The organism is Geodermatophilus sp. YIM 151500, from assembly GCF_025716945.1.
In the GTDB taxonomy this organism is placed as follows: domain Bacteria; phylum Actinomycetota; class Actinomycetes; order Mycobacteriales; family Geodermatophilaceae; genus YIM-151500.
The window spans coordinates 191926-249596 of the sequence record NZ_JAOVZT010000001.1; the positions used below are offsets into that span (position 1 = coordinate 191926).

At 75.5% G+C, this 57671-nt stretch carries 56 protein-coding genes (1 of these 56 running past the window's edge); 13 read left to right on the top strand and 43 right to left on the bottom strand.

The genetic code is table 11. From position 1 onward, the window contains the following. Positions 1-76 precede the first annotated feature (76 nt). The 4 genes from fmdA to OF117_RS00890 form a co-directional block, all read right to left on the bottom strand. Positions 77-1330, bottom strand: a complete 1254-nt coding sequence (fmdA, locus tag OF117_RS00875; protein WP_263550895.1) for a formamidase — start codon at positions 1328-1330, stop codon at positions 77-79. Between the two features lie 126 nt (positions 1331-1456). Beyond that, positions 1457-1735 (bottom strand): zinc ribbon domain-containing protein, encoded by a 279-nt coding sequence (locus tag OF117_RS00880; protein WP_263550896.1) that lies wholly within the window; start codon positions 1733-1735, stop codon positions 1457-1459. Between the two features lie 201 nt (positions 1736-1936). Next, positions 1937-3496, bottom strand: coding sequence for a gluconokinase (locus OF117_RS00885; protein WP_263550897.1), 1560 nt, complete (start codon positions 3494-3496; stop codon positions 1937-1939). 73 nt (positions 3497-3569) lie between these two features. Continuing rightward, positions 3570-4916 (bottom strand): MFS transporter, encoded by a 1347-nt coding sequence (locus tag OF117_RS00890; RefSeq protein ID WP_263550898.1) that lies wholly within the window; start codon positions 4914-4916, stop codon positions 3570-3572. A 260-nt stretch (positions 4917-5176) separates the two neighbouring features. Between OF117_RS00890 and OF117_RS00895 the strand changes: the two genes are divergently transcribed. Then, entirely contained in the window at positions 5177-5578 is a 402-nt protein-coding gene (locus OF117_RS00895; protein WP_263550899.1) for a cupin domain-containing protein, read from the top strand. 60 nt (positions 5579-5638) lie between these two features. On the opposite strand, the gene OF117_RS00900 is transcribed toward OF117_RS00895, so the two are convergent. Further along, on the bottom strand, positions 5639-8095 hold the full coding sequence (locus OF117_RS00900) for a phosphoketolase (protein WP_263550900.1): 2457 nt from the start codon (positions 8093-8095) through the stop codon (positions 5639-5641). A 195-nt stretch (positions 8096-8290) separates the two neighbouring features. Between OF117_RS00900 and OF117_RS00905 the strand changes: the two genes are divergently transcribed. From OF117_RS00905 to OF117_RS00920, 4 genes are read left to right on the top strand one after another with little or no spacing between them, the layout of a single operon-like run. Beyond that, complete coding sequence (locus OF117_RS00905; RefSeq protein ID WP_263550901.1) at positions 8291-9580, top strand: hydroxyacid-oxoacid transhydrogenase; 1290 nt, start codon at positions 8291-8293, stop codon at positions 9578-9580. Next, positions 9577-12429, top strand: coding sequence for an FAD-binding and (Fe-S)-binding domain-containing protein (locus tag OF117_RS00910; RefSeq protein ID WP_263550902.1), 2853 nt, complete (start codon positions 9577-9579; stop codon positions 12427-12429). Before OF117_RS00905 ends, OF117_RS00910 begins: the two co-directional genes overlap by 4 nt. Positions 12430-12446: 17 nt before the next feature. Next, the gene (locus tag OF117_RS00915; protein ID WP_263550903.1) at positions 12447-12941 is read left to right on the top strand and encodes a cation:proton antiporter regulatory subunit; all 495 of its coding nucleotides are present in this window, start codon (positions 12447-12449) and stop codon (positions 12939-12941) included. A gap of 13 nt (positions 12942-12954) precedes the next feature. Then, a complete protein-coding gene (locus tag OF117_RS00920; RefSeq protein ID WP_263550904.1) occupies positions 12955-14124 on the top strand; it encodes a cation:proton antiporter in 1170 nt (389 codons plus the stop codon). Here OF117_RS00920 and OF117_RS00925 read toward each other — a convergent pair. The 22 genes from OF117_RS00925 to OF117_RS01025 form a co-directional block, all read right to left on the bottom strand. After that, the gene (locus OF117_RS00925) at positions 14028-14711 is read right to left on the bottom strand and encodes a GNAT family N-acetyltransferase (RefSeq protein ID WP_263550905.1); all 684 of its coding nucleotides are present in this window, start codon (positions 14709-14711) and stop codon (positions 14028-14030) included. The genes OF117_RS00920 and OF117_RS00925 overlap by 97 nt on opposite strands. Positions 14712-14731: 20 nt before the next feature. Beyond that, positions 14732-15493, bottom strand: a complete 762-nt coding sequence (gene fabG / locus OF117_RS00930; protein ID WP_263550906.1) for a 3-oxoacyl-ACP reductase FabG — start codon at positions 15491-15493, stop codon at positions 14732-14734. Between the two features lie 183 nt (positions 15494-15676). Next, a complete protein-coding gene (locus tag OF117_RS00935) occupies positions 15677-16096 on the bottom strand; it encodes a DUF350 domain-containing protein (protein WP_263550907.1) in 420 nt (139 codons plus the stop codon). 99 nt (positions 16097-16195) lie between these two features. After that, positions 16196-16660, bottom strand: coding sequence for a hypothetical protein (locus OF117_RS00940; RefSeq protein WP_263550908.1), 465 nt, complete (start codon positions 16658-16660; stop codon positions 16196-16198). Between the two features lie 28 nt (positions 16661-16688). After that, positions 16689-18179 (bottom strand): AI-2E family transporter, encoded by a 1491-nt coding sequence (locus OF117_RS00945; protein WP_263550909.1) that lies wholly within the window; start codon positions 18177-18179, stop codon positions 16689-16691. A gap of 297 nt (positions 18180-18476) precedes the next feature. Beyond that, entirely contained in the window at positions 18477-19115 is a 639-nt protein-coding gene (locus OF117_RS00950; protein WP_263550910.1) for a hypothetical protein, read from the bottom strand. 180 nt (positions 19116-19295) lie between these two features. Beyond that, positions 19296-20450 carry a hydrogenase expression/formation protein HypE gene (gene hypE, locus OF117_RS00955; RefSeq protein ID WP_263550911.1) on the bottom strand — a complete coding sequence of 385 codons (1155 nt, stop codon included), beginning with the start codon at positions 20448-20450 and terminating at the stop codon, positions 19296-19298. Next, positions 20443-21570: a hydrogenase formation protein HypD gene (hypD, locus tag OF117_RS00960; protein WP_263550912.1), complete on the bottom strand. Its 1128-nt coding sequence runs from the start codon at positions 21568-21570 to the stop codon at positions 20443-20445. The genes hypE and hypD overlap by 8 nt, the downstream gene beginning before the upstream one ends. Further along, positions 21567-21920 carry a HypC/HybG/HupF family hydrogenase formation chaperone gene (locus OF117_RS00965; RefSeq protein ID WP_263550913.1) on the bottom strand — a complete coding sequence of 118 codons (354 nt, stop codon included), beginning with the start codon at positions 21918-21920 and terminating at the stop codon, positions 21567-21569. Before OF117_RS00965 ends, hypD begins: the two co-directional genes overlap by 4 nt. Positions 21921-21925: 5 nt before the next feature. After that, positions 21926-24364, bottom strand: a complete 2439-nt coding sequence (gene hypF, locus OF117_RS00970; protein WP_263550914.1) for a carbamoyltransferase HypF — start codon at positions 24362-24364, stop codon at positions 21926-21928. Then, entirely contained in the window at positions 24361-24465 is a 105-nt protein-coding gene (locus tag OF117_RS22200) for a DUF6893 family small protein (RefSeq protein ID WP_411969395.1), read from the bottom strand. The genes hypF and OF117_RS22200 overlap by 4 nt, the downstream gene beginning before the upstream one ends. Positions 24466-24496: 31 nt before the next feature. Further along, positions 24497-24700 carry a hypothetical protein gene (locus OF117_RS00975; RefSeq protein ID WP_263550915.1) on the bottom strand — a complete coding sequence of 68 codons (204 nt, stop codon included), beginning with the start codon at positions 24698-24700 and terminating at the stop codon, positions 24497-24499. Then, positions 24700-25317, bottom strand: coding sequence for a DUF5947 family protein (locus OF117_RS00980; RefSeq protein WP_263550916.1), 618 nt, complete (start codon positions 25315-25317; stop codon positions 24700-24702). Before OF117_RS00980 ends, OF117_RS00975 begins: the two co-directional genes overlap by 1 nt. After that, the gene (locus tag OF117_RS00985; RefSeq protein WP_263550917.1) at positions 25314-25886 is read right to left on the bottom strand and encodes a hypothetical protein; all 573 of its coding nucleotides are present in this window, start codon (positions 25884-25886) and stop codon (positions 25314-25316) included. The genes OF117_RS00980 and OF117_RS00985 overlap by 4 nt, the downstream gene beginning before the upstream one ends. Next, a complete protein-coding gene (locus OF117_RS00990) occupies positions 25879-27672 on the bottom strand; it encodes a nickel-dependent hydrogenase large subunit (protein ID WP_263550918.1) in 1794 nt (597 codons plus the stop codon). The genes OF117_RS00985 and OF117_RS00990 overlap by 8 nt, the downstream gene beginning before the upstream one ends. Beyond that, positions 27669-28769, bottom strand: a complete 1101-nt coding sequence (locus OF117_RS00995; RefSeq protein ID WP_263550919.1) for a hydrogenase expression protein HypE — start codon at positions 28767-28769, stop codon at positions 27669-27671. The genes OF117_RS00990 and OF117_RS00995 overlap by 4 nt, the downstream gene beginning before the upstream one ends. 183 nt (positions 28770-28952) lie before the next feature. Beyond that, on the bottom strand, positions 28953-29462 hold the full coding sequence (locus OF117_RS01000; protein WP_263550920.1) for a hydrogenase maturation protease: 510 nt from the start codon (positions 29460-29462) through the stop codon (positions 28953-28955). Continuing rightward, a complete protein-coding gene (locus OF117_RS01005) occupies positions 29459-30823 on the bottom strand; it encodes a hypothetical protein (protein WP_263550921.1) in 1365 nt (454 codons plus the stop codon). The genes OF117_RS01000 and OF117_RS01005 overlap by 4 nt, the downstream gene beginning before the upstream one ends. 253 nt (positions 30824-31076) lie before the next feature. Beyond that, positions 31077-31955 (bottom strand): hydrogenase nickel incorporation protein HypB, encoded by an 879-nt coding sequence (hypB, locus tag OF117_RS01010; RefSeq protein ID WP_263550922.1) that lies wholly within the window; start codon positions 31953-31955, stop codon positions 31077-31079. A gap of 3 nt (positions 31956-31958) precedes the next feature. Beyond that, the gene (locus tag OF117_RS01015) at positions 31959-32288 is read right to left on the bottom strand and encodes a hydrogenase maturation nickel metallochaperone HypA (RefSeq protein WP_263550923.1); all 330 of its coding nucleotides are present in this window, start codon (positions 32286-32288) and stop codon (positions 31959-31961) included. Between the two features lie 134 nt (positions 32289-32422). Continuing rightward, positions 32423-33181, bottom strand: coding sequence for a dienelactone hydrolase family protein (locus OF117_RS01020; RefSeq protein WP_263550924.1), 759 nt, complete (start codon positions 33179-33181; stop codon positions 32423-32425). A gap of 31 nt (positions 33182-33212) precedes the next feature. After that, a complete protein-coding gene (locus OF117_RS01025) occupies positions 33213-33755 on the bottom strand; it encodes a hypothetical protein (protein WP_263550925.1) in 543 nt (180 codons plus the stop codon). Between the two features lie 98 nt (positions 33756-33853). Here OF117_RS01025 and OF117_RS01030 point away from each other — a divergent pair, with 98 nt between their 5' ends. Continuing rightward, positions 33854-34198: a hypothetical protein gene (locus OF117_RS01030; RefSeq protein WP_263550926.1), complete on the top strand. Its 345-nt coding sequence runs from the start codon at positions 33854-33856 to the stop codon at positions 34196-34198. Between the two features lie 25 nt (positions 34199-34223). On the opposite strand, the gene OF117_RS01035 is transcribed toward OF117_RS01030, so the two are convergent. The 5 genes from OF117_RS01035 to OF117_RS01055 all read right to left on the bottom strand — a co-directional run bounded on the left by OF117_RS01035 (position 34224) and on the right by OF117_RS01055 (position 39750). Then, a complete protein-coding gene (locus tag OF117_RS01035; RefSeq protein WP_263550927.1) occupies positions 34224-36920 on the bottom strand; it encodes a hypothetical protein in 2697 nt (898 codons plus the stop codon). Positions 36921-36949: 29 nt separating this feature from the next. Then, complete coding sequence (locus OF117_RS01040) at positions 36950-37957, bottom strand: hypothetical protein (RefSeq protein WP_263550928.1); 1008 nt, start codon at positions 37955-37957, stop codon at positions 36950-36952. A 126-nt stretch (positions 37958-38083) separates the two neighbouring features. Then, positions 38084-38620, bottom strand: coding sequence for a hypothetical protein (locus tag OF117_RS01045; protein WP_263550929.1), 537 nt, complete (start codon positions 38618-38620; stop codon positions 38084-38086). A gap of 39 nt (positions 38621-38659) precedes the next feature. Further along, on the bottom strand, positions 38660-39247 hold the full coding sequence (locus tag OF117_RS01050) for a SatD family protein (RefSeq protein ID WP_263550930.1): 588 nt from the start codon (positions 39245-39247) through the stop codon (positions 38660-38662). A gap of 38 nt (positions 39248-39285) precedes the next feature. After that, complete coding sequence (locus tag OF117_RS01055) at positions 39286-39750, bottom strand: PPOX class F420-dependent oxidoreductase (protein WP_263550931.1); 465 nt, start codon at positions 39748-39750, stop codon at positions 39286-39288. Between the two features lie 120 nt (positions 39751-39870). Between OF117_RS01055 and OF117_RS01060 the strand changes: the two genes are divergently transcribed. After that, the gene (locus OF117_RS01060; RefSeq protein WP_263550932.1) at positions 39871-41214 is read left to right on the top strand and encodes an AI-2E family transporter; all 1344 of its coding nucleotides are present in this window, start codon (positions 39871-39873) and stop codon (positions 41212-41214) included. A gap of 102 nt (positions 41215-41316) precedes the next feature. Continuing rightward, entirely contained in the window at positions 41317-42261 is a 945-nt protein-coding gene (locus OF117_RS01065) for a proteasome assembly chaperone family protein (RefSeq protein ID WP_263550933.1), read from the top strand. Between the two features lie 18 nt (positions 42262-42279). Here OF117_RS01065 and OF117_RS01070 read toward each other — a convergent pair whose 3' ends face one another. The 6 genes from OF117_RS01070 to OF117_RS01095 all read right to left on the bottom strand — a co-directional run bounded on the left by OF117_RS01070 (position 42280) and on the right by OF117_RS01095 (position 48398). Then, positions 42280-43587, bottom strand: a complete 1308-nt coding sequence (locus OF117_RS01070; protein WP_263550934.1) for an MFS transporter — start codon at positions 43585-43587, stop codon at positions 42280-42282. A gap of 75 nt (positions 43588-43662) precedes the next feature. After that, positions 43663-44559: a formyltetrahydrofolate deformylase gene (gene purU, locus OF117_RS01075; RefSeq protein ID WP_263550935.1), complete on the bottom strand. Its 897-nt coding sequence runs from the start codon at positions 44557-44559 to the stop codon at positions 43663-43665. A 78-nt stretch (positions 44560-44637) separates the two neighbouring features. Continuing rightward, on the bottom strand, positions 44638-45567 hold the full coding sequence (gene ligD / locus OF117_RS01080) for a non-homologous end-joining DNA ligase (RefSeq protein ID WP_263550936.1): 930 nt from the start codon (positions 45565-45567) through the stop codon (positions 44638-44640). Between the two features lies 1 nt (position 45568). Continuing rightward, positions 45569-46567 carry a non-homologous end-joining DNA ligase gene (gene ligD / locus OF117_RS01085; protein WP_263550937.1) on the bottom strand — a complete coding sequence of 333 codons (999 nt, stop codon included), beginning with the start codon at positions 46565-46567 and terminating at the stop codon, positions 45569-45571. A gap of 1 nt (position 46568) precedes the next feature. Further along, positions 46569-47561 carry a Ku protein gene (locus tag OF117_RS01090; protein ID WP_263550938.1) on the bottom strand — a complete coding sequence of 331 codons (993 nt, stop codon included), beginning with the start codon at positions 47559-47561 and terminating at the stop codon, positions 46569-46571. Positions 47562-47798: 237 nt separating this feature from the next. Continuing rightward, positions 47799-48398 (bottom strand): DUF1360 domain-containing protein, encoded by a 600-nt coding sequence (locus OF117_RS01095; protein ID WP_263550939.1) that lies wholly within the window; start codon positions 48396-48398, stop codon positions 47799-47801. Between the two features lie 177 nt (positions 48399-48575). On the opposite strand from OF117_RS01095, the gene OF117_RS01100 reads away from it, so the two are divergent. Continuing rightward, positions 48576-48992 carry a hypothetical protein gene (locus OF117_RS01100; RefSeq protein ID WP_263550940.1) on the top strand — a complete coding sequence of 139 codons (417 nt, stop codon included), beginning with the start codon at positions 48576-48578 and terminating at the stop codon, positions 48990-48992. A 261-nt stretch (positions 48993-49253) separates the two neighbouring features. Further along, positions 49254-49652, top strand: coding sequence for an STAS domain-containing protein (locus OF117_RS01105; RefSeq protein WP_263550941.1), 399 nt, complete (start codon positions 49254-49256; stop codon positions 49650-49652). Positions 49653-49725: 73 nt separating this feature from the next. On the opposite strand, the gene OF117_RS01110 is transcribed toward OF117_RS01105, so the two are convergent. After that, on the bottom strand, positions 49726-50730 hold the full coding sequence (locus OF117_RS01110; protein WP_263550942.1) for a DNA topoisomerase IB: 1005 nt from the start codon (positions 50728-50730) through the stop codon (positions 49726-49728). Between the two features lie 83 nt (positions 50731-50813). Further along, on the bottom strand, positions 50814-52640 hold the full coding sequence (locus OF117_RS01115; protein ID WP_263550943.1) for a SpoIIE family protein phosphatase: 1827 nt from the start codon (positions 52638-52640) through the stop codon (positions 50814-50816). A 259-nt stretch (positions 52641-52899) separates the two neighbouring features. Between OF117_RS01115 and OF117_RS01120 the strand changes: the two genes are divergently transcribed. Then, positions 52900-53397, top strand: coding sequence for an ATP-binding protein (locus tag OF117_RS01120; RefSeq protein WP_263550944.1), 498 nt, complete (start codon positions 52900-52902; stop codon positions 53395-53397). Further along, positions 53394-54398: an RNA polymerase sigma factor SigF gene (locus OF117_RS01125; RefSeq protein ID WP_263550945.1), complete on the top strand. Its 1005-nt coding sequence runs from the start codon at positions 53394-53396 to the stop codon at positions 54396-54398. Before OF117_RS01120 ends, OF117_RS01125 begins: the two co-directional genes overlap by 4 nt. 92 nt (positions 54399-54490) lie before the next feature. Here the strand turns inward: OF117_RS01125 and OF117_RS01130 are convergent, their stop codons facing one another. Next, positions 54491-55693 carry an SPFH domain-containing protein gene (locus OF117_RS01130; RefSeq protein WP_263550946.1) on the bottom strand — a complete coding sequence of 401 codons (1203 nt, stop codon included), beginning with the start codon at positions 55691-55693 and terminating at the stop codon, positions 54491-54493. 138 nt (positions 55694-55831) lie between these two features. After that, the gene (locus OF117_RS01135; RefSeq protein WP_263550947.1) at positions 55832-56269 is read right to left on the bottom strand and encodes an NfeD family protein; all 438 of its coding nucleotides are present in this window, start codon (positions 56267-56269) and stop codon (positions 55832-55834) included. 97 nt (positions 56270-56366) lie between these two features. On the opposite strand from OF117_RS01135, the gene OF117_RS01140 reads away from it, so the two are divergent. After that, entirely contained in the window at positions 56367-57107 is a 741-nt protein-coding gene (locus tag OF117_RS01140; RefSeq protein WP_263550948.1) for a hypothetical protein, read from the top strand. A 38-nt stretch (positions 57108-57145) separates the two neighbouring features. On the opposite strand, the gene OF117_RS01145 is transcribed toward OF117_RS01140, so the two are convergent. Beyond that, positions 57146-57671, bottom strand: the 3' portion of a protein-coding gene (locus tag OF117_RS01145) for a class I SAM-dependent methyltransferase (protein ID WP_263550949.1). Its footprint extends 362 nt past the window's final position; 526 of the gene's 888 nt are visible here — the last part of the coding sequence; its start codon lies off the right edge, out of view; the stop codon is at positions 57146-57148.

Genomic DNA, 57671 nt, shown 5'->3' on the forward strand with positions numbered 1-57671 from the left:
CCTCGTCCTGACGGCACCGGCCGGGCGCGACGACCCGCTCGGGGATCGGTCGCGCCCGGCCCGCGGGCTCACGACGTCACGAGGTCACAGCGCACTGCCCCCGGTCGGCCTTGACCGGCCCCTGGGCCGACGGCCGCACGTCGAAGTCGAAGATCGCCGTCGGCAGGTACAGCGAGCAGCAGGCGTTCGGGATGTCGACGATGCCGCTGACCCGGCCCTCGATCGGCGCCGACCCGAGCAGCAGGTAGGCCTGCTGCCCCGAGTAGCCGAACTTCTCGAGGTAGCGGACGGCGTTCAGGCACGCCCGCTTGTAGGCCAGGGTGGCGTCCAGGTACTTGTTGGTGTTGTTCTCGTGGTCGACCGAGACCCCGATGAACGTCAGGAACTCCGAGTACCGGGGCTCGACGTTGCCGGGCATGAACACCGGGTTGGTGGTCACGCCGTAGGTCTCCATGCCGCCCTTGATGAGGTCGACGTGGAAGTCGATGAAGCCGCCCATCTCGATGGCACCGCAGAAGGTGATCTCGCCGTCGCCCTGGCTGAAGTGCAGGTCGCCGCCGGAGAGCTTCGCGTCCTTCACGTGCACCGGGTAGAAGACGCGCGAGCCGCGGGAGAAGTTCTTGATGTCGTGGTTGCCGCCGTTCTCGCGCGCCGGGACGGTCCGCGCGCCGTCGCGGGCGATGCCGTCGAGCACGTCGCCGGTCGCCGTGCCGCCGAGGGTCTGGTCCTCGAGCGGCAGCAGGGCCAGCGGGGGCACTCGGTCGGGTTGGGTGTCGTTCAACGCCTTCTCCCGCTCGTTCCAGCGGGCGAGCAGCTCCGCCGACGGTGCGGTGCCGAACAGGCCGGGGTGGGTCAGGCCGGTGTAGCGGACGCCCGGTATGTGCCGGGAGGTGGCCACCTGGCCGTGGAAGTCCCAGATCGCCTTGTAGGCGTCGGGGAAGTAGTCGGTCAGGAAGCCGCCGCCGTTGGCCTTGGCGAAGATGCCCGTGTACCCCCAGCCCTGGCCGGGGGCGTCGCCGTACTCCTGCGGGGGCTGCACCGGGCCGAGGTCGAGGATGTCGACGACCAGCAGGTCGCCGGGCTCGGCGCCCTCGACGCCGATCGGCCCGCTCAGCATGTGGGCGCGGGTCAGGTCGACGTCGCGGACGTCGTTGGCGGAGTCGTTGTTGCCGATCTGCGCGTCGGTCCACTCGCGGCACTCGACGCGGATGTCCTGCCCCGGCCGGACCATGGTCGCGACGGGGACGTCGGGGTGCCACCGGTTGTGCCCGGGTACGGCCTGGTCGCGCATGGACTTGGCCTGGTCGACGGTGAAGACCACGTCTGGCATGTCGCACTCCAATTCGAGCGAACGGTCGTCGTGCACCCCCGTGCAACCCCCGTGACCGCGGCCGCACCCGGATCCGGCGGCCGCCGGACGGCGCCCTCCTCCCCACCGCGCACGGCGGTCGGCTCGTCACGGTCGCGGCAGCGTGCTCCAGCGCGGATCGCGCGGTCGCCGGGACGGCGGTCGCGGCGGCGGACCGGAGGTGACGGCGGGCTCGTCGCGGCTGGTCTCCTCGCGCAGCCGGGCCGCGGCCATCGCCGGCGACGTGCGCGCCAGCAACGGCGGCGTGTACTCGCGCCGGCCGGGTCCGCCGCACGTGGGGCACTCGTCGGTGCCGCCGGCCGTGCCGATCGGCCTGCGGACCTCCCAGGGGCCGCAGGTCGCGCACCGGTACTGGTAGCTCGCCATCCGGTTCCCCTCGACCCGCGTGGCTGAGGGTGGCGAAGCTAGTACGCGACGGGGCGTGCGACAGCGGGTGCGGTCGCCGTCCGCCCACCCCCGTGGCGACCGCCGCGCGTCGCTACGGCGGGGGGATCGCCCGTGACCGTCAGGGGTAGGGCCCCCGCACGAGCGGGACCGGGAGGCCGAGCGCGACCGCGAGACCCGGGATCACGTGAGCCCCTCGGGGACGCGCGCGACCGGGACGGCCGCGTCGAGCGCGGTGAAGACGTCGGCGAGCGCCTGCGTCGACTGCTCGACGAGCGGACGCAGCCGCCGGTACAGGTTGGCGTCGTCGGGGTCGGGCCGGACCGGCTCTGCGATGTCGACCAGCGTCGTGGCGGCGTCCAGGTCGGGCAGCGCCCCGAGGGCGTGCAGGCCGAGCAGGCAGGCGCCCAGGCCGGTGCCCTCGGGTGAATCGGCCAGGCGCACCGGCAGGTCGAGCGCGGAGGCCAGCGTGCGGGTCCACAGCGGGGCCGCGACCGCGCCGCCGGTCGCGCGGACCTCGCGCACCGGCAGGCCGGTGCCGGCGAACGCGTCGCGCACGAGCGCGAGCTGCTGGCAGACCCCCTCGATCGCGGCCCGCACCAGGTGCGGGCGGTGGTGGTAGCGGCGCAGACCGAGGTAGGCGCCGCGCAGCCCGGCACGCCACCACGGCGCCCGCTCGCCCAGCAGGTAGGGCAGGCACAGCAGACCGTCGCTGCCGGCCGGCACGGCCGCGGCCTCCTCCACCAGCCGCGCGTCGAGGGCGTCGGCGTCCTCGCCCTGGGGCCCCTCCGCGTCGAAACCGGCGGCCATCGTGCGGGCCGCCCACCGGACGACCGAGCCGCCGTTGTTGACCGCCCCGCCGACCACCCACGCCTCGTCGGTGAGGGCGTAGCAGAACAGCCGGCGGCCCGGATCGATCATCGGCTCGGGGACGACGACGCGCATCGCGCCGCTGGTGCCGATCGACACCGCCGCCACCTCGCGCCGCACCGCGCCGATGCCGAGGTTGGCCAGCACGCCGTCCGCGGCGCCGATCACCACGGGGAGGTCCGCCGGCAGCCCGACCTGCCCGGCGACCTCCGGGCGAAGCCCCGGCAGCACGGCGGTGGTGGGCAGCACCTCGGCCAGCTGGTCGCGGCGGACGCCGGCGATCGCCAGCGCCTCCTCGTCCCACCGCTGCCCGCGCAGGTCGTACATCCCCGTGGCGGAGGCGCAGGAGCGGTCGACCACGTGCGGGCCGCCGCACAGCGCGGCGGCCACCAGCTCCTTCACGCCACCCCACCGCGGGGTTCCCGACACCCGCGTGGCGTCCTCGTCGGTGGCCGCGGCCAGCTTGGTCAGCGGAGACATGGGGTGCACCGGCGTGCCGGTGCGGTCGTGCAGCGGGCCGGCCCGGCCGTCGGCCACCAGCGCCGCGGCGCGGTCGGCGGCCCGCTGGTCGGCCCAGGTCAGCAGCGGCCCCTGCGGGCTGCCGTCGTCGGCCATCGCCACCAGGCCGTGCATCGCGGCGCTGAGGCACACCGCGACCACCCGGTCCCCGCGCTCGGTGGCCGCCCGGGTGGCGCCGGCCAGCGCCTCGACGGCCGCGGTGCACAGGCGCCCGGCGTCCAGCTCGGCGTGCCCCGGCCGGGGCACCTGCAGGGCGTAGCCGACGCTGACGGAGTCGCGGACCCGGGCGTCGTCCCCGGCGGTGACCGCCTTGGTGGCCGTCGTCCCGGAGTCCAGCCCGACGACCACGTCCACCGCTGCTCCCCGGCTCCGCCCGCTGCTCCCGCGGCGATCATGCGCGCCCGGCGGCGGGCGCGCAGCCCGGGGCTCAGCGGGTCGGCGCGAGCGGGTAGGCCGAGCGGCCGCGCAGGCGGGCGCCGACGGCCAGGTGCAACGGGGCGAGCACCACGCCCTCCCGGGCGAGGCGGGCCCGCACCTGCCGCCGGTGCCGGACGACGCCGACCGCGCCGAGCACCCAGAACAGGTACTGGACGGCGAAGGCGGCCCGGAAAGCGTCCAGCGAGTACGCCGTCGAGGCGCCGGGGGTGAGCAGGTCGAGCACCGCCCCGACGCCGAGGATGGTGAGCAGCGAGGCGAGGAAGCCGCCGACGTTCACCACGCCGGTCGCGCTGCCGATGCGCTCCGCGGGGTTCTCGGTGCGGGCGTAGTCGAAGGCGATCATCGAGCCGGGGCCGTTGGTGGCCAGCACCAGCACCAGCACGACGAGCAGCCACAGCGGCGCCCGGCCGGGCCACAGCAGGACCGTCGTCCAGGCGATCGCGGTTGCGGCGGTGATGGCCAGCACGAGGTTCGAGCGGCGCAGCGGCCACTGGCCGACCAGCCGGCCGAACAGCGGGCCGACGACCATGCCGACGACGACCAGCAGGGTGAGCAGCCCGGCCGCGGTCGCCGGCGCGAGGCCCTGCCCGACGGTCAGGAAGGGGTAGCCCCAGAGCAGCGCGAAGACCGTGCCCGAGAACTGGGTGACCAGGTGGGTGTACAGACCTAGCCGGTTGCCCGGCTCGTGCCAGGTGTCGGCCAGGCCGCGGCGCAGCTGGGCCAGCCCCGCCGCCGGCCCGCGGACCGGACCGGCGGGCGAGTCGCGAAGGGCCACCCCGACCAGCACGGCGACCAGCACGCCGGTCGCCGCGGCACCGGCGAAGGTGACCGGCCAGGACGTGCCGCGCAGCAGCGCCACGAGCGGGTACGCGGCCACGACCTGACCCACCTGGCCGAGGATGCCGGTCAGCTGGGTGACCAGGGGGACGGTGCGGCCGGGGAACCAGAAGGAGATGACCCGCAGCACGCTGATGAAGGTCATGGCGTCGCCGGTGCCCACCAGCACCCGCGCCGCGATGGCGCTGGGCACGTCGGTGGCCAGCCCCAGCAGCAGCTGCCCGGCGGCCATCGTCACGGCGCCGGTGAGCAGCAGCCGGCGGGGGCCGAAGCGGTCGAGCGCGACGCCGACCGGGATCTGCAGCGCCGCGTACACGGCCAGCTGCAGCACGAGGAACAGCGCCACCGCCGAGGCGCCGGTCGAGAAGCGCTCCTGCGCCTGGACGGCGGCCACGCCGAGCGAGGACCGGTGGAAGACGGCGACCGTGTAGGCGGCCAGGGCCACCGCCCAGACGACGAGGACGCGCAGCGGGGCGCGGGCGGGCGTCGTCGCGGTCATCACACCGAGGCTGACACCGGCGTCCCCGGAATGTTTCCCGTTCCGGACGTGAGGTCGCTCACGACCGCCCGTGGGCCGGCCGTGGCGGCGCCCGGAGGTCCTGGGGGCGGGACGACCAATCGGGGCGGGGACTACTCCGCGCTCCGGGCGGGCAGGAGCAGTCGCGTCCGCCGTCCGGCCGCCTCCCCGCGGCCGGCCGGCTGCCGTCCGGCGCGTGCCGGCGGCGTGCACGCCCCAGCGAGACGAGAGGAGCGCCGTCCGTGGCGTCCGTCATCCACTACACCATCGCGACCGAGGCCGAGAAGTCCTCCGACTTCCGCCGCGTCCTCTGGACCGGGAAGAACACCCAGCTGGTGATCATGACCATCCCGCCGGGTGGGGAGATCGGCGAGGAGGTGCACGAGGACATCGACCAGATCCTCACCTTCGTCAGCGGCACCGGCGAGGCGCGGATCTCGGGCTCGACCAAGAAGGTCGCCCAGGGCGACCTGGTCGTCGTCCCGGCGGGGACCAAGCACAACTTCGTCAACACCGGTGAGAACCCGCTCATCCTCTACACCGTCTACGGCCCGCCGGAGCACGCCGACGGCGCGGTGCACCGGACCAAAGAGGAGGCCGACGAGGCGGAGGAGTCCGGAAAGGACGAGCCCCCCACCTCGTGATCCGGAGTGGATCCGTGCGCGTGACTGGACATGCGCGTGACGCGCACGGATCCACTCCGTTCAGGCCTCGGGCTCGTGCAGCGGCTCGTCCCGGCCGACGACCCGCGGTCCGGCCCCGGCGCCCCACTGCCAGTTCCGGACCTCCGGCAGGTCCTCGCCGTGGGTGCGGACGTGCTGGCGGTGTTCGATGATCTTGTTGACCAGCGCCTCGCGCGCGTGCGCCGACACCCGACGCAGCCGCTCCGCGCGGTCGATCGCCGCGATCGCCAGGCTGTAGCGGTCGATCCCGTTCAGCACGCACATGTCGAACGGCGTGGTGGTCGTGCCCTCCTCGACGTAGCCGTGCACGTGGAAGTTCTCGTGGTTGGCGCGCCGGTAGGTCAGCCGGTGGATCAGCCACGGGTAGCCGTGGTAGGCGAAGACCACCGGCCGGTCCGTCGTGAACAGCGCGTCGAACGCCGCGTCGGACAGGCCGTGCGGATGGGCGCGCTCGTCCTGCAGCCGCATCAGGTCGACCACGTTGACCACCCGTAACCGGAGGTCGGGGAACCAGCCGCGCAGGATCTCCACCGCCGCGAGCGTCTCCATCGTCGGGACGTCACCGGCGCAGGCCATGACCACGTCGGGCTCCGCGCCGGCGTCGCTGCTGGCCCACTCCCAGATGCCGATGCCCTTGGTGCAGTGCACGATCGCCGACCGCACGTCCAGGTACTGCAGCTGCGGCTGCTTGCCCGCGACGATCACGTTGACGTACTGCCGGGTGCGCAGGCAGTGGTCGGCGACCGACAGCAGGGTGTTGGCGTCCGGCGGCAGGTAGACCCGGATGACGTCGGCCTTCTTGTTGACCACGTGGTCGATGAAGCCGGGGTCCTGGTGCGAGAAGCCGTTGTGGTCCTGCCGCCACACGTGCGAGGTCAGCAGGTAGTTCAGCGACGCGATCGGGCGCCGCCAGGCGATGCCGTTGGTGGTCTTCAGCCACTTGGCGTGCTGGTTGAACATCGAGTCGACGACGTGCACGAACGCCTCGTAGCTGGAGAACAACCCGTGCCGGCCGGTGAGCAGGTAGCCCTCCAACCAGCCCTGGCAGGTGTGCTCGGAGAGGATCTCCATGACCCGGCCGTCCGGGGCGAGGGAGTCGTCGCCGGGGCGCAGCTCGGCCATCCAGGTGCGCGGGGTGGCCTCGAGCACCGCGCCGAGCCGGTTGGAGTTGTTCTCGTCGGGCGCGAAGACCCGGAAGTTGTGCATGTTCCCCCGCATCACGTCGCGGAGGTAGGTGCCGAGCACGCGGGTGGACTCGACGGATCCGGTGCCCGGCTCGGCCACCGGGACGGCGGAGTCGCGCCAGTCGGGCAACCGGAGGTCGACCAGCAGCCCCCCGCCGTTGGCGTGCAGGCTGTCGCTCATCCGCCGGTGCCCGTGCGGGTGCAGGTCGCGGACGGCGGGCACCGGAGCGCCGTCGTCGTCGAACAGCTCCTCCGGCCGGTAGCTGCGCAGCCACTCCTCCAGCACCCGGCGGTGCCCCGCGTCGGTGCGCGCGTCGGCGAAGGGCACCTGGTGCGACCGCCACGAGCCCTCCACCGGCAGCCCGTCGACCTCCGCCGGACCCGTCCAGCCCTTCGGCGACCGCAGCACGATCATGGGCCACCGCGGCCGCGCCGTGTCGCCGTCCTGCCGGGCGCGCCGCTGGGCGGCGGCGATCTCGTCCAGGCAGCGGTCCAGCGCCGCCGCGAAGGCCTGGTGCATCGCCACCGGGTCGGCCCCCTCGACCAGGTGGGGGGTGTGGCCGCAGCCGCGCAGCAGGTCGACCAGCTCGTCGCGGCCGATCCGGTCGAGCACCGTGGGGTTCGCGATCTTGTAGCCGTTGAGGTGGAGGATCGGCAGCACCGCGCCGTCCCGCCGTGGGTCGAGGAACTTGTTGCCGTGCCAGCTGGTCGCCAGCGGTCCGGTCTCCGCCTCCCCGTCCCCGACGACCGCGGCCACCACCAGGTCGGGGTTGTCGAACGCCGCGCCGTAGGCGTGCGACAGCGCGTAGCCGAGCTCGCCGCCCTCGTGGATGGATCCCGGCGTCTCGGGCGCGACGTGGCTGGGGATGCCGCCCGGGAAGGAGAACTGGGTGAACAGCCGCCGCATGCCGGCCGCGTCCTGCGAGACGTCGGGGTACACCTCGCTGTAGGTGCCCTCCAGCCATGCCGCGGCGACCGGACCCGGGCCGCCGTGCCCCGGCCCCATGACGTACATCAGGTCGAGGTCGCGGGCCATGATCGCCCGGTTGAGGTGGGCGTAGACGAAGTTCAGCCCCGGCGTGGTCCCCCAGTGGCCGAGCAGCCGCGGCTTCACGTGCTCCGGGCGGAGCGGCTCGCGCAGCAGCGGGTTGCCCATCAGGTAGATCTGGCCGACCGAGAGGTAGTTGGCCGCCCGCCACCACGCCTGGAGGGCGTCGAGCTCCCGGTCCGACAACGGCCCGCCCGCGGGTGCCTGCCCGGTTGCTCCCGGCTGCTGGGTGGCGACGGTGTCCATGAGCGGCCCTCCGTGGCGGTCGGCCCGCGGGTGCGGCGGTGCGTCGATCCCACCGGCCGCGAGCGCCCCCGGCAAGCGGTCCGCGCCCGCCCGGCGCGGGTCCGGACGCGGGGGCGGACGGCGGCGCGTGGTCGTCCGGTGCAGACTCGGGGCACCGCCCACGTCACCGGCAGCGCAGCCCAGCGAGGAGAGGCCATGACCGCGACCGTCCCCGCCAACCCGGAGAGCGTGTTCACCTACGGCGCCCCGCAGCTGAAGTTCGGCGTCGGCGCGGCCGACGAGATCGGCCACGACCTGGCCGCCACCGGCGCGCGCCGGGTGCTCGTCGTGACCGACCCGGGGGTCGCCGCCACCGGGCACCCGCAACGGGTCGCCGACCAGATGACGGAGTTCGGCATCGAGGCGCGGGTCTACGACGGCGCGCACGTCGAGCCGACCGACGCGAGCATGCGCGAGGCCATCGAGTTCGCGCGGGAGTCCGGCCCGTGGGACGCGTTCGTCGCGGTCGGCGGCGGGACGAGCATCGACACCGCCAAGGCCGTGAACCTGCTGACCAGCAACCCCGGCGACCTGATGGAGTACGTCAACCGCCCGGTCGGCGGGGGCCGGGCGCCGGAGAACCCGCTCAAGCCGCTGGTCGCCGTCCCGACGACGACCGGCACGGGCGCGGAGAGCACCACCATCTGCGTGCTCGACGTGCTGGAGCAGAAGGTGAAGACCGGGATCAGCCACGTGCGGCTGCGCCCGACGCTCGCCGTCGTCGACCCGTCGCTGACCCGCACCCAGCCCGCCGGCGTCACGGCGGCGGCCGGCATGGACATCCTCTGCCACGCGCTGGAGAGCTACACCGCGCGGCCTTACACCAGTTACGAGCGCAAGCGGCCCGAGCAGCGGGTGCCCTACTGCGGCTCCAACCCGATCGCCGACATGTGGTCGGAGAAGTCGCTGTCGCTGATGGCCGGTGCCTTCCGCCGGGCCGTCCGGGACGGCGACGACCAGGCGGCCCGCGGGGACATGGCCCTGGCCGCGACGATGGCCGGCCTCGGCTTCGGCAACGCCGGCGTGCACATCCCGCACGCCAACGCCTACCCCATCGCCGGCCGGGTGCGCGACTTCCACCCCAAGGACTACCCGCCCGACGAGCCGATGGTCCCGCACGGCATGGCGGTGTCGCTGACCGCGCCGGAGGCCTTCCGTTTCACCTTCGACGCCGCCCCGGAGCGGCACGTGCGCGCCGCACGGCTGCTCGCGCCGGACGCCGACGAGCCGGCCGACGCGGTCGACTTCCTGCCCGCGGTGCTCGTCCGGCTGATGCGCGACATCGACATCCCGGGCGGCATCGGCGCGGTCGGCTACACCGAGGCCGACGTGCCGGACCTGGTCGACGGCGCGATGAAGCAGCAGCGGCTGCTGGCCACGGCGCCCAAGCCGGTCACCGAGGACGACGCCGCCGGCATCCTCACCCGCTCGCTGAGCCTGTGGTGACCCGGACCGCGGACGACGGCCCGGACGACGGCCTGCTCGACGCGCTCCGCCGGGCCGGCGTCGGTGACGTCGACGGCTCCGGGCTGGCCCGGGCGCTCTACTCCTCCGACGGCTCGCTCTACCGGGTGCTCCCCCGGGCGGTGGTCCGGCCGCGGCACCCCGACGAGATCGAGGCGGTGCTGGCCGTCTGCCGCGAGCGCCGCGTCCCGCTGACCATGCGCGGCGCGGGCACCTCGATCGCCGGCAACGCGGTCGGGCCGGGTGTCGTCGTCGACACCAGCCGGCACCTGTCCCGGGTGCGCTCGATCGACCCGGAGACCCGGACGGCGGTGGTCGACCCCGGCGTCGTCCAGGCCGCGCTGCAGGCCGCCGCGCGGCCGCACCGGCTGCGCTTCGGGCCCGACCCGAGCACGCACAACCGCTGCACGATCGGCGGCATGATCGGCAACAACGCCTGCGGCTCGCGCGCCCTGGGCTACGGCCGGACGTCGGACAACGTGGTCGCGCTGGACGTGGTCACCGGCACCGGTGCCCGGCTGGCGCTGGACGGCGCCGCGCCGGCCGACCCCGCCCTGGACCGGCTGCGCAAGGTGGTCGACGGCGGGCTGGCCACGATCCGCACCGAGGTGGGCCGCTTCGGCCGCCAGGTCTCCGGCTACGCCCTGGAACACCTCCTGCCCGAGCGCGGCTTCGACGTCACCCGGGCGCTGGTGGGCAGCGAGGGCACGCTGGCGCTGGTGCTCGGCGCGACCGTGCGGCTGGTGCCCGAGCCGGAGCACCGCGGCCTCGTGGTGCTCGGCTACCCGTCGATGGCCGAGGCGGCCGACGCCACGCCCGGTGTGCTGCCGCACGGGCCGACGGCGGTGGAGGGGCTGGACGCGCGGATCGTCGACCGGGTGCGCGAGGTGCCGGCCGCCGTGGTGCCCGACCTGCCACGCGGGCAGGGCTGGCTGGTCGTCGAAATGACCGCCGCCACGGTGGACGAGCTGACCGACCGGGCGCAGAAGGTGGTCGCCGACGCCGGCGCCCTCGACGCGATGGTCGTCACCGACCTCGCCCAGGCGGCCGCGATCTGGCGGATCCGCGAGGACGGCGCGGGGCTGGCCGGCAAGACCAGCGACGGGCGTCCGGCGCACGCGGGGTGGGAGGACGCCGCCGTCCCGACCGAGCGGCTGGGTGCCTACCTGCGCGACTTCGAGGCCCTGCTGGGCTCCCACGGCCTCCAGTGCGTCCCGTACGGCCACTTCGGCGACGGCTGCGTGCACGGCCGGATCGACTTCCCGTTCGGCCCGGACACCGGCGCCGCGGACGCCGGCCGGGTCGTCTACCGCGCCTTCATCGAGGACGCCGCCCGGCTGGTGGCCCGGTACGGCGGCTCGGTGTCCGGGGAGCACGGCGACGGCCGGGCCCGGAGCGAGCTGCTGCGCTTCATGTACTCGGACGCAGCGCTGGACCTGTTCGCGCGGGTCAAGGGCGTGCTCGACCCGGACGACGTGCTCAACCCCGGTGTGCTGGTGCGGCCGGCGTCGATGACCGACGCCGTCCGGATGGCCGACGCGCCGCCCCGCCGCACCGGGCTCGCGCTGGCCTTCCGGCACGACGGCGGCGACCTGACCGCGGCCGTGCACCGCTGCACGGGTGTGGGCAAGTGCCGGGCCGACCTGGGCGGCTCGGGGGTGATGTGCCCGTCGTGGGGCGCGACCCGCGAGGAGAAGGACACCACCCGCGGCCGGGCCCGGGTGCTGCAGGAGATGCTGGCGCCGGGCGGCCCGGTGCGCGACTGGCGCTCCCCCGAGGTGCACGCGGCGCTGGACCTGTGCCTGTCGTGCAAGGGCTGCGCCCGGGACTGCCCCACGGGCGTGGACATGGCCTCGTACAAGGCGGAGGTGCTGCACCAGTCGTACCGGCGGCGGGTCCGGCCGCGCTCGCACTACGTGCTGGGCCGGCTGCCCCGCTGGGCCGACCTCGCCGCGCGCGCCCCCCGGGCGGTCAACGCGGTCACCCGGTCGCGGATCGGTGGCCGGCTGGCCCGCTGGTCGGCCGGCGTCGACCGGCGCCGCTCGCTGCCGGCCTTCGCCGACCGCACGTTCCGGCAGCAGTGGGCCGACCGGTCCCGCGCCGCCGACGCCGGCCGGCCGCCGGTGGCGCTGTGGGTCGACACGTTCACCGACCACTTCTCCCCCGAGGTCGGGTTGGCCGCCGCCCGGGTGCTCGAGGCGGCCGGCTACCGGGTGGAGGTGCCGCCGGCCTCGACCTGCTGCGGGCTGACCTGGATCACCACCGGCCAGCTCGGCGCCGCACGCCGCATCCTGGGCCGCACGGTGCGCACGCTCGCCCGGGCCGCGGACGCCGGGATCCCGGTGGTAGGGCTGGAGCCCTCGTGCACCGCCGTGCTCCGCGGGGACGCGGTCGAGCTCCTCGCCGAGGGGGAGACCGGCGCGGCGGCCGAGCGGGTGGCGCGCGCCACGCGGACGCTGGCCGAGCTGCTCGAGGACACCCCGGGCTGGACGCCGCCGTCCCTGCACGGCGTTCCCGCCGTCGCCCAGCCGCACTGCCACCACCACGCGGTCATGGGGTGGGCGCCCGACCAGCGGCTGCTGCAGCGGGCCGGCGCCGAGGTCACCCGGCTCGGCGGGTGCTGCGGGCTGGCCGGCAACTGGGGCGTCGAGCGCGGGCACCACGACGTGTCGGTCACGATCGCCGGGCAGCGGCTGCTCCCCGCCGTCCGGGAGCTGCCCGGGGACGGCGTCGTGCTGGCCGACGGCTTCTCCTGCCGCACGCAGCTGGACGACCTGGCCGGCCGCCGCGGCCGTCACCTCGCGGAGCTGCTCGCCGACCGCCTTCCCTGACACCGGGCTCTGCCACGATGCGGGGCGTGGATCTCGTGGAGACGATGCTGCCCGGTGTCGGCGTCCGGTACGAGCTGCGCACCCGCTCCGGCGAGGTGCTGGGCATCGTGGTGCAGCGCGAGGGCGGCGCGGAGGTCGCCGTCTACGACCGCCGCGACCCCGACCGGGCCCGCGGCGTGCTGCGGCTGGACCCCGACGAGGTGGACGCGGTGGCCGAGGTGCTCGGCGCCCCGCGGCTGACCCAGCGCTTCGCCGACCTCTCGCGCGAGGTCCCCGGCCTGGAGTCCGGCCGGTTCCCCGTCCGGCCCGGGTCGCGCTTCGTCGACCGGCCGCTCGGCGACACCCGGGCGCGGACGCTGACCGGCTGCTCGATCGTCGCGATCGTCCGCGACACCGACGTGGTCCCCTCCCCCAGGCCGCGCGACCTGCTGCGCGCCGGGGACGTGCTGGTGGCCATCGGGTCGCGCCGGGGGCTCGAGGAGCTGGACCGGCACCTGTCCGCCCCGGCGTAGCCGCGGAGCGGTCGTGGACGACGTCGCCGCGCTGCTGGTCGAACTCGGCCTGCTCTTCGTCGGCTTGTCGCTGCTGGGTCTGCTCGCCCGCCGGCTCGGCCTGTCACCCGTGCCCTTCGTCCTGGTGGCCGCGCTGGCCCTCGGGGAGGGCGGGATCGTGCCGCTCACCACCGCCGAGCCGTTCCTCGAGGCGGCGGCCGAGATCGGCGTCGTCCTGCTGCTGCTGACGCTGGGCCTGGAGTTCTCCCCACCAGAGCTGTTCGCCTCGCTGCGCCGGCACGGCCCCTCCGGCCTGGTCGACCTGCTGCTCAACGCGCCGCCCGGCTTCGTCGCCGGCCTGCTGCTCGGCCTGCCCTGGCAGGGCGCGCTGGCCCTGGCCGGCGTCACCTACATCACCTCGTCGGGCATCGTGGCCCGGCTGCTCGGCGACCTCGGCCGGCTGGCCAACCGGGAGACCCCCGCCGTGCTCGCGGTGCTGGTGCTCGAGGACCTGGCCATGGCCCTGTTCCTGCCGCTGCTGGTGGTCGCCCTGGCCGGCGGCAGCGCCCTGTCGGCCGTCGCCGGCACCGCGCTGGCCGTCGGCACCGTGCTGCTGGTGCTGCTGGCCGCGCAGCGGCACGGCCACCGGCTGGGGCGGCTGCTGGCCCACCGCGACGACGAGCAGGTGCTGCTGCGCCTGTTCGGGCTCACCCTCGTGGTCGCCGGGCTGGCGCAGGCGCTCGGCGCCTCGGCGGCGGTCGGCGCTTTCCTGGTCGGCCTGGCCCTGCCCGCGTCGTTCGCCGACCGGGCCCGGGCGATCCTCGGCCCGCTGCGCGACCTCTTCGCCGCGACCTTCTTCGTCGCCTTCGGGCTGAGCATCGACCCGGGCGAGGTGCTGCCCGTGCTGCCGGGCGTGCTGCTCCTCGCGGTCGTCACCGGGGCGACGAAGGTCGCCACCGGCTGGTTCGCCGCCCGCCGCGACGGCGTCGCCCTCCCCGGTCGCCTGCGCGCCGGCACGGCGCTGATCGCCCGAGGCGAGTTCTCCGTCGTCATCGCCGGGATCGCGGTGGCCGCCGGTCTGCCCGAGGTGGGGCCGGTCGCCGCGGGCTACGTGCTGGTGCTCGCCGTCGCCGGGCCGATCGTGACCCGGCTGCTCGAGCCGCGGCCGGTGCGGCTCGGACCGGGGTTCCCGGCGGCCACCTGACCGGCCCCCGGCTGTGCCGGCGCTCCGGCGTCCGGCCCGGGCCCGGCGCGGTCCTCGGGGGCGAGCAGCTGGTACAGCACGTGGTCCTGCCAGCGCCCGGCGATGCGCAGGTAGCGCGGCGCGCAGCCGATGCGGGTGAAGCCGTTGCGCTCGAGCACCCGGCGGGAGGCCGCGTTGTGCGGCAGGGTGCCGGCCTGCAGGCGGTGCAGCCCCAGCCCGCCGTCCCCGGGGTCGGCGAAGGCGCGGCGGGCCACCGCCGCGACCGCGGCGGTGGCCACGCCCCGGCCGGTGTGCGGGGAGGCGATCCAGTAGCCGAGGTCGCCGGACTGGAAGGCCCCGCGGACGACGTTGTTCACGTTGACCCGCCCGGCCGGCTCGCCGTCGACCAGCACGACGCAGGGCAGCACGGCGTCCGCGGCGGCCCGCTCGAGCACCCGGCGCAGCTCGCGGCGCTGGCCCTCCTCGGTGGACCATTCGCCATCGCGCACCGGCTCCCACGGGGCCAGGACCTCCCGGTCGGCGCGCAGCAGCGCGGCCAGCGGCGCGGCGTCCTCGAGGCGCACCGGCCGCACGGCGACGTCGACCACGCCGGACGCCGGCGAGCCGGTCAGACCCGCGGGCCGCCGGCGGCGTAGACGACCTGCCCGGAGACGAAGCCGGCGCCCTCGCCGACGAAGAACGACACCAGGTGGGCGATGTCCTCGGGCTGGCCGACCCGGCCGACCGGGATCTGCGCGACGGCGCCCTTCATGAAGTCCTCGAACGGGACCCCGAGCCGCTCGGCGGTGGCCCGGGTCATCTCCGTCTCGATGAAACCGGGCGCGATCGCGTTGGCGGTGACGCCGAACTTGCCCAGCTCGATGGCCAGCGTCTTGGTGAAGCCCTGCAGGCCCGCCTTGGCCGCCGAGTAGTTCGCCTGGCCGCGGTTGCCCAGCGCCGAGGTGCTCGACAGGTTGACGATGCGCCCCCAGCCGGCCTCGATCATGTGCTTCTGCGTGGCCCGGCTCATCAAGAACGCCCCGCGCAGGTGGACGTCCATGACCGTGTCCCAGTCGGCCTCGGTCATCTTGAACAGCAGGTTGTCCCGGGTGACCCCGGCGTTGTTCACCAGCACCGTGGGCGGGCCGAGCTCCCGGGCGACGCGCTCCACGGCCGCCTCGACCTGCGCGGCGTCGCTCACGTCGGCACCGACCGCCAGCGCCCGGCCGCCGGCGGACTCGACGTCCTCCACCGTCCCCTTGCAGGCGGCCTCGTCCAGGTCCAGCACGGCCACGGCGAAGCCGTCGGCGGCCAGCCGCCTCGCGGTGGCCGCGCCGATGCCGCGCGCCCCTCCGGTCACGATGGCCACGCGGGGGCTGCCCTGCGTCATGTGTCGTCCTCCTCGTCGACGTCCGCGGGCCGCGTCGTCGGCGACGGCGGCGCTCACGGTCGCCCGTCACCGTACGTGCGTCCGCGCGAGCGCTACCCACCGGTAGGCCCGGCGTGTCGGCCAGGAATCGCCGGGAGCCACCGGCTCCCACGGCCGGGGCCTCCAGCGCGCAGTTCGGCGGGCTCAGGGCCAGATGGACGCGACGATGATCGCCGCGACCGACACCTGGGCCGCCGCGGTGACCAGCGCCGCGGGGTGGAAGGCGCGTTCGGTCATGTGCGCGCCGAGCCGACCGGGGGTGATCAGGTCCAGCAGCAGGAACGCGATCGCCTGGAGCACCACGCCCAGGACGCCGAACACCACGGTCCAGCCCAGCGCCGTACCGAAGCCGCTCACGGCGTTGGTCCAGATCGTGGTGAAGATGATCGCCCCCTGACCCACGAACCCGGCGGCCAGGACGACGGCGGCGTTGACCGATCGGTCCTCGTAGATGTGCCGGCCGAGGTGCCCCGGGGTGAGCAGGTCGAGCGCGAAGTAGCCGAGGGCCAGCAGCACCAGGCCGACCCCGGTGTAGGCGACGGCGTAACCGATGCTGGCCAGCACGGGCGGACCTCCGGGGGGAGCGGGTGGGACGGGCCTGCCAGGTCTACCGCACCGGGCTCCGGCCCGCCGCGCGGGCGCGCGCGGGGGGCCGGACGCCGCTCATCCCGGCAGCGCCGCCGACCACGCGTCGGCGGCCCGCAGCAGCCCGGCCTCGGTCAGGTCGAGGGCGAAGCCGCCCCCGCGCGGCCGGCCGTCGGCGGGGTCCGGCCACGCCGCGGCGCCGGTGAGGTGCACCCGCAGCAACCTCCGGTCCGCCCGCGCGTCGTCGAAGGCGAGCGACAGCAACGGCTCGGCGAACAGCAGCCCGCTGCCGCGCGGGACCACGGGCTCGCCGCCGCGGCCGGCCACGGCTCGCAGCCACTCCCCGAGCCGCTGCCCCTCCCACGGCGTGAGGCAGGGCTCGACGAACGCCCACCGGCGACCGTCGGGCACGCACGCCTCGCCGCGCAGCACCAGCCAGTCGGCGCACCAGTCGTTCCCGGGACGCGCGCCGCGGAGCTCCAGCCGCTGCCGGCGCAGCACCCGGAGATCGAACCAGGTGCCGTCCCGGGATTCCAGGCGCACGCGGCCAGGATGGCACCGACCGGACCGGTCAGCCGCCGCGCACCCGCCGGACCCGCCGCCGGGCGGAACCGGTGGGCACGGGCGCCTCCGCTCCGCTCCCCGGCCGAGCGGCCGGGCGGGGCAGCGTCCCGGCCGCGCCGGGCCGCGGCTCGGCCGCGCCGGGCGGCGGGCCGGGCACCGGCTCAGGAGGCGGATGGGACGACGGCGGGACCTCGACCCGCTCGCCGTCCGGAGCGACCTGCGGGTGGTCCGGGACGGGGCCCTCCGGGCCCGGCGACGGCGCCGCCGGGTGCGGTCGCCGCAGGTGCAGGTGGCGCACCGTGGCCAGCGCCGACCGCCGGGCCTGCATGCGCCGGCGGGCGCGCGAGGTGCGCGGTGCCCGGGGCTCCTCGCGCAGCAGCGCGTCCAGCCAGTGCCCGCGCGGGTCGACGTCGACCAGCAGCGCCTTGACCAGCAGGGTCAGCGGGATGGCGAGCAGCGCGCCGAGCGCGCCGAGCACCCAGCCCCAGAAGAGCAGGGCGATGAAGGTGACCGTCATCGACAGGCCCACCGAGTCACCGACGAAGCGCGGCTGGATGAGCGTCTGGACGACGAAGTTCAGCAGCGAGTACACGACCACGATCACCAGCAGCTCGCCCCAGCCGCCGGCCAGCAGGCCGAGCAGCGCGGGCGGCACCAGGCCGAGGACGAACCCGATCGTCGGCACGTAGTTGGTGATGAAGGCCAGCAGCCCCCACAGCGCCGCGGCGGGCACCCCGATCAGGGCGAGCGCGATCGCGTCACCGACGGCGACGATCGCCCCGAAGACGGTGCTGACCAGCAGGTAGCTGCGGGTGCCCTGGGCGAAGAGGGTGAGCGCCACCGGCAGGTGCGGGCGCTCGGCCCCGACCAGTGCCATGCGCCGGCCGAAGCCGCTGGACTCCACGGTCACGAACACCATGGCCGTGAGCAGCAGCACCAACGTGCTGGCGGTGTCGGTGAGCCGGCCGAGCAACCCGGTGGCGAGGCCGACGACCTGCCCGTAGTCGATCTGCTCCACCAGGTCGGAGAGCCGGCCCTGCACCAGCCGGGCCTCGTTCAACCGCTCGACGACGTCGTTGATCAGCAGCTGGGCACGCAGCGAGTAGTCCGGCAGCAGCTCGGCGAGCTGGGCCACCGACAGCACGAGCAGCCCCACGAAGGCCAGCAGCACCGACCAGACCAGCACGAGCAGGACGGTCGTCGCCAGCCATCCGGGGAGGCCCGCCCGACGCAGCCCGTCGCGCACCGGCGCCAGGGCGATCACGACCACCAGGGCCAGGAACACCGGCCCGAGCAGCCAGGCGATCGAGCGCAGGCCGGCCACGGCGATCGTGGCCGCGGCGATCCCGCCGACGAGCAGCAACCAGCGGGGCAGGACGGCGGCCGGGCCGGCTCCGGGTGACGGGAGCTCGGCCTCGCCGGCCCCGCCCGGCACCGGCCCGTCCGCGCGCCCCTGCGGGGTGCGCTCGGGCGGCGGAGCGCTCCGCTCGCTGGTCATCCCGGGTCCTCCCCCGACCGCCGCTAGCGGGAGCCCGCCGGGAACCCGGCCGGAGCCGGCAGGTGGGCGACGCGGCCGGCCGGCTCGATGACCCCGGTGTCGAGAGGACCGCTCACCCGGAGGAGCCTACGGCCGCCCCGGGGCCGGGGCGTGCCCGGCGGCGCCGTCCGGGACGGGAGCGGGTCGGGCCGGCCGCGCCGCCGTCCCGCCCGCCGTCCACGGGGCGCGGGGTCGCCGTCCGCGGGGCGCGGGGGTCGCCGACCGCGGGGCGCGGGTCTGCGCGCCGCGGAACCCCGGTCAGTTGCCGCCGGTGGCGTCCTGGACCACCCGCACCGTGTCGGCATCGACCGCGAACTGGTCGCGGGCGTCCTGGAAGAAGGCCTGGGGGTCCTGCAGCAGCTGGTCGGCGGTCACGCCGAAGTCCTGCTGGAAGGTGTCCTCCCCGATCTGCCGGACGGTGCCGGACACCTCGACCACGTCGTTCGCGGTCAGCTCCGCGGGGGCGTCGGGCGCGACCACGGTGACCGGCTCGCCTCCCGGCCCCTCGACCCGGAAGACGGTCCCGGCGTCGGTCGTCTGCAGCAGCTCGCCGACCTCCGCGGTGAAGGTGATCTCCCGGTCGAGCAGCGACCGGACGTCCTCCAGCACGCCGAGGTCGGCGGCGGCGCTGGAGGCCGCGGCGCCGGCCCGGTCCACGGCGTCGCCGGCGGCGCTCCGGAGGTCCTGCTCCAGCTCTCCGAGACGGTCGTCGAGCGAGCCGAGGTCGGCCTCCAGCCGCTCCACGTCCTCGGAGCTCACCGCGTCGGCGCCGCTCCCGGCGGCGTCGGCGCACCCCGTCAGGCCACCGAGACCGACGACGACGGCCGCGGCGGCCGCGGCCCGCCGGATGCCGGGCCGGCGCGCCCCCGAGCGGTGCAGGTGGGTGGCGTCGTTCATGCGGATCTCCCCTCGTCGGCGACCGGCGCCGCGGCGACCGGCCGGAGGTGCCGTGCGGGCGTGCCGGATGGCACGTCCGGCACCCGTCCGGTCCCCGCGGGGGCGCCGGGCATCCCGATCGAGGCGCGACCGACACGCTTTCGCAAGGCCGCCGTCATGCACCGTATGGACGGGGACCGCTCAGCAGATGCGCGGCAGCTGCTCTCCCGCCGGCAGGTCGACCACCCGCGTGCCGCCGAGGCCGGTGCGCGCCACCACCATCCCCGGATGCCGGTCGACCACGACGCCGACGACCCGGGCGCCGGCCGCCTCCGGTCGGGCGACCATTGCGGCGAGCACCTCCTCGGCGTGCTCGGGTGGCACCAGGGCGACCAGCAGGCCCTCGTTGGCGACGTAGAGGGGGTCCAGGCCGAGCAGCGAGCACGCGTCGGCCACCGCCGCGGGCACCGGCAGCTGCCGCTCGACGAGCTCGACACCCACCCCGGCGGTGCGGGCGATCTCGTTGAGCGCGGCGGCCACGCCGCCGCGGGTGGGGTCGCGCAGCGTGTGCACCGCTCCCCCGGCACCGGCCGCCGCCGCGGGGACGGCGTCGAGCATCGCGGCGACCAGCCGGTGCAGCGGCGCGGTGTCGCTCTCCACCGCCGTCCCGAACTCCAGGCCCTCCCGGCAGCTGAGCACCGCGACGCCGTGCCGGCCGATGTCCCCGCTGACGATGACGACGTCCCCCGGGCGCGCGCGGCCCGGCCGGACGTCCACGCCCGGCCGCACCAGGCCGACGCCCGCGGTGTTCACGAAGACCTGGTCGCCGTGCCCGGCGTCCACGACCTTCGTGTCCCCGGTGACCAGCGGGACCTCCGCCGCCCGCGCGGCGGCGCCGAGGGCGGTGGCCACCCGGCCGAGGTCGGCCACCGCCATCCCCTCCTCGACGATGAAGGCGGTGGACAGGGCCAGCGGCCAGGCACCCGACATCGCCAGGTCGTTGACCGTCCCGTTCACCGCCAGGTCGCCGATGCTGCCGCCGGGGAAGAACAGCGGCCGGACGACGAAGCTGTCGGTGGAGAACGCGACCCGCGCGTCGCCGACCTCGAGCACCGCCGAGTCGGTCAGCTCGCCGACCGCGCCGAACGCGGGCCGGAACAGGTGCTCGACCAGCTCGCCGGACATCTGCCCGCCGCCGCCGTGGCCCATCTGCACGGTCGGCGAATCGCGCAGCGGCACCGGGCAGCTCCACGTGGTGACGTCCAGCGGCGCCGTCGTCCGGACTCCGCCGACCGCCGCCTGCCCGTTGCCGGCATGCCCCCCGCCGGCCGCACCGGGGCCGGCCGGCTCAGCCACGGGAGCCCGCCCCGCTGCCGGCCGGCTCGATCAGCTCCAGCCGCCGGTAGAGGTAGTAGGCCGCGCAGGCGCCCTCAGAACTGACCATCGTCGCGCCGAGCGGGTTGCGCGGCGTGCACTGCCGGCCGAACGCCGCGCACTCGTGCGGCTTGATCAGCCCCTGCAGCACCTCCCCGGACCGGCAGATGGCCGACTCGTCGGTGCGCATCCCGCCGACGTCGAACCGGACCTCGGCGTCGAAGTCGCGGTACTTCTCCGCCAGCTTCCAGCCGCTGGCCGGGATGACACCGATGCCGCGCCAGGCCCGGTCGGTGACCTCGAAGACGTCGGCCAGCATGGCCTTCGCCGCGGGGTTGCCCTCGGGGGGCACAACCCGCCGGTAGGCGTTCTCCAGCTCGGCGCGGCCCTCCTCCAGCTGGACGACCGTCCGCCGGATGCCCTCGAGGATGTCCAGCGGCTCGAACCCGGTGACCACGATCGGCACCCGGTACCGCTCCGCCAGCGGCGGGTACTCGGCGGTGCCCATCACGCTGCACACGTGCCCGGCGGCCAGGAACGCCTGCACCCGGCAGGACGGCGACTCCATGATCGCCGCGATGGCCGGGGGCACCAGCACGTGGCTGACCAGCAGGCTGAAGTTCCGGACGCCGAGCCGCCGGGCCTCGTGCACCGTCATCGCGTTCGCCGGGGCGGTGGTCTCGAAACCGATGCCGAAGAAGACCACCTGCCGGTCGGGCATCTCCCGGGCCAGCTGCAGCGCGTCCAGCGGCGAGTACACGACGCGCACGTCGCCGCCGGCGCTCTTGACGCGGAAGAGGTCGGCCTCGCTGCCGGGCACGCGCAGCATGTCGCCGAAGGAGCAGAACGTGACGCCGGGGCGGGCGGCGATGGCCAGCGCCTTGTCGATCACCTCCAGCGGGGTGACGCAGACCGGGCAGCCGGGCCCGTGGATCATCTCGATGCCCTCGGGCAGCAGCTGGTCGATGCCGTGCCGGATGATCGAGTGCGTCTGCCCGCCGCAGACCTCCATGAGCGCCCACGGCCGCGTCGTCACCGCCGCGATCCGGTCCAGCAGCTTGCGCGCCAGGTCGGGATCGCTGAACTCCTCGAGGTACTTCACGACGCCCTCTCCTCCCCGGCCGCACCGGTCCCCCCGCCGTCCCGGCCCGGACGGCGGGTGCGGGCCGGGTCCTCGCCGGCGGCCTGCCGCGCGGCCGCGGTGAACCCGTCGCCGAACTCCTCCTCCAGGACGCCGAGCCGCTCGAACTCGGCGAGCGTGTCGAGCGCGGACCGCTCGTCCAGGCGCTGGATGGCGAACCCGACGTGCACGATCACGTAGTCGCCGGCGACCACGTCGGGCAGGTAGCTCAGGCACACCTGCTTGCGCACCCCGCCGAAGTCCACCTCGGCCATCGCCGTGCCGTCGCGCTCGTAGCGCCCCACGACCTGTCCCGGGACCGCCAGGCACATGACCCTCACCCCTTCCTGCGCTCGGGGAGACCCCCTGCGGCGCGGGCGCCGGCCACCAGCGCCTGCCCCAGGCAGAGGCCTCCGTCGTTGGGCGGCACCACGCGGTGCCGCAGCACGGTCCAGCCGTCGTCGGCCAGCGCCCGGCTCGCCGCCGACAGCAGGACGGCGTTCTGGAAGACGCCGCCGGTCAGGCCCACCACGTCCGTGCCCCCGGCGCGGCAGGCGGCGCGGGCGAGCACCCGGACCAGCTCGGCGAGGGCGGCGTGGAAGCGGGCAGCCACGACGCCGGCGGGCACGCCGACCCGGACGTCCTCGACCACCGCCCGCACCACGGGCGCCGGGTCGGCGGTGCGCACCGGACCGGGGCGGACGGGGAACGCGTAGCGACGGCCACCGGGGTCGGCGCCGCGGGCGGCCGCCTCGAGCTCGATCGCCGCCTGCGCCTCGAAGTCGACGACCTGGCGGACGCCGACCAGCGCGGCCACCGCGTCGAACAGCCGGCCCACGCTCGAGGTCGGCACGCAGCCCAGGCCCGTGGTCAGCTGGTGGGCCAGCACCCGCCGCTCGGGCAGCGGGCACGCGGCGACGGGCGGCAGGTCGGGGTCCCACGCCAGCCCCGCAGCGGCGAGGTGGGCCAGCGCCATGCGGTAGGGGCGGTCGACGGTGACGTCGCCGCCGGGCAGCGGCACGTAGCCCAGATGGGCCACCCGCCGGAAGGAGCGGGCGGTGGCCAGGAGCACCTCGCCGCCCCAGACCGCGCCGTCGGTGCCGTAGCCGGTGCCGTCGAAGGCGATGCCGACGACCGGCCGGTCGGGCGGCACGCCGTGCTCGGCCAGCAGCGCGGCCACGTGAGCGTGGTGGTGCTGGACGTCGCTCAGCCCGCGGACGCCGGTCCGCCGGCGGACCTGCTCGGCCGCCCAGGAACGCGACCGGTAGCCGGGGTGGGCGTCGGCGGCGACGATCCGCGGCCGGACGGTGGTGAGGTGCTCCAGGTGCCGCTCGGCCGCGGTCGCCGCCTCGAGGGTGGCCAGGTCGTCCATGTCGCCGACGTGGCCCGACAGCCAGGCCCGCCGGCCGTCGGCGAGGCAGACGGTGTTCTTGAGCTCCGCCCCGGCGGCCAGCGTCGGCGGCACCGCGACCGGCAGCGCCACCGGCAGCGGCGCGTAGCCGCGGGAGCGGCGGACCGGGAGTTCCTCTCCGTCGACGACGCGGACCACCGAGTCGTCGCAGGGCACGTGGATCGGCCGGTCGTGCCGCAGCCACCCGTCGGCCAGCGGGCCGAGCCGGTCGAGCGCGGCGGCGTCGTCGGCCACGATCGGCTCGCCACCGAGGTTGCCCGAGGTCATCACCAGGGCTCCCGGGCCGCGGCCGTCGGGGCCGTCGCCGAGCAGCAGCGCGTGCAGCGGCGTGTAGGGCAGGAAGACCCCGAGGTCGGGGTTGCCGGGGGCCACGGCCACGGGCGCGCCCGGGCGTCGCGGCAGCAGGACGATCGGCCGGGCCGGGCCGGTGAGCAGCCGCTCGGCCACGTCGTCCACGGCGACCAGCCCCCGGGCCGTCGCGAGGTCCGGGGCCATCACGGCGAACGGCTTGGCGCCGCGCCGCTTGCGCCGGCGCAGCGTGCCGACGGCGACGTCGTCGACGGCGCGGCAGGCCAGGTGGTAGCCGCCGACGCCCTTCACCGCGAGGACGCCGCCGTCGCGGAGCAGCGTCCGCGCGGCGCCCAGCGCCGCCTCGTCGCCGTCCGTCCGGACGACCTCGGCACCGTCGTCGTCGCGGGTGAGGAACTGCAGCCGGGGACCGCAGTCGGGGCAGGCGATGGGCTGGGCGTGGAAGCGGCGGTCGGCCGGGTCGGCGTACTCCCGGGCGCACTCCCCGCACATCGGGAAGCCGGCCATCGTGGTCGTCGCCCGGTCGTAGGGCAGGGCGGTCGTGATGGTGAACCGCGGACCGCAGTTGGTGCAGGTGGCGAACGGGTGCCGGTACCGCCGGTCGGCCGGGTCGGCGATCTCGCGCAGGCAGTCCTCGCAGGTGGCGACGTCGGGCGCGGCCAGCGTCGGCACGTCGTCCGCGCCGGCCGCCGACCGCTCGATGCGGAAGCCGCCGCCGCCGCGTGGCGGCAGGTCGGTCGCGCGCACGTCGTCGACGACGGCGAGCGGTGGTGCACCGGTGACCAGGCGCGCCGCGAACGCGTCGACGGCCTCCGGCGTCCCCTCGACGTCGCAGACCAGCCCGCCGGCGTCGTTGTGGACGGTGCCGGCCAGCCCGAGGGCGGTGGCCAGGCCGTGCACGTAGGGGCGGAACCCGACCCCCTGGACGACGCCGCGCAGCACGAACCGGCGCCGGACCCGGCCCGGCCGGTCCGCGGCGGGCGCCGGCGGACCGGCCTCCGGCGGCGGGCCGAGCAGGCGCAGACCCGGCGGGCCGCCGGGCGGCACCCCGGTCACATCCGGCGGATCTTCAGGTAGCGGACGATCGCCGGGTACTCACGGCGCAGCAACGCCGCGGCGCCCAGCCCCGCGGTCAGCAGCAGCAGGGGTCCCCTCACGGTCCTCTCCTCTCGCGCCCTCCCGCAGCGGTCAGCCGGGGGGCAGGTTGGGCATGGCGTCGATCAGCGGGTCGCGCCGCTTCGCGTTCACGCCGGTCGAGCGGCGCGCGTCGGCGGTGCCGTCGGGGTGGTTGCCGTCCTGGCGCTCGAAGGCACCCGGCGCGTTGCCCTGGATCACGCCCTTGACGTGCGCCGACGCGTCGGGCTTCACGTCCGGCTTGCCCACGCGGATCATCAGCGGCTCCCTCCTCGGTGATCGGCGGCCGCGCGGCCGCCCAGCTCGGCGAAGAACTGCTCGACCGCCGGCCACACGCGGGTGCCCCCGGACAGCCCGGTCCAGGTGGCGCGCACCAGCGCGACGAGCCGGTAGCAGTCGTCGATCGGCACGATCCAGCGCTCGCGGGCGCCGTGGGCGGTGTCGACCAGCAGGGCCTGCACGTCGGGCTGCAGCCGGGCCAGCTCGGGGCACTCCGCCTCCAGCCGGGCCCACGTCTCGTCCGACACCTCCCAGCGGGTGGCGCCGAGAGGGCTCGGGTAGTGGGCGTCGACCGACCCGTCCGGACGGCGGACGAAGAACGCCAGCCCCACCGGCACGCCCTGCTGCCCCGGCTCGGGATCGGCCAGCCGCAGCCGCGTCCCGGGCACCAATCGGTAGTGGCCCCGGCCGGCCGCCTCCCGCGAGAACAACACGGCGCAGGCCGGGCACGCGCACAGCAGCTCCCGGTTCGACGAGTCGACCATGTGCCGGTGGCGCTCGGCGACCGGCGCGGCGCACAGGTCGCACCGCTCCACGCCGTCGAGCCGGCCGGCCGCCCGCCGGATCACCCGCTCGAGCGCCGGCGTGGCCGTCACGGCCCGGCCCCCGGCCGACGGCCGAGCGCACCCAGCGGCACGAAGGCCGGCGCCCGCGGCGGCGGGGCCGCCCGCACGTCGGCCAGCTCCGGCGCCACGGCGAGCACGGCCTCCCGGACGGCGAGCTGCACGTCCGCCGTCCCGCAGCCGGCGGGCACCCGGACCTCGGCGACCGGTCCGTCGGCGCCGTCGGCGACGCCGACCAGGGCGACCGCGTCGCCGTGCGTCCCGAGGTCGGGGCGCAGGACGTCGAGCGCCCGGTCGACGCGCTGCTCGACCGGCTCGGGGTGGATGCCGTGCAGAGCGAGCAGGTGACCGAGCAGCGGGTCGGCCAGCATCGCCTCGACGGCGGCGGCCGGGCCGTCGGCGGTGGAGGCGGCGCCCAGCGCGCGGGCCAGCGCCTCGCCGTACACCTCGACGAGCGCGGTGACCGCCTCCGTCGCCAGGGCGCCCGCCGGCCCGGGCGTCACCTCGAGCTGGCCGAGCAGCTCGTCGAGGCGGGTCAGCCGCTGCTCGACCTGCGGATCGGCCAGCGGCCGGCGCTCGTCCGGCAGCGCGGGTTCAGCCATGGCTGCTGCCGAACATCGGCGAGTGCACCCGCTGCAACGTCTTCCCGCCGCCGAGGTACATGTGCACGCCGCACGGCAGGCACGGGTCGAAGCTGCGGACGGCACGCATGACGTCGATCCCGCGGAAGTCGTCCGGGCCGTTCTCCTCGAAGATCGGCATGTCCTGGACGGCGTCCTCGTAGGGCCCCGGAGTGCCGAACGAGTCCCGGGGGCTGCCGTTCCACGGCGTCGGCGGGTACGGGTGGTAGTTGGCGATCTTGCCGTCCCGGATCACCAGGTGGTGCGAGAGCACACCGCGGACCGCCTCGTGGAAGCCGCAGCCGATCGCCTCGTCGGGCACCGCGAAGTCCTGGAACACCTTCATGTCGCCGCCGCGCATGCGTTCCATCGCCCGCTCGACGAAGTAGATCGCCATGGCCGCGGCGTAGGCGACGAAGTACACCCGCGCGCGGTCGCGCTCGATGGCGTTCGACCACAGCGGGATCCGCCACTCGACGGTCTGCTCGGGCAGGGTGGAACTCTTCGGCAGGCTGATCTGCACGCTCGAGCCGGTCGACCTGACGTACGGGGTGTCGACCAGGCCGGCCAGCGCCGTCGTGTAGAGCCGGGCGAAGGCGCCGCCGCCGGTGTCGAGGGCCAGGTGCTCGCCGGTGTCCGGGTGCAGCCAGCGGGGGCTCATCACCCAGCTGTACTTGTCCTCGAAGTCGCGCTTGGCCGGGGCCGGCAGCGTGGTCTGGTTCCACGGGTGCCGGATGTCGACCGGGTTCCCGAGCGGGTCGCGGGTGACGAACGGTTCCTCGTCCACCCAGTCCTGGTAGAAGGAGCTGCCGAGCAGGATGCGGATGCCGAGGTTGATGTCGACCAGGTTCGTGGTCAGCAGCTGCCCGTCGACCACGACGCCCGGGGTGACGTACATGGCCCTGCCCCACTCGTTCATCGACGCGTACCGGTAGTCGACGACGTCCGGGTCCTGGAAGGCGCCCCAGCAGCCGAGGAGGACCCGCCGCCGGCCGACCTCCTCGTAGCCGGGCAGCGCCTCGTAGAAGAAGTCGAAGACGTCGTCGTTGAGCGCGACCGCCTTCTTCACGAAGTCGAGCACCTGCAGCAGGCGGGACAGGTAGTCGGTGAACAGCGTGGGCGTCGGCTGGGTGCCGACCCCGCCCGGGTACATCGTCGACGGGTGGACGTGCCGGCCCTCCATCAGGCAGAACATCTCGCGGGTGATCCGGCTGACCTTCAGCGCCTGCTTGTAGGTCTCCCCCTCGAACGGGTTGAACGACCGCATGATGTCGGCGATCGTCCGGTAGCCGTGCACGCCGGCCCGCGGGGCCTGCGTGTTCTCCGCGCGGGCCAGGACGCTGGGGTTGGTGTCCTTCACCATCGCCTCGCAGAAGTCCACGAAGACGAGGTTGTCCTGGAAGATCGTGTGGTCGAAGACGTACTCGGCCGCCTCCCCGAGGTTCATGATCCACTCGGCCATCGGCGGGCTCTTGATCCCGTAGGCCATGTTCTGCGCGTAGATCGAGCACGTCGTGTGGTTGTCACCGCAGATCCCGCAGATCCGGCTGGTGATGAAGCCGGCGTCGCGCGGGTCCTTGCCCTTCATGAAGACCGAGTAGCCGCGGAACATCGACGAGGTGCTGTGGCACTCGGCGACCCGCTGGTTGGCGAAGTCGATCTTCGTGTAGATCCCGAGGTTGCCGACGATGCGGGTGATCGGGTCCCACGACATCTCGACGAGCTGGCCCGGCTGCCGTTCGGCCGGCGCCTTCTGGGTGGTGGTCATCGTCCGGCCATCTCCTTGGTCGCTCCGGGGCGGTACCGCGGGTCGAACCCCGAGGTGAGCAGGTCGCGGTTGTGCCGCCACCTGGGCTCCTTGCTGGCGGTGACGTTGGTGATGCTGCGCAGGCGGCGGATGAAGGCCCCGTACGGCTTGATCAGCGTCGACGACAGGCTGCTGCCCGGGGGCATGTCCATGAACGGCATGAACTTGTCCGGGAAGCCGGGCATGGTGCAGGCGATGCAGATGCCGCCGACGTTCGGGCAGCCGCCCACCCCGCGCATCCAGCCGCGCTTGGGCACGTTGCAGTTGACGACCGGGCCCCAGCAGCCGATCTTCACCTGGCACTTGGGCGAGTTGTAGTCGTTCGCGAAGTCGCCCTGCTCGTAGTAGCCGGCACGGTCGCAGCCCTCGTGCACGGTCCTGCCGAACAGCCACTGCGGCCGCAGCTGGTCGTCCAGCGGCGGCGGCGGCGCCGAGCCGGCCGCGTGGTAGAGCACCCAGGTCAGGGTCTCCATGAAGTTCTCCGGCTGCACGGGGCACCCGGGGATGTTCACGATCGGCAGCCCGCCGGCGCTGCGGAAGTCCCAGCCGAGGTAGTCGGCCAGACCCATGCAGCCGGTCGGGTTGCCGGCCATCGCGTGGATGCCGCCGTAGGTGGCGCAGGTGCCGACGGCCACCGTCGCCCAGGACCGCGGGGCGAGGTTGTCCAGCCACCAGTCCAGCCGCAGCGGCTGGCCGGTCTCCAGGTCGTTGCCGAACGAGGTCCAGTAGCCCTCGCCGTTGATCTTCTCGTTGGGGATCGAGCCCTCGATGACCAGGATGAACGGGTACAGCTCCCCCCTCGCGGCCGCGCGGAAGGGCGCGAGGAACTCCTCGCCGCCGAGCGTCGGGGAGAGCACTTTGTTGTGGAGGTGGACCTTCGGCAGGCCGGGCACCATCCCCGTGACGACGTCCTCGATGCTGGGCTGGTCGCTGGCGGTCACCGAGACCGTGTCGCCGTCGCAGCTCATGCCCTCGGAGATCCAGAGGATGTGCATCTCGTCGAAGCCCGACGCCTGAGGCCGGCTTCCCTGGCCCGTCGCCTCGTGCAGTGCGGCCATTCCTCGCTCCGTCCCGGTCTGGGGTCGTCTCCGGCCCGGCAGTCCCCTTCGTGTCGCCGTGTCGCGGTGTCGCCGTGTCGCCGTGTCGCCGTGTCGCGGTGTCGCGGTGTCGCGGTGTCGCCGTGTCGCCGTGTCGCGGTGTCGATGTGTCGATGTGTCGCGGTGTCGTCGCGGGTGCCGCTCTCAGCCGGCCGGCACGCGTGCCTCCTCCGCCGCCCGCCCGGCGACCTCCCGCACCAGCCGGACGGCGCCGTCGACCGCCGCGGCCACCGGTGCGGAGAGCGCCATGCCGGGGTCCACCGCGGCCGGCGCGCAGCCGACGACCAGCACCCGGCGGACCGACCCGCCGAGGCCGCGCAGCAACCGCAGCACCGCGTCGGGGTGCAGACCGTGCCCGTCGACGGCCGGTACCGGCCCGTCGCCGGCCGTCCGGTCGGGGACCTCGAGGACGGCGAGCGTCCCCGGCGGCCCGTCGAGGGGGACGGCGTCGACGAGGACCAGCGTGTCGGGCGGGTCGTCGAGCAGGTCGTAGGCCAGGTGGACGCCGCGGATGCCGTAGTCGACGACGTCGACGCCGTCCGGGAGCCCGGACGACGCGGTTCCACTTCCGAGCCGGCGGACCACCTCGACACCGAAGCCGTCGTCGCCGAGGAACACGTTGCCGATGCCCGCGACCAGCACCCGCCCGCTCACGGCAGGGCCCGGTCGTCGAGGGGGCTTATCTCCTCGGGCGCGAAGTAGCGGTAGCGGCCCGATCCGCCGAGCAGGTCCGCCTGCGGGTCGTCGTCGAGGGTGACGGCGACGTGCCGGCCGTCGTCCACGTCGAGGAGGACCGCCTGCACGCGGGCGGTGCGGCCGTCGAGGAACCGGTCCTGCGGGTCGGCGCCGCGCAGCCGGGGCCGCAGCCGCACGCGGGAGCCGCGCGCCACCCGGACCCCGTCGACGACGACCGCGTCGGTCTCCGGGGAGACCGACGCGTCCGCGCCGGGGTCCCACCAGGGCGGCGCGGCGGGCACGCGCGTCGCGTCGGGCGACCCGACCGGGCGCAACGACCGGACGGCGCCGTGCAGCCGCGCCCAGGCGTCGCCCGGCAGCGCGTCGACCCGGTCGAGAATGGCCGCCGCGCGGGGGTCGGTCGCCCGGACCTCGGCCTTCTCCGCGTCGGTCAGCGTCAGCGTGCGCAGCGACAGGATCTCGTCGATCTCGCCGGAGTCGAACAGCTCACCCGGGCTCTCCGGGGCGATCCGGGGGTGGTCGTACAGGATGATCGGCGAGCTGAGCACCGCGTCGTGGCCGCCGTCCGGGCCGGCGAGCACCGGGTAGGTGTGCTCGTTGCGGCAGGCGCGGGCGGCCGCCGCGGCCTCGGCCGGCGGGTCCAGCAGCGACAGGAAGCCGCCCCCGGTGACCCCGAGGAGGCAGTGCGCGGCGACGAGCGAGCGCCGCACCGCCTGCTCCCGCGGGGCGTCGGCCGGCAGGTCGTCGACGGTGTTGGCGAGCTCAACCCGCAGGCGGTGCAGCCGGGACGCGGCCTCAACCGGCTCGAGCGCGAGGCGCAGCTCCCCGCGCAGCGGGTGCCGGTGCCGCACCAGCCGGGACCCGCCCCCCGGGAGCGGCTCGACGTCGGTGCCGCCCGGGGCGCCGACCGGCAGCCGTCGACCGCCGTGCAGGTCGCCGAGCCGGAACGCCGCGCCGACCTCGTGCGCGACCGCCTCGTCGAAGGTCAGCCACCGGCGGTCCCCGGCCTCGACCGCGTCGACGCCGATCCAGGTGCTCCCGGCCGCGGCGTCCTCCGCGCGCCGCTCGGCGGTGCGGCGCTGGACCTGCAGGAAGCGGACCCGCACGTGCAGCCAGGCGTCGTCCGGGGAGTCGAGCAGGCACTCGGTCCGCTGGCGCCAGGCGTCGGCGGAGCCGGCCACCGTGGGCACGAGCGGGCCGCGTGCCTCCAGCCAGGGCCGGGGGGCGAGCACCCCGAACTGCCAGCGCACGCGGTTCTTCCCCGAGGAGCGCCGGTAGGGGTAGAGGAGGTAGCCCTCCCAGAGCACGGCGTCGGCCACGCGCCGGGCGTGCTCGAGCGCCGCGGGCGGCGGGGCGACGGGATCGGACGACCGCGAGGGACCGGGAGCACCGCTCGGCGGCGGTGTTCCGATCCGTCCGGCCGCCTGCGTCATCGCCCGGGGCCGTCCGGTCCGGCTGCCCGTTCAGGCGGCCGGTCCAGCGACGGTGGACGCCGGTGGCACCGGGGGGTGGCGGCCGTGTGCATCGCCACCACCGCCCCCACCTGCGCGGACCCGTCCGTAGTGGTCCGGATCACACACCCGTCGGCGCGGGACTGTCAATCGACGTCCGTGTGACGTTCCCGGTGGGATCGGCGGCACGGCCGAGCCAGGCCAGCCAGTCGGCCATCCCGTCACCGCGGGTGGCCGAGACCGCCAGCACGGTGACGTCCGGGCGCAGGCGGCGCAGCTGCGCGACGCAGGCGGGCAGGTCGAAGGTGACGTAGGGCAGCAGGTCGACCTTGTTGACCAGCACGAGGTCGGCGGTGCGGAACATGTGCGGGTACTTGCCGGGCTTGTCGTCGCCCTCCGGCACCGACATGACCACGACCCGGCGGGTCTCGCCGAGGTCGAACAGCGCGGGGCAGACCAGGTTGCCGACGTTCTCGACGACGACGAGGGTGCCGTCCGGCGGGTCCAGCTCAGCCACGCCGCGCTGCAGCATCGCCGCGTCCAGGTGGCACCCCGAGCCGGTGTTCACCTGCACGACCGGCACTCCGGCGGCGCGGATCCGCTCGGCGTCGACGACGGTCTCCTGGTCGCCCTCGACGACGACGACCGGTCGGCCGACCTCGCGGACGGTGCGTTCGAGCAGCGTCGTCTTCCCCGAGCCCGGCGAGCTCATCAGGTTCACCACGACCAGCCCGCGCGCGGCGAAGTCCGCCCGGTTCCGCGCGGCCAGGGCGTCGTTGCGGCCGAGCACCTGCTGCTCGAGCCGGACCAGGTGGGGCCCACCCGCCCCGTCCGCTCCACCGAGGTCGCGCTCGTGCGGGTGCGGGTGCGGGTGCCCCTGCTCGTGGACGTGCTCGTGCCGGTGACCGCGCGGGTGCTCGTGCGCGTGCGGCTGCGGAGGCCGGTCCAGGCGGGTGAAGCGCGGGCCGTCGTCCTCGCCGCAACCGCACGTGCCGCACATGGCTCAGGCCACCTCGACGGCGGTGACCAGCAGCTCGTCGCCTCCGGTCACGTGCACGTCGAGGCTGCCGCACGGGCAGCCGAGCAGCAGGTCCTCCACGGCGAACTCGGCGCCGCAGGCGTCGCAGGTGCCGGTCCCCGTCGGCTCCTCGATCTCGAGCCGGGCGCCGGCCACCGGGGTGCCGGCCGCCACGAGGTCGAAGCAGAACCGCACGGCATCGGTCTCCACACCGGAGACGCGGCCGATGCGCAGGTGAACGGCGGTGGCCCGCGCGTCACCGAGCTGGCCGACGACGGCGTCCACGACGGCCTGGGTGATCGCGAGCTCGTGCACCGGTGGCTCCCCCCGGTGGGCCCGCCGACGACCGAGCACCACCCGCCGCGGGGCACGGACCCCGCGGCCGTGCGTCCGTCCTAGACCCAGCGGCGCCCTCCCGCAACCCGGTGTGACGCCCCCGCGCCGTCCGGTCAGCCGGTGGCGGCCACCCGGTCGGTCAGGGCCAGGATCCGGCGCCAGGCGTCCGCGCACGCGTCGGACCAGTCGGCGTAGGAGCGGTCGAAGAACGAGTGCGGCGCGCCCTCGTACACCGCCGTCTCCACCTCCGCGCCCGCGGCGCGCATGGTGCCGGCCAGTGCCAGCGAGTCCTCGACCGGGGTGGCCGCGTCGGCGCCGGCGATGATCATGAGCGTGGGGCGCCGGGCACGGCCGGCCGCGTCGCCGACCAGGGGTGGTCGGCCGTAGAACCCGACGCAGGCCGCCAGGTCCAGGTCCCCGCCCGACTGCCGCCACGAGTGGCTGCCGCCGAAGCAGAACCCGACGCTGACCACGGGCAGGCCGGCGCCGGCGCGTTGGCGCAGGTAGCCGATGCACGCGGTGACGTCGGCGTCGATCCCGGCCGCCGTGGTCCGCGCGACGTGCGGCCCGTGGTCGAAGTCCGCCGTCCGCGTGCCGGTGGCGTCGCACGTGCCGGCCGTCCGGCCGAACCAGTCGAGGGCGACGGCGGCCAGGCCGGCCTCGGCGAACCGCTCGGCCAGCGCCACGTAGTAGGGGTGCAGTCCCCGGACGTCGGGGAGGATCACCACGCCGGCCGAGGGCCGGCCCGCGGGAGCGGCGTAGGCGGCGGAGAAGTTGGTCCCGTCCGCCGCGGAGAGCGTCAGCGTGCCCCGCTCGACGACGTCACCGGTGCGCGGCGGGGCGGGCGGGCGGCTGTCCTGGTCGTGGCACATGGGGTCGTTCTACCGGGCGGCCCCGGCCGGCTCACCCGTCGGCGGTGCGGTCGGCCGCCTGCGCGCGGCCGCCGAAGACGTCGGCCGCCACCTCGCGACGCGCCCGGGTGAGCCACTCGAACTGCGCGTTGGCCTGGTCGATGAGCCGGTCGAGCTCGGTCTTGTCCAGCCTCGACTCGACCTCGGCGGCGATCCGCAGCGTCTCGAAGCCGCTGCGCTTGGCGCGGACCGCCGAGGCGAGGAACTCGAACTCGACCAGGTTGCTCAGCGGCGACCGGGAGAACAGCCGACCGTTCAGCTTGAGGTAGCCGAGCTTCTCCCCCACCCAGGTGCCCAGCTGCTTGTACTGCCGCACCGGGTAGCCCATCGCCGCCATGGTGGCCAGCAGCGACGCCTTCTCGTCGCGGAGCTCGGCGAGCAGCTGCTGCAGCGGCTCCTCCCAGCGTCCTCCCCGGTGGGTGCCCAGCATCCGGCTGACCAGCTCGATGCCGCCGGTCGACGAGGCCAGGTGGTCGTTGCAGTAGATGCCGAGCAGGTCGGCGTTGCGCAGGCCGGACGCCTGGGGATCGGACACGGCTACCTCCTGGGGACGGGCGCAGCCTACGGGCGCACCGCGCCGGTCATCCGCCGGACGGCGTGCGGACGGTGGCGGGCGCAGCCTACGGTCGGACCGTGCCGGTTCCCGCGACGTCCACCCCGCGCGACCGGCTGCTCGCCCGGTACCGGGAGCTGGTCCTCGACGAACTGCCGCGGCGCGCCCGGGCCGGTGGATGGGTGGTGACCGCCGACCACTGCTTCGGCCGCATCGTGCTCGACACGACCGTCGGCGGCCGCTGGTACGACGTCCTCGACCGCCGACGCTCGCCCGCCTTCAGCCGGCTCGACGACCGGCAGCTGGCCACCGCGGTCGCCCTCGCCGAACGGATGCTCGCCGAGGGCGACCCGCTGGTACGCGAGCTCGACGCCCGCAGCCTCGCCTGGCGCGGCAAGCCGGCGAAGGCCGCCGGGCGGGGGTGACGGCGCGCCGGACGCGCGGACCCGCTCACCCGCCGCTCGGCGTCGCGGGGCTCGGCGCCAGCTCCCCGGGTGCCGGCTCCTGGGACGCCGGCGACGCGGACGTCGGCGCGACGGATCCGTCCGCGTCCGCCGGCCCCGCCGTTCCTCCGCTGTCGCCCGGTGCCGGGGGGCCGCCGGTGGGCGTCCCGGCACCGGATTCGGCGGGGGACGGCGTCCTGCTCGGTGCCGCCGTCGTCCGTCCCGTGCCGCTGCGCGGGCCGGCGGACCGCCCCGCGGTGGTCGCGCTCGCCGTGGCGGCGGTCGTGCGGCTGCCGCTCGCGGACGACGGGCCGGTGGCCGGGGAGCTGCTGCCCGACGCCGTCGCCGTCGAGGTCCCGGTCGGCGTCGCCGGCCCGCCGGTGCCCCGGACGACCTGGACGATGCGCTCCTCCGCGCGCGTCAGCCGGTCGCGGATCTCGGCGAGCGGCGTGGTCGCGACGGTCCGGCTCAGCTCTCCCAGCTCCGCCCAGATGGCGGCGAGCTCCTGCCGCCCGGACTCGTCGACCGGGCGGTCGACGGTGAGCACGAGCTGGGTGGCGAGGGCGGTCGTGACGCACTCGACGCAGGCGTAGTTGACCGCGGTGGCCAGGTTCTGCGGCACCACGACGTCGACCGAGCCGACCAGCAGCACCACCTGGAAGGCGACCGCCACGGTCCGGCACCCACGGCAGCTGGCCGCCGCGAAGGCCTCGTTGCGGTTGAGCGCGGTCTCGTCGTCGACCCACACCAGCGAGAAGGAGACGTCGTAGCGCACCGACCCGTCGGTCGTGTTGACGGCCAGCGCCTGGTTGTCGCCCTCGGCGGGCGGCAGCGGGCGGTCGAACGGGAAGACCCACGTCGGCGCACGGACGCCGACCCCGCCGCCGTCCGTGCCGGGTGCCGCGCCGTCGCCGGGAGGCACCGCGCCAGGGGTGGCGTCCGCACCGCCGCCCGGCGCCCCCGTGGGACCGCCGTCGGCCCCCGCGGGACCATCGCCGTCCCCGCTACCGGGTGCGCCGGTGGGTCCGGTCGCATCGGCGGTCGAGGTGGGGTCGGCGGTCGGGGTGGGATCGGCGCTCGGGGTGGGGTCGGCGTCCGGGCCGGTCGCACCGGCGCCGTCGGCGCCCGCCGGGACGAGGACGAGGGCGAGCGCCGGCCGGTCCTCGGTCGGCAACGGCCCGCCGTCGTCCGGCCAGATGGCCTCGCCGGCGCCGCGGGAGCCCTCCGCCAGCCCGCGGCCGGCGGCGCCGGGCACGGCGTCGAGCACGGTGCCGCCCTCCCAGGCGCGCACGGGGCGGTAGCGGTCCTCGTGCGGCCACCAGGCCCAGCCCGCGACGGCCACCAGCGAGGCCACCAGCGCCACGACCAGGGCGCGGCGGGCCGGGCTGGCACCCGCCCGGCGCCAGAGCGCCGCGGCCGAGCGCCGGACCAGCCGGACGACCACGTAGCCCAGCCCGAGCAGCGGCACGACGAGGGCCACCATGGCGAGCGCGCGGGCCAGCACGCCCAGGATGTCGCCGTCGCCTGCGGCCGAGGAGAGCAGCGCGGCCTGTTCGCGCAACGACGCCCAGGCGCTGGCCAGCAGCCGGGGCAGCGCGAGGACCATGAGCAGCAGGACGGCGGCCATCAGCGGCACGACGACGAGCACCCATCCCGCGACCAGGGCCCGCGCCCAGGGCCGGAGTGCCTCGGCCTCGGGCCGTGGGCGGCGGCCGGGGACGAGCCCGCGCAGCACCGGCCCGATGCGGCCGTACAGGTCGGGCACGCCGGTGAGGTCGGCGAGGACGTGGTAACCGTCGAAGCGCAGCAGCGGCAGCAGCTGGCGGACCATCTGCAGGATCTGCGTCGCCACCAGGAGCAGGACGGCGTGCCAGCCGGTCACCCACCACACGGCGAACGAGAGCAGGACGACGATCGCGTTGAAGTACAGGCCGCCGAGGTCGGTGCGCACCCGCCCGGCACGGCCGAGCCGGTAGGAGTCGGTGACGTCGGTGTAGAAGGCCGGCCAGAACAGGTAGAAGCCGGCGCCCATCACGCCCGGCGTGGCGCCGCCGTAACGGGCGGCGGCTGCGTGGCCGAACTCGTGGAAGCCCGCCGACAGCACGGTGACCACGACCACGGACAGGAACAGCGCCGGGTTGCCGAACGCCTGCGCCGTGGCCGCCGCCAGCCCCTGGCTGAACAGGACCCACCAGGACACGGCCAGGAAGGCCAGCACCACCGCCGCGACCAGCAGCGGGGTGAACAGGACGGCGAACGGGGCGGTCAGCCGCCGGGTGACGGCCGGGTCGGTGACCACCCGGCGCAGCTTGAGGGCCAGCAGCGGGTCGCGGCGGCGCAGCTGCGGCTCGGAGCCGTCGGCGGCGCGGAGCAGCCCGAGCGGTCGCAGCGACCGGTCGACGAGCTGCTGGACGTCCTCGGGTCGCACGGCGCGGCCCGAGGTCCGCGACACCTCCTGGGCGACCTCGTCGACGCTGCGCCGCCCGTCGACGGCCCGCAGCACCTGCGAGAGCAGCGGGGTCAGCTGGACGACCTGGCCATCGGCCCGGCGGGCGAGGGCCGGTGGGTGCCGGTAGCCCGAGCCCTCCATCTCACCGAGGAGCTGGACCCCGGAGGCGCGTGACAGGACGCCCGCAGCGGTGCCCGGGCCGGCCGCGGAGGGCCGACCCGGGGCAGCGCCGGGGCCGTCGGGCTGTGGACCCACCTACTCCTCCGCCGACCGGGCTCCGGTGCTCACTGCTGGATCTCGGACGACTGGTCGGCCGTGGCAGTGGCGTCGGCGTTCACGTCCTGCGTGATGACCGCGTCCTGCTGGGCGACCGCGGTCGCCTGGGAGTCGACCGAACCGACGTTCGCCGCGACCGCCGCGTCGATCGGCGCCGCCACGTTGGCGTTGGCCGCGACCGCGCCGGCGATGGGTGCCGCGAGATCCAGGTCGGCGGCCAGGTCGACGTCCACGTTGAGCAGGTTGCCGTCGAGAGCGCCCGCCGCGTCCGTGGGCAGGGCACCGACGGTGCTGCCGGCCGCGTCGCCGGCGGCATCGCCCACGGCCTCCCCGGTGCCGGCCACCGCACCGCCGGCCTGCTCGGTCACCCCGGCCACGGTGTCCCCGACCGCACCGCCCACCGTGTCCCCGGCCGCGCCGCCGACGGTGCTGCCGGCCGCGTCGCCGGTGGCATCGCCGGCCGCCACCCCGGTGCCGGCCACCGCACCGCCGGCCTGCTCGGTCACCCCGCCCACGGTGTCCCCGACCGCTCCGCCCACGGTGTCCCCGGCCGCGCCGCCGACGGAGCTGCCGGCCGCGTCGCCGACGGTGCTGCCGGCCGCGTCGCCGGTGGCATCGCCGGCCGCCACCCCGGTCGGAGCACCGGCCGCGGCGCCGGCGCCCGCATCGGGCTCGGCGGTCGCCGGGTCCCCGCCCTGGTCGATCGTGCTCTCCTGCGGAGCGGTGGCCGTGGCCTCGCCGGTGATGCCCTGGTCGATGACCGCACCCTGGTCGGCCAGCGCCTGGGCGGTCGAGCCCTCCGACAGCACGTTCGCGCCGACGGCGGCGTCGATGGGGGCGGCCACGTTGGCGTTGGCCGCCACCGCCAGGTCGATCGGCGCGGCCGCGTCGAGGGCCAGGTCGAGATCGGCGTTGAGGTCGAGCAGCGAGACGACCTCCTTGTCCGGGAGCGCGGCTCCGGTCTCGGCGGCGAGCTCCTCGGGCGAGAGCGGTCGGGGGTCCTCGGATCGACTCACGGATGCCTCCTCACCGCGGGCCCGGTCCGTCCGGGTCCGGCGCGCAGGGAGCCTAGAAGTCCCTGGTCGGAGCGGCCATTCGACGATCACCGGATCGGGTGGCCCCTCCCGTCCGCGGGCACCGGCTCACCGACGGACGAGGAACGCCACCCCGACGCAGGCCGCCGCCCACAGGGCGCTGGCGAGGGTCCCGAGGATGAACCGCTCCGCCGCGGCCGGGGTGGTGCGCAGCTCGTTGTAGCGACCGAGGCCCTTGACGGCGAGCACGACCGCCAGCCCCTCCGGCCAGCCGGCCAGCAGCGTGCCCGCGACGGCGGCGCGCTCGAGCACGCCGATCCAGGCGCCGCCCCGCAGGATGTCCGGATCACCCGGCCCTCCACGGCCCTCGGCCGGCACCCCGGCCTCGGTCGGGTCGGCGAACCGCAGGACGGCGGTCGCGACCGGGCCGCCGCCGGCCACCGCCGCCAGGACGGCGCACAGCACGGCGACCTCGCCCAGGCCCTGCCCCGCCCGGCCCGGGCCCCAGCCGGAGCCGGCCGCCCCGGCCAGCGCGACGACGAGCACCGCCGCTCCCCACGGCGGGCGCAGCCGCTCGCCCCAGGCGCTGAGGACCAGGCCGCCGGCCGCGGTCAGGACCAGCAGCACGACCGCAGCGGCGCTCACCGGGACGCCCTCACCGGGCCGTGCTCACCCGGGCGGCACTCACCCGGCCGCCCGGTCGAGCAGCCGGGCGGCCGTGGGCCGCAACTCGCGCTCGAGCTCCCAGTGCGCGGCGGCCAGCCGCTGGCCCACGGCCTGCCGGGACACGCCGAGCGCCGCGGCCGCCTCGGCCTGCGTGGCACCGGCGGCGACCCGCTCGATCGCCTCCCACGCCTGGGGGCTGCGCCGGTCGACCAGCAGCGCCAGGGCGCCGAGCACCGCCTGCGCGTCGCCGGCGTCGACCGGCACCGCACCCCGGACGGCGACACCGGTCGGGCGCTGCTTGGCCGCGTCGACCGCTCGCCGGGCCGCCAGATAGGCCGGCCCGCTCCCGGCGCGGGCACTGCGCGGCAAGGGCGCGTGCACGGCTCCGGCACCGACCCCGATGCTCCAACCACCCTCGCGCACCAGCAGCAGCACGGCGTCCACGACCGCCGCCGGGTCGGCCAGCAGGCCCTGGAACTCGTCACCGGCCGTGCGCTCGAACGCGAGGACGACGGGGACGTGCCCGTTGAGCCGCGGTAGGACCCCCGCCACGCGGTCGGGTGAGCGGCGGCTGGCCCGCTGGTCGACGGTCACCACGAACGGCATTGAGCAAGGCTTTCACCTTGCAGGCGAGAAAGCAAGGTTCAGTCCTTGTCGGGCTCCGGGGGGAAGCCCCCCGTCGCGATCGGCCCCCACCCGGTGACCGTGATGCGCAGCAGAACCTTGCCCTGCCTGGCCATGGCGGCCCGGTACTCCGACCAGTCGGGGTGCTCGCCGGCGATCGACCGGTAGTAGTCGACCAGGGGCTCCAGCGCACCGGGCAGGTCGAGCACCTCCACCGTCCCGTCGACCTGGACCCACGGCCCGTCCCACTCGTCGGACAGCACGCACAGCGACACCGCCGGCTCCCGGCGCGCGTTGACCACCTTCGCGCGCTGCGGGTAGGTGGCCACCACCACGCGCCCCTCGGCGTCGACACCGCAAGCGACCGGCGAGAGCTGGACCCCCGCCGAGCGCCGGCGGGTCATCAGCACCGCCCGGTGCCGCGGGCGGATGAAGTCGAGCAGGCCGGCGCGGTCGACCCGCTCCACGGTCGCGGTCCTCGGCATGCCCCGGACGCTACGGCGTCCTACCGACGGGGCACCCGTCGACACCGCCTCGACCACCGGCGCACCCCACCGAGACGGGATCGACCGGTGCCCGCGGGCCCGCCGTGCTGAGATGGACGCATGAGGCTCCGCCTGCCCGGCCGCGCGGGACGCCCGTCGGGCCCGGCACCGGGGCACGAGGACGGGTCCGGAGCCGACGAGTTCCGCTACGACGACGCGGCCGTCACCTCCGGCGGGGTGGACGTCGGGCACGTGCGGACCGCCTCACCGGCACCGTCGTCGCAGCGTGGCGCCCGGCTGCAGGCAGCGGCCCGGCGGCTGGCGATCGTCTCCGCCCAGCTGCTGCTGATGGTCGCCGCGCTGATCGTCATCGGCTACGTCCTCGGCCGCCTCTGGGTCATCCTGCTGCCGATAGTGCTGGGACTGCTCTTCACCACGGTGCTCTGGCCCCTCGCGCGCTTCCTGCGCGCGCACCGCTGGCCACCGGCGCTCGCGGCCGCCGTGGTGATGCTGGGCTTCCTGGCCACCTTCGGCGGGGTCATCGCGCTGATCGCCCCGCCCGTCGTCGACCAGGTGGGCGAGCTGGCCGACGCGGCGACCAGCGGCCTGCAGGACATCCAGGACTGGCTGTCCGGCCCGCCGTTCAACATCGGCGACAGCCAGATCGACCAGGCCGTCGACTCGGCGATCAACACCCTGCAGAGCAATGCGCAGAACATCGCCGGCTACGGCCTCACGGCCGCGTCCATGATCGGCAACGGGCTGATCAACCTGCTGCTCGCGCTGGTGCTGGCCTTCTTCTTCCTCAAGGACGGGCCCCGCTGGGTGCCCTGGCTGTCGGCCCAGACCGGACCCCGCGCCGCCCCGCACGTGATCGCGCTGTCGCACCGGACCTGGACGACGCTGTCGGAGTTCATCCGCCAGCAGGCCCTGGTCGGCTTCGTCGACGCCTTCTTCATCGGCCTGGGCCTCCTGCTGCTCGGCGTGCCGCTGGTCCTCCCCCTGGCGGTGCTGACCTTCTTCGGCGCCTTCATCCCCATCATCGGGGCGTTCGTGGCCGGCGGGTTCGCGGTGCTCATCGCGCTGGTCAGCAACGGGTTCACCACCGCGCTGGCCGTGCTCGGCATCGTCGTCGTCGTGCAGCAGATCGAGGGCAACGTGCTGCAGCCGATCATCCAGGGCCGCGGCTTCAACCTGCACCCGGCGGTGGTCATCCTGGCCGTCACCGCCGGGGCCAGCCTGGCCGGCATCATCGGCGCCTTCCTCGGTGTGCCGGTGGCCGCGCTCATCGCCGTCGTCTACCGCTACGTCCGCGACCAGCTCGACGGCCGGGGCCCCGAGGTCGACGACGCCGGCGAGCGGCCGCAGGTGACCGCCGACGGGTCCGGGGCACGGGTGACGACCGAACCCGCCGGCACCCCCGCGGACCCGGCACCCGGCTCACCCGGTTCCTCCGGGGGGTGAGGCCGCCCCGGCCGGAGCCGGGGCGGAGGACGATGGGAATGCCGCGCGGTGCGCCGCGGCTGCACCGGAGCCCCGTGCCCCGAGAACCCAGGAGGTCCGACCGTGCCCCAGCGACCGGAGGAGCTCGTCGAGCTGCTCCCCGACGCCGAGCCCTTCCTGGCCCGCGCGCGGGAGGCCGCGGGCGGGGGCGGGCTCGTCCTGGTGCACGACCTGGCCGGCGAATTCGACGCGGCCCGCGCCGGCGCGCTCGCCGGGGCGCACCTGCTGGCCAGCCTGCCGCACCGGTTGATCGCGCGCTTCGACGCCGACAGCCTGGTCGACTACCGCGCCCACCGGCCGCGCGTGACCTTCAACGGTGACCACTACGAGGCCTTCACCCCGCCGGAGATCCTGCTGTACGCGGTCGAGGACGACGGGGGCACCCCGTTCCTCCTCCTGCACGGTGCGGAGCCGGACTACGCCTGGCAGCGCTTCGTCGCGACCGTGACCTCGCTCGCCGAGCGGCTCGGCGTGACCACTGTCGTGGCGCTGCAGGCCATCCCGATGCCGGTGCCGCACACCCGCCCGGTGACGGTCACCGCGCACGCCACCCGGCGACAGCTGATCGAGTCCTATCCGGTCTACTGGGGCGAGATGCGCATCCCCGGCAGCGTCTCGGCGCTGCTGGAGCTGCGCTTCGGCGAGGCCGGCGTCGACGCCCTCGGCGTCGCCGCGCACGTGCCGCACTACCTGGCCCAGGCCACCTACCCGGCCGCTTCGCTCACCCTGCTCGAGCACCTGTCCGGGCTGACCGGCCTGCACCTGCCGACCGAGACGCTGCGCGAGGCGGCCGAGGCCAACCGCACCGAGATCGACGAGGAGATCGGCCGGTCACCCGAGAACACCGCCGTGGTGGCCGCGCTCGAGCAGCAGTTCGACAGCTTCACCGCCGCCCGCGAGGGCACCGGGCTGCTCGGCGGCGCCGGCGAGGTGCCCAGCGGTGACGAGCTGGCCTCGGAGCTGGAGCGGTTCCTCGCCGAGCAGGACCGCAAGCGCCCGCGCGACTGAGCCGAGCGGCTCGCCCGGTCAGCTCCTGGCGCGGACGGTCCGGGCGCGGACGGTCCGGGCGCTGAGCATGCCCAGCGCGCCGAGCCCGCCGACGACGGCGAAGAAGTAGAACCCCCAGGGGAACGCCAGCCCGGCGGAGAACAGCGCGCCGGTGAGCACCGGCCCGGCGATCGCGCCGACGCGCCCGGCGCCGGCCGACCAGCCCAGCGCCGTCGCCCGCACCTGCGGCGGGTGGTTGGCACTGACGAAGGCGTAGACCAGCACCTGGGCGCTGAACACGAAGCAGCCGGTCAGGAACACCATCGCGTAGATCCCGGCGATGGGCAGCCGGATGGACAGCAGGGCGAGGAAGACCGCCGCCGCGGCGAACCAGACCATGCCCGCCGTCCGCACGCCGATCCGGTCGGCCACCCGGCCGGCGACCACCAGGCCGACGATCGCGCCGACGTTGAGCACCAGCAGGAAAGCCAGCGCGGCGCCCAGCTCGTACTCCGCCTCGCGCATGATCGTCGGCAGCCAGCTGTTGAGCCCGTAGACCAGCAGGAGGCCCATGAACGAGGTGAGGCCGATCGCGACCGTGTTGCGCCGGAACGACCCCCGGAACAGCGATCCGAGCGCGGCGGGTGGCGGCGTCCCGGCGGCCGGGGCGGCGGGCTCGTGCAGCTCGAAGCCGTGGCGCGCGGCCACCTGCTCGGCCTCCGCCCGGCGTCCCTGGGCCAGGAGGTAGGAGGCCGACTCGGGCAGGTGCCGCAGCATCAACGGCACGAGGACGACGGCGGGCAGGGCACCGATGACGAACATCCACTGCCACCCCAGCGACGGGATGACGACGATGGCCAGCGCCGCCGTCACCACGGCGCCGACGTGGTAGCCGGTCATGACGGTCGTGGTCGCCCGGCCGCTGCGACCGGCGCGGGAGAACTCGTTCACCATCGCGATGGCCGTGGGCAGGCAGCCGCCGAGCCCCAGGCCGGCGAGGAAGCGCAGGACCCCGAAGACGGCGGCGTTCGGGGCGAACGCGCACAGCAGCGTGAGCGACGAGAAGCCGGCCACGGCCCCGATGAGCGCCCGCCGGCGGCCGATCCGGTCGGTGAGGGCGCCGATCGCCAGCGCGCCGACCATCATGCCGACCAGGCCGATGGTGATCACGAACGTCGTCCCGGGGCCGGACAGCGCCCACTGGTCCGGCTGCTGCAGCACCGGGACGACGGTGCCGACCACCACGAGGTCGAAGCCGTCGAGCAGCACCGCGATCCAGCACAGCACGGCGACCCAGCCGGCCCCGGTCGCCGTCCGCGCGTCCTCCCGCGTGTGCGTGCGGCTCATCGCGCTCCTCGTCGTCGACGACGCCCGCACGGTAGGCCGGGACCGGGCAGCCCGCGACCGGAGACCGGATCACAGTCAGGCGAAGACGATGGTGCGGTCGCCGTCGACGATCACCCGGTCCTCCACGTGCCAGGTGACCGCCTGGGCGAGCACCTGCCGCTCGACGTACCGGCCGACCCGGCGCATGTCCTCGACCGTGGCGCGGTGGTCCACCCGGGCCACCTCCTGCTCGATGATCGGGCCGGCGTCGAGCTCGGGCGTGACGTAGTGCGCGGTCGCCCCGATCAGCTTCACGCCCCGGTCGTGCGCGGCTCGGTAGGGGTTCGCGCCGACGAAGGCCGGCAGGAAGCTGTGGTGGATGTTGATCAACCGCTCCGGGAAGCGCGCGCAGAAGTCGGCCGAGACGATCTGCATGTAGCGGGCCAGCACGACCAGGTCGACGTCGCCGATCAGGTCCAGCGCCCGGGCCTCGGCCGCGGGCTTGCCCTCCGGCGGGACCGGCACGTGGTGGAACGGGACGCCGGCGGCGCGGGCCACCGGCTCGAGGTCGGGATGGTTGGAGACGACGGCGGCGATCTCCGCGCGCAGGTCGCCGGCCCGCACCCGGTAGAGCAGCTCCTGCAGCACGTGGTCGGTGCGGCTGACGAACACCGCCAACCGGGGTCGGTGCGCCGCCTCGGTCAACCGCCAGCGCATCCGCCACGGCCCGGCCAGGTCCGCCAGCCCGGCCTCCAGCCCGGCGCGGCGGGTGGGCAGCCCGTCCAGCAGGAACTCCAGCCGCAGCGTGAACGTGCCGCCGCTGGGATCGGAGCTGTGCTGCTGAGAATCGATGATGTTGGCGCCCGCCTCCGCGAGGAAGCCGCTCAGCGCGGCGACGATCCCCGGGCGGTCGGGGCAGCGGACGACGAGCCGGCCGACGTCGGCGAACCGGTCGTCGCGGGGGCCGGCGTGCGAGAGGGCGGGAGCGGACACGGGCCTGCAGCATTCCAGGTCCGCCGACCGGCTGCGGGGTGGATCCGTCGGGGTGACCGCGCCGGATCCACTCCGGGTTCAGCCGGGCAGGGGGGCGCGGGTGCCGTCGTCGCAGGCGTAGAGGTCGCCGAACTCCTCGACGCGCGCCAGGACCTCGTCGGTGCCGAACCGGAACCCGGCCGGGTCCGCGCCGGCGCGCAGGTCGTCGACCTCGTCCCAGCGCAAGGGGGTGGAGACGGTCGCGAGCGGGCGGGCGCGCAGCGAGTACGGCGCCACCGTGGTCTTCGCGGGGTTGTTCTGGCTCCAGTCGACGAACACCTTGCCCGGACGCAGCACCTTCTCCATCCGCCACACGACGTCCTCGGGCGTCTCGGCGGCCAGCTCCTGCGCCAGCGCGCGGGCGTAGCGGCTGGGGTGGTCCCGGTCGTCGACCCGCACCGGCGCGGACACCTGCATGCCCTTCGATCCGGAGGTCTTCACCACCGGGGTCAGCCCGTCGCCGACCAGCCGCGCGCGCAGCCGCCCGGCGACGGTCGCGCACTCGACGAGGCCGGTGCCCGGGCCCGGGTCGAGATCGAGGACCAGCAGATCGGGCGGCAGTGGCGCTCCGTCGTCGTCGACCCGCCACTGCGGGACGTGGAGCTCGAGCGCGGCCAGGTTGGCCGACCACACCAGGTCCGGCACGGTCTCCAGGACCACCATCTCCAGCGTCTCGCGGCCGGTGGAGCTGCCCGGGCTCGGGATCGTCACCCGCCGCACCCAGGACGGCGCGTGCCGGGCACCGTTCTTCTCGAAGAAGGTCTGCCCCTCCACGCCGTCGGGCCAGCGGGTGAAGGTCACCGGCCGCCCGGCCAGGTGCGGCAGCAGCACCGGCGCGACGTGCACGTAGTACTCGATGACCTGCGCCTTGGTGAACCCGACCTCCGGGAACAGCACCTTGTCGAGGTTGGAGACCTGCAGCGTGCGCCCCTCGATGGCGACCCGCTGCCGGGCGGGGGCGGGACTCACCTCACCACTCCTCCACGACGTCGGCGGGGTCGAGGTCGTCGCGCAGACCGCGCCAGGACGGGTGGCGCATCCGGCCGTCCGCCGTCCAGTGCGCGTAGGTGACCTCGCCGACCAGCTCCGGCTCCGCCCAGCGCGCGTCGCGGATGATCTCGCGGGGCAGCGCGGCGGCGAACGGCGAGGTGGGGCGGGGGGTCAGCAGCCCGGCCAGCTCGCGCAGCGCCCGGTCGGTGAAGCCGGTGCCCACGTGACCGGCGTACACCAGCCGGCCGGCGTCGTCGTGCACGCCGACCAGCAGCGAGCCCACTCCCCCGGCGCGGCGCCCCTGGCCGGGCCGCCAGCCGCCGACGACGACCGATTGCGTGCGGACGTTCTTCACCTTCCGCCACTCCGGGCTGCGCACCCCGGGGCGGTAGGGCGAATCCAGCCGCTTGGCCACCACCCCCTCCAGGCCCGCGTCGCGGCTCGCGGCCAGCACACTCGCGCCACCGCCGCGGAACCACGGCGTCACGCCCCACCGCCGACCGGACGGCGCCAGCTCGTCCAGCAGCGCGCGCCGTTCGGCGTACGCACGGGCGCACAGGTCCGCCCCGCCCGCGGACAGCAGGTCGAACACCAGGTAGGTGACCGGCGCGGCCGCCGCCAGCCGGGGCACCTCGGGCCCGGTGCGGTGCATGCGGTTCTGCAGGGCGCCGAAGTCCGGGCGCCCCGACCGGTCGAGCGCCACGATCTCCCCGTCGACCACGGCGTCGGTCGCGGGATCGGCGAGCGGAGCGGGCAGACGGGCGAGCTCGGGGTAGCGCACGGTGATGTCGGTGCCCCGGCGCGAACGCAGCTCCAGCCGGCCACCGCGGACGGCGGCCAGCGCCCGGACGCCGTCCCACTTGAACTCGTACCCCCAGGCGGCGTCGTCGGGCCCCGGCAGCTCCCCGGCGGACGCCAGCATGGGCAGCGGCACGGCCGCCGGCGCGCGGTCGGCGGGGCCGCCGTCGGCCGCCGGCACGTCAGGCGCTGCGGCGGGCGCGCTTGGCCGGCGGCTTCTCGTCGGCTGCTGCCTTCCCGGCGGGCGCCTTCTTCGCCGGCGCCTTCCTCGCCGGCGCCTTCCTCGCCGGCGCCTTGCCGGCCGGCGCCTTGCCGGCCGGCGCCTTCCCCGCCGCCGCCTTCGTGGCGGGCGCCTCCTCCACCGGTGCCTCCGGCTCCTCCGCCTGCTCGGAGGCCGCGTCCCCGCCGCGGGCCCGCTCGACGCTGCGCCGCAGGGCGCTCATCAGGTCGACGACGGCCGCGCCGGCGTCCGCCACCTCCGGGAGCTGCTGCACCTCGCCGCCGCTCTGCTTGGCGTCGAGGAGCGCGGCCATCGCGTCGCGGTAGTCGTCGGAGAACTGGGAGGGGTCGAAATCGCCGGACATCGACGAGATCAGCGCCTCGGCCATCTGCAGTTCCTGCTTGCGCACCTCGACGTCCTCGTCGAGGAAGGCGAAGTCGGGACGGCGGATCTCGTCCGGCCAGCGCATGGTGTGCAGCACCAGGACGCCCTCGCGCACCCGGAGCGCGGCCAGTGACTCCCGCTGCCGGATGGCGATCTTGGTGATCGCCACCTGCCCGGTGTTCTCCAGGGCTTCGCGCAGCAGCACGTAGGGCCGGGTCGCCGGGCCGTCGGGCTCCAGGTAGTAGGTCTTCTCGAAGTGGATGGGGTCGATCTGCTCCTGGTCGACGAACTCGAGCACCTCGATCTCGCGCCGCGAGTTCAGCGGCAGCTCGTCGAAGTCCTCGTCGGTGAGCACGATGACCTGGCCGTCGGGCAGCTCGTAGCCCTTGGCGATGTCGCTGTACTCGACCTCCTCGCCGTCGATCGAGCAGACCCGCCGGTAGCGCACCCGGCCGCCGTCGGTGGCGTGCACCTGGTGGAAGCGGATGTCGTGGTCCTCGGTCGCCGAGTACAGCTTCACGCCGATGCTGACCAGACCGAAGGAGACCGCTCCGCGCCAGATCGACCGCATGCCGCCCCTTCCCCTCGATCGGCTCCGTGCCCCGGCGAGCCGCCGATGGACGGGATCCGCAGGATAAGGGCGGGTGGTGCCCGCGTCAGGTCGAGCGCGGCGCACTCTCCCCCGGTCGGAGGACCCGATCGGGGGACGCGACCGGCGGGGGAAGGGGACGCCGGGCGCGCACCCGCCCGGCCCCGCGGCGGGGCGGACGGAGGTGTCCAGTGTGCTCCGCGGGACCGCCGTCCGTCATCAGCTCTCGTCCTGCCCGCGCTGCAGCGCCCCGTTCTGGACGGCGTCGTAGAAGAACTGCAGCAGATCGGCACCGGCGACCGTGGTCATGGTGAGCGCGACGAGCCGGGTCGCGCGCGGCGCGCTGGCGTACCCGAGCACCAGTGCGGTGCCGATCCACTGGGCCAGGCAGAACGGGCAGGTCACCAGTTCACCGACGGCGTGCTTGACGCCGCCGTGCTCGCGGATCTCCTCGGCCACCTCGGCCTCGCCCGACCGGCCGGCGAACGTGGTGAACGGCGCGCGCAGGGGGCTGGTGACCGGGTCCTTGGCGATGGTCCGGGCCAACCGGAACGTGGCCGTGGTCAGCAGCACCGCGTCGCCCAGCGGGATGCGCGTGGGCAGCTCCTTGTCGGCCGCACGGACGGCGAGCACGCCGGCCCCGGTGAGTGCGCCGTAGACGCCCATGGCACCCAGCAGGCCACCCAGCGGTCTGTCCTCACCGCGGGCGTACTGGCGCTGCTGGGTCCGGGCCCAGCGCCGCACCGGGGTGCCGATGCGCCCGACCTCCTCGGGGACGGCGAGCGCGTGCGGGAGGTGCAGGGTGTTCCAGGAGGGCATGGGGCGCGCGCTACCCGCCCCGGCCCAATCGCATGCCGCGGCGCGGCGAGGCATCGCGGCGAGGCATGGCGCGGCGGGGGCCGGGTAGGGGCCGGGTCCGATGCCGGTCGCCGACCGGCTCCGCGTCCGCACGGACGACCCGCGCACCCCGGTGCACCGGAACGAGAGGCACAGCCCATGACGCAGCCCACCGAGGGCCAGACCGGACGCGACATCCGTCCCGAGGACGAGGGCATCCCCGGGATCGCGCAGGACGACAGCCCCACCCTCGAGCGGGCCGAGGACCCCCAGTTCGCGCCGATGCCCCGCGAGCGGGCGGGGGCAAGCACCGATTTCGGCACCACGGCCTACGAGCAGTCCGCCGGCGAGCCGCTGGACGGCCGGCTCGCCCGGGAGGTGCCGGACGACGCCCGCGACGTCCGCCCGGCCGAGGACCCAGCCGCACCGGCGGCCCAGCTGGAGCAGGACCTGGACACGACGCCGCGGACGGACTCCGGCACGGGCCGGACCGCCGACGACGTGGAGGCGACCGCCGACCCGGTGACCGGCGGCGAGGGACCCGAGACCGGGGCGGTGCACCTGACGGAGGGCTGATCCGCAGCGGCACCCCGCCCGGGTGAGGACGGTCCCCCGGCCGGACCGTCCCCGCCCGGGTGGGTTGGCGTGCCCGTGGCCGGTTGTCTACGTTGTTGTGGCGGTTGAGCAGGCAGCCGCCCGGTGCCGGAGCTGGGAGGCTCGGCACACGAGACGTCCGCCTCCGTGCCGGTACAGGGCTCCGACGCCCCCGGCGCGCGCGGCGGTAGATTGGCCGGGCGGCGCACCACGGGGTACCGCCGCCGAGAGGAGCTGCAGTCCGTGACCACTTCCGACCTGCCCGCCGAGGGTCAGCCCGACGTGTCGACCGACACCGCGGAGGCGCCCTTCGACGATGTGATCACGCTGTCGACCAGCTCGGACGACGACGGCGCGGTGACGGTGACGGTCGTGGGCGAGGTGGACACCTTCACCGCTCCGGTGCTGCGCACGTCGCTCGACACCCAGCTCGAGCAGCAGCCCCGCGAGCTCGTCATCGACCTGTCCGGCGTCCAGTTCCTCGGCTCGGCCGGGCTGGCCGTGCTGGTCGAGACGCAGAAGGCCGCACGCGCCCGCGACATCGGCCTGCGGCTGATCGCGACCACGCGCGCCGTCACCCGACCGCTCGAGGTCACGGGCCTGATCGACCTGTTCACCATCGTCGACGGCTCCACCCGCTGATCCCGGGCGGCCCTGCAGCCGCCCGCCCGTTCCGGACCGGGGCCCCGCCGACCGCGGCGGGGCCCTCGTCGTCTCACGCGGACAACAAGCGGCAGACGGCCTGCTCGAGGGTGCGCTGCACGTCCCGGGTGCCGTCGGCGTCGTCGACGTCGCGGAGCGCGTCGGCGACCGTCTCGCCGGACTCGAAGCGGTCGACGACCCGCGGGTCGACGTAGCTCGCCTTCGCCACCGCCGGGGTGTTGCCGAGCACCTCCGAGACCCGGGTGTAGGCCGCCCGGATCGCCTTGTTGCGCGCGGTCCTCGACGTCGGCGGCGGCGCCTCGGCGAGGGCCGCGGCCATCAGCACCGTCGCGTTCCAGGTGCGGAAGTCCTTGGCCGTGATCTCCGCGCCGCTGATCTCCTTGAGGTAGGCGTTGATCTCGTCGCTGGTCACGTCGCGCCAGCCGTCGTCGGTCTCGTAGGCCAGCAGGTCCTCGCCGGTGTCGTCCGGCCGCTCCAGCAGCTGGCGGACGACGGTGGCCGTGGGCCGGTCGGTGATCTCCACCTCCCGCTCGATCCCGCCCTTGGCGGTGTAGCGGAAGTAGGTGCGCTCGCCCCGCACCGTGACGTGCTCCCGGCGCAGGGTGGCCAGCCCGTAGGTGCCGTTCTCCTCCGCGTACTCCTCGCTGCCGATGCGGAAGGTGCCGAGGTCGAGCAGGCGCAGCGCGCAGGCCAGCACCCGTTCCCGGTTCGGCCCCCGGGTGCGCAGCGCGGCGGCGACCGCATCGCGGACGTCGGGCAGCAGGTGGGCGATCTCCAGCACTCGTTCGTGCTTCTCGGCATCCCGCCTCGCCCGCCACGCGTCGTGGTAGCGGTACTGCCGGCGGCCGGCGGCGTCCAGCCCGGTCGCCTGGATGTGCCCGTTGGGCCACGGGCAGATCCAGACGTCCTTCCACGCCGGCGGGATGGCCAGCGACCGGATCCGGTCGAGCCGCTCGTCCCGGATCAACCGGCCGTCGCAGTCGTAGTAGGCGAACCCCCATCCGGCGCGCCGGCGCCGGAAACCAGGGCCGTGCACGTCGCTGCGCCGCAGTCTCACCGCCGGTGGATGGGCATCCGCCGTCCGGCGCAAACCCCTCCCACGTCGGAGGTCCCCCGTCCGGGCGCACGCGCCCGGACGGATCAGCGCAGGTCGACCAGCCCGGCCAGCCCGCTGACCTGCAGGACGTGCCGCGCGGTGCCGCCCTCGGGTGCGTGCACGGGCAGCCGCCAGCCCTCGTCCCGGGCGATGCGGGCGACGGCCAGGACGACGCGCACCGCGGCGCTGCTGAAGACGGTGGCCTCCGCGAGGTCCAGCTGGACCGGCCCGGTGCCGCCGTGGCTGGCCTCGAGCAGCCGGATGCGCAGGTGCTCGGCGCCGACCTCGTCGACGGCTCCGGCGATCCGGACGGCCGGCGGCTCGACGTCCCGGTCGACCGACACCGAGGCGCCGGCGGCGCTCGGCGGGTGCTCGGTGCCGACCTCGGGCGAGCGGCGCAGCCGCAGGTTCATGGTGACCGTCGTGCCGCCGTCCTCGACCAGTGACACCCCGTCGACCAGCTGGCGCATGATCAGCAGTCCCCGGCCGCGGTCGCCGGGGTCGCGGTCGGGCGGACGCCAGGAGCCCTGGTCGCGCACGGTGACGGTGAGCAGGCCGTCGACGTCGACCTCCGCGGTCACCCACATGGGGCCGGGCTCGGTCCCGCGGTAGGCGTGCTCAGCGGCGTTGGCGCACGCCTCGCCCACGGCGACCATCACGCCGACCCGGTCCTGCTCGCCCATGCCGAGACCGGTGAGCCAGGCGCTGAACCGCCGGCGCACGCCCGGGAGGGCGGCGGGCACCGCGGTGAGCTCCACGTGCAGGGGGTCCTGCGATCCCGCGCGCCGGTGCGCGACGAGCACCGCGACGTCGTCCGGCCAGCCCCCCGGGCTGCGCAGCCCCTCGGCGATCGCCTCGGCGAGGCCCGCGGACGCCTCGGGCTCCAGGGCATCCGGCCGGTCGAGGACGGCGCCGGTCACGTCGGCGAGCCGGGCGAGGCCGGCCTCCGGATCACCGTCCCCCGCGGCGAGCGCGCCGTCGCTGAACAGGACCAGCGTCGCGCCCAGGTCGAGCTCCGCCGTGCGCACCGGCGCGGGCGCCTCGGGGAGGCTGCCCAGCGGTGGACGGGGTGTCAGCGTGAGGAAGGACGTGCTGCCGTCGGCGCGCACGACCAGCGGCGCCGGGTGACCCGCGGCGGTGTACGTCAGCGCTCCGGTACCGGCGTCGAGGATGCCGTAGAACACCGACGCACCCTCGACGTCGTCCATCTGCGCCGCGAAGGCGTCGGCGGCGGCCAGCACCGCCGCCGGGGACGGGTCGCGCTGGGCGCTGGACCGCATGGCCCCGCGCAGCCGGCTCATCGCGCCGGCTGCCGGGACCCCGTGGCCGACGGCGTCACCGACGACGAGCGCGAGCCGCCCGCCACCCAGCGGCACGGCGTCGTACCAGTCGCCGCCCGCGTCGCGCACCGACGTCGCGCGCTGGTAGCTACCCGACAGCCGCACGCCCGGCAGCAGCGGCAGCGAGGGCGGTAGCAGCGAGGACTGCACCTGCGCCACGGCGTCGGGCTGGGGCTCCGGCCACACCGAGGTGTCGACCTCGTCGGCGTCGGCCTCGAGGACGACCAGCGCCCCGGGCCCACCCGCGACCGGCATGGGTCGGACGACGAGGGTGGCCGGAGGACCCCCGTGCCCGAGCGGCCCGCACACCGTCTCCGCACGCCCGCTGCGCAGCACCCCGTCGACGAGGTCGGCCACCGAGCGACCGTCGACCAGCGGCAGGGCGGCCCGCGGCTCACCCAGGGCCCGCGCCCGAGCGTTGGCCCACACCGGCTCCAGCGCCGCGGCCGCCAGGCAGTAGATGGCCGACGGGGCGGCCTCCATCGCGGCGAGGAGCGCGACGGCATCCGCGTCGCCCGGCAGGCCGGGCACAGGTGGCAGACTGCCGTCGGAGGCGTTCATCCCGGGTCAGCCAACAACAGGGGGCCGACGGCGGCAACCGGGGGCCGGGGGCCCGGCTCCCCGCCGCCAGCAGCGGGGACGCCTGGTTTGCGGGGCGCTCCGACATGGGTAGGACCCGACACTGGCCGTCGACCCGGCAGCGCATCCGCGCTCGGCCGGGCCGGCCTCCGGACAGACTGGACCAGCGGCTCGACGCCCGAGCGCGCCGGAACGAAGGAGCGGACGACGGATGGTCGACTCGAGGCCTGCCCTCGCGAAGGACGGACGGCGCGGCGAACGGCTGGAGCTGCGGGTGCCCACCACCGCCAGCCAGCTGCCGGCCGTCCGGGCGATGGCCAGTGACCTCGCCCTGCGGATGGACTACGACCTCGACGCGGTGGAGGACCTGCGCCTGGCGGTCGACGAGGCCTGCGCCATCCTCGCGCGCATCAAGGCCGGCGACGAGCCGCTGACCGTCGTCTTCGAGACCAGCCGCGCGGGTCTGCACATCGACGCCTGGGTGTCGACGACGGAGGGCACGGACGTGCCGCGCGACGGCTTCGGCTGGACCGTGCTCGCCACCCTGGTCGACGCCGTCGACGGCCGCCGGTCGACGCAGGACGCCGTCCCCGGCGGCAACGGCACCGGCGCGCCGGTCGCGGTCATCGCGATGGACAAGTTCCTGCCGGGTCAGCGCCCTGGGCAGATCCTGGGGGATGCCGGGCAGAACCTCGCGGTCACCCCGTGACCAGGTCGGCCGCCACCGACCGCAGCCCGGTCGAGGAGGACAACCTGACCGACGTCAGCCCCGCACCCCCACCCGGTGACAGCTCCGGCACCCCGTCGGACGACGAGGCGTCGACGCCGGCCACCGGGCGCCGCCAGGACGAGGTCGCGCCCGCCGGGGCCGGGCCGTCGGGCTCGCCCGGGGCCACCACCGCGGAGGCAGCGACCGGGGACGACGAGGACGCCGAGCCGCCGGTCTCGGACAACCGGCGCCGTGCCGAGCGCACCGCTCCGCTGTTCGCCGAGCTCGCGACCCTGGCCAAGGACGACCCCCGCCGCGAGCGGCTGCGGGAGATCCTGGTCGAGGAGCACCTGCCGCTGGTGCGGCACTTCGCCCGCCGCTTCAGCAACCGCGGGGAGCCGTTCGACGACCTGCTCCAGGTGGGCACCCTGGGGCTGATCGCCGCGATCGACCGGTTCGACCCCGACCGCGGCGTGGAATTCCTCTCCTTCGCCGTGCCGACCATCACCGGGGAGATCAAGCGGCACTTCCGCGATCAGGGCTGGTCGGTCCGGGTGCCGCGGCGGCTGCAGGAACTGCACCTGTCGCTCAACGCGGCGGTCGGGGAGCTGGCGCAGAAGAACGGGCGCGCGCCGACGCCGTCCGAGCTGGCCGAGCACCTGGGCATCCCCCGCGAGGAGGTGCTGGAGGGTCTGGCCGTGGCCAACGCCTACCGCAGCAGCTCGCTCGACGAGCGGCTCTCGGGCGAGGACGACTCCCCCACCCTGGCCGCCACCCTCGGCGAGGAGGACGCGGCGCTCGAGGGCGTGGAGTACCGCGAGTCGCTGCAGCCCCTGCTGGCGACCATCCCCGCCCGCGAGCGCCGGATCCTGATCCTGCGCTTCTTCGGCAACATGACCCAGTCGCAGATCGCCGCCGACATCGGCATCTCCCAGATGCACGTGTCGCGGCTGCTCAGCCAGACGCTGGCCAAGCTGCGCGAGGGCCTGCTCAAGGACTAGGAGACCGTCGCCCACGGCCGCCAGCCGTATCCGGTCGGGTCGCCCGGAACCGCAAGCCCCCGGGGTTGCGCCGCGCGGGGAAAGGCTCCGGGCTAGCGCTGCCCGTCCTCGTCCTCGGGGAGGGCGAGGTCGGCGGTGCTGGGGACGTCGTCCGGCGTCGGCGTCACCTGGGACAGCGGCGGCGGCGTCGGCATCGCCGGCGTCGTGTCGGCGAGGCTGCTGAGCTCGATCCGGGCTTCCGGCTGCGCGGCGGCCGGCGGCAGCTGCGACTCGAACCAGCCACTGGTGTCGATCCGCCGCTCCGGCGTCCCGCCGGCTCCGTCGCCGCCGCTGCCCACGTCGAGCCACGACCGCGCCCCCTCGCCCTCCCCGCCGCCCATCCGGGCGAGGCCCTCGAGCGCCTTGCTGAACTCGCTGGGGACGATCCACATCTTGTTGGCGTCGCCCTGCGCGATCTGCGGCAGCGTCTGCAGGTACTGGTAGGCCAGCAGCCCCTGGTCCGGCCGGCCGTCGTGGATCGCCTGGAAGACCGTCTCGATCGACTTCGCCTGGCCCTGCGCCTGCAGGAACAGCGCCGCGCGCTCGCCCTCGGCGCGCAGGATGCGGCTCTGCCGCTCGGCCTCCGCCTCGAGGATCGCCGACTGCTTCTTGCCCTCGGCCGAGAGGATGGCGGCGGCCTTCTGCCCCTCGGCGGTGGTGATCGCCGACTGCCGCTGGCCCTCGGCCTGCAGGATGATCGCCCGCTTGTCGCGGTCGGCGCGCATCTGCTTCTCCATCGAGTCGCGGATGGTCGGCGGCGGGTCGATCGCCTTGATCTCCACCCGGGCCACCCGCAGGCCCCACGGTCCGGTGGTGCCGTCGAGCACCTCCCGCAGCTGGCTGTTGATGCCGTCGCGGCCGGTCAGCGTGCCCTCGAGGTTCAGCCCGCCGACGACGTTGCGCAGCGTGGTCGTGGTGAGCTGCTCCATGCCGGTGATGTAGTTCGCGATGCCGTACACCGCCAGGCGCGGGTCGGTCACCTGGAAGTACACGACCGTGTCGATGCCCACCTGCAGGTTGTCGGAGGTGATCACCGGCTGCGGCGGGAAGGAGATGACCTGCTCGCGCAGGTCGATCGTCGCCCGCACGCGGTCGACGAACGGCACGAGGAGGTTCAGGCCGGGCGACAGGGTGCGGCTGTAGCGACCGAGCCGCTCGACGACCTTGGCCTGCGCCTGCGGGACGATCGCGACGCTCTTCGCCACGACGACGATCACCAGCAGGGCGACGACGACGAGGGCGATGATGGCTTCCACGGGAGTGCTCCTGCCGTTTTCGGGACGGTGATCGACCGATACTGCCCTGCCGGGTCCGTCGTGGTCATCACCCGTCCACGGGGTTCACCCGGCGCGTCGTCGCACCGGGCGCGCGGTCGCGGCGGCGGCGGGTCGGCGTCACTCCAGCGCGTCGCCGACCACCGCGGTGGCGCCGTCCACCTGCATGATCCGCACCGTCTGCCCGACGTCGAAGCGTTCGCCGCTGTGCTGGCTGCGGGCGCTCCACTCGTCGGCACCCATCCGGATCCGCCCGGAGTGGCCGTCGACGGCCTGGGTGACCTGTGCGGTGCGGCCGATGAGGGCGTCGACGCCGTCCAGCTGCTGCGGCGTGCGCTCGATGAGGTGCCGCTTGGCGACCGGACGGACCAGGCCGAGCAGCACACCGCTGGTGACGATGAAGGCGATGAGCTGGAGGACGACCGGGCCGCCGAGCAGCGCCACGGTCATGCCACCCAGCGCCCCGCCGGCGAACATCAGCAGCACCAGGTCGAGGCTCACGACCTCGCCGGCGCCGAAGAGTCCGGCAGCGATCAGCCACAGCAACCACGCAGGCACGGCACCATGATCGCAGACCACCCGCCGCGCGGAGCCCATCCGACTCGGCCGGGTGCCCGGGTCGGCTTCATTCCTCCCCCGACGTAGCCTCGCTGGCGTGCACGACCACCCCGCCGGGCGCTTCGCGGTCTGGGCGACCGCCTGGCTCACCGGCCGCACCTCCTACGACGACGCGCTCGACGCGCTGCTCGGCAGCACCGCCCACCGCGTGGCCGGCGTGCCCGGCACGACCGGCGCGGTGTCGCTGGGCCGGGCCCTGACCGAGCTGCGCGGCCTGGGCGAGCGCCGGTTCCGGCTGGTGCTGCCCGTGCCGGGCGACGTCCGCGGGTTGCCCCGGGTGGGCGGGCTGACCGCCCTGGCGCTGGAGTCGGGACAGGCGGCGGTGGGCGAGCGGCTGGCCCTCGTACCCGAGGCGCTGGGCCCCGAGGCGGTCGCGTGGACGGCCTTCGACCTCACCGGGGCCGACCCGGTGCCGCCGCAGGCGGAGGGCAGCCTGCGCGCGGTCTCCGGGCAGCTCGACCTCGCCGTGACCGACGCGGCCCGCACGCTGGTCGCGCTCGACCTGGCCCGGTGGAACCCCGAGGTGCCCGCGCTGCTGGCCGACCTGGCCCGCTCGACGCGGGCGCCCGGGCTGCCGCCCGACCACGACCCGCTGGCCCTCTCGGTGCTGGGCCGGGCGCAGCGGCTGGCCGCCGTCCTCGACCTGGCGATGGCCGACGCGCCGGGCGGCGCGGTGAACCACGCCCAGGCGGCTGCGCGGGACGACGCGCTGCGACCCCTCGCCGACGCCGTCCGGGAGGCCACCGCGGCCGCCTTCAACTGGCTGCCGCGGAACTGACCGCTCGCTGCCGGGCGCCCGGAGGCCCGAGGGCGGGTTCAGCTCCCGTCCGCGGACGATGCCCCGGGATCCGCCCGCCGCGCCGTGATGAGCCAGGTCGCGGAACCGAACACGACGCCGTCCTCCGTCGCGTGCGCCTCGGCGGCACGGCGGAACGTCTCGACGGCGTGGGCGCGGCCGTCCTCGTCCAGGCCCTCGAGCATCCACCCGGCGACCCCGAGGACGAAGGCGACCGCGTCGTCGACGTCGCGACCGAACTCCTCCGGCTCGGTCAGCGGCCGGACCCGGATCTCCCCGAATCCCGCCGCGCGCAGGACGGTGCGGACGTGGTCCGGCTCGGCGAAGGCGAACGGGCCCGGGCTACCGGGCGGCGGCACCGGGACCGGGCGTCCGGCGAGGAACGCGCCGACGATCTGCTGGAACCACTCGTTCCGGCTGGGCGCCTGCCACACCAGCAGCGCCAGCCGCCCGGCGGGCGCGAGCGCCGCGCCGATGTTCGCGAAGGCGGCGACCGGGTCGCCGAAGAACGTGCAGCCGGTGCGGCTGACGGCCACGTCGAACGAG

Coding starts and splice junctions, on each gene's coding strand:
- fmdA (WP_263550895.1), bottom strand. CDS start 1,330: ATGCCAGACGTGGTCTTCACCGTCGACCAGGCCAAGTCCATGCGCGAC.
- OF117_RS00880 (WP_263550896.1), bottom strand. CDS start 1,735: ATGGCGAGCTACCAGTACCGGTGCGCGACCTGCGGCCCCTGGGAGGTC.
- OF117_RS00890 (WP_263550898.1), bottom strand. CDS start 4,916: ATGACCGCGACGACGCCCGCCCGCGCCCCGCTGCGCGTCCTCGTCGTC.
- OF117_RS00900 (WP_263550900.1), bottom strand. CDS start 8,095: ATGGACACCGTCGCCACCCAGCAGCCGGGAGCAACCGGGCAGGCACCC.
- OF117_RS00905 (WP_263550901.1), top strand. CDS start 8,291: ATGACCGCGACCGTCCCCGCCAACCCGGAGAGCGTGTTCACCTACGGC.
- OF117_RS00915 (WP_263550903.1), top strand. CDS start 12,447: ATGCGGGGCGTGGATCTCGTGGAGACGATGCTGCCCGGTGTCGGCGTC.
- fabG (WP_263550906.1), bottom strand. CDS start 15,493: ATGACGCAGGGCAGCCCCCGCGTGGCCATCGTGACCGGAGGGGCGCGC.
- OF117_RS00945 (WP_263550909.1), bottom strand. CDS start 18,179: ATGACCAGCGAGCGGAGCGCTCCGCCGCCCGAGCGCACCCCGCAGGGG.
- OF117_RS00950 (WP_263550910.1), bottom strand. CDS start 19,115: ATGAACGACGCCACCCACCTGCACCGCTCGGGGGCGCGCCGGCCCGGC.
- OF117_RS00965 (WP_263550913.1), bottom strand. CDS start 21,920: ATGTGCCTGGCGGTCCCGGGACAGGTCGTGGGGCGCTACGAGCGCGAC.
- OF117_RS00975 (WP_263550915.1), bottom strand. CDS start 24,700: ATGATCCGCGTGGGCAAGCCGGACGTGAAGCCCGACGCGTCGGCGCAC.
- OF117_RS00985 (WP_263550917.1), bottom strand. CDS start 25,886: ATGGCTGAACCCGCGCTGCCGGACGAGCGCCGGCCGCTGGCCGATCCG.
- OF117_RS00990 (WP_263550918.1), bottom strand. CDS start 27,672: ATGACCACCACCCAGAAGGCGCCGGCCGAACGGCAGCCGGGCCAGCTC.
- OF117_RS00995 (WP_263550919.1), bottom strand. CDS start 28,769: ATGGCCGCACTGCACGAGGCGACGGGCCAGGGAAGCCGGCCTCAGGCG.
- hypB (WP_263550922.1), bottom strand. CDS start 31,955: ATGTGCGGCACGTGCGGTTGCGGCGAGGACGACGGCCCGCGCTTCACC.
- OF117_RS01020 (WP_263550924.1), bottom strand. CDS start 33,181: ATGTGCCACGACCAGGACAGCCGCCCGCCCGCCCCGCCGCGCACCGGT.
- OF117_RS01050 (WP_263550930.1), bottom strand. CDS start 39,247: ATGCCGTTCGTGGTGACCGTCGACCAGCGGGCCAGCCGCCGCTCACCC.
- OF117_RS01055 (WP_263550931.1), bottom strand. CDS start 39,750: ATGCCGAGGACCGCGACCGTGGAGCGGGTCGACCGCGCCGGCCTGCTC.
- OF117_RS01060 (WP_263550932.1), top strand. CDS start 39,871: ATGAGGCTCCGCCTGCCCGGCCGCGCGGGACGCCCGTCGGGCCCGGCA.
- OF117_RS01070 (WP_263550934.1), bottom strand. CDS start 43,587: ATGAGCCGCACGCACACGCGGGAGGACGCGCGGACGGCGACCGGGGCC.
- OF117_RS01090 (WP_263550938.1), bottom strand. CDS start 47,561: ATGCGGTCGATCTGGCGCGGAGCGGTCTCCTTCGGTCTGGTCAGCATC.
- OF117_RS01095 (WP_263550939.1), bottom strand. CDS start 48,398: ATGCCCTCCTGGAACACCCTGCACCTCCCGCACGCGCTCGCCGTCCCC.
- OF117_RS01100 (WP_263550940.1), top strand. CDS start 48,576: ATGACGCAGCCCACCGAGGGCCAGACCGGACGCGACATCCGTCCCGAG.
- OF117_RS01120 (WP_263550944.1), top strand. CDS start 52,900: ATGGTCGACTCGAGGCCTGCCCTCGCGAAGGACGGACGGCGCGGCGAA.